This window comes from Altererythrobacter epoxidivorans (genome assembly GCF_001281485.1).
In the GTDB taxonomy this organism is placed as follows: domain Bacteria; phylum Pseudomonadota; class Alphaproteobacteria; order Sphingomonadales; family Sphingomonadaceae; genus Erythrobacter; species Erythrobacter epoxidivorans.
The window spans coordinates 280,289-335,472 of sequence record NZ_CP012669.1 but is presented as its reverse complement, the minus strand read 5'-3'; the positions used below and the strand labels follow the sequence as shown (position 1 = coordinate 335,472).

Annotated in this window: 57 protein-coding genes, 3 tRNA genes and 2 riboswitches (2 of these 62 running past the window's edge); of the genes, 34 read left to right on the top strand and 26 right to left on the bottom strand. The window is 61.3% G+C overall.

Annotated elements, in window-relative coordinates; genetic code table 11:
- The 9 genes from hemN to AMC99_RS01670 form a co-directional block, all read left to right on the top strand.
- Positions 1-276, top strand: the 3' portion of a protein-coding gene (gene hemN, locus AMC99_RS01710) for an oxygen-independent coproporphyrinogen III oxidase (protein WP_061921977.1). The gene continues 1,038 nt to the left of window position 1, outside the view; only the last 276 of its 1,314 coding nucleotides appear in the window; the start codon falls outside the window, past its left edge; it ends in the stop codon at positions 274-276.
- A 98-nt stretch (positions 277-374) separates the two neighbouring features.
- Positions 375-1,397: a LacI family DNA-binding transcriptional regulator gene (locus AMC99_RS01705; RefSeq protein ID WP_061921974.1), complete on the top strand. Its 1,023-nt coding sequence runs from the start codon at positions 375-377 to the stop codon at positions 1,395-1,397.
- An 84-nt stretch (positions 1,398-1,481) separates the two neighbouring features.
- On the top strand, positions 1,482-1,784 hold the full coding sequence (locus AMC99_RS01700; RefSeq protein ID WP_083440045.1) for an I78 family peptidase inhibitor: 303 nt from the start codon (positions 1,482-1,484) through the stop codon (positions 1,782-1,784).
- 8 nt (positions 1,785-1,792) lie between these two features.
- Positions 1,793-2,179: a RidA family protein gene (locus tag AMC99_RS01695; protein WP_061921971.1), complete on the top strand. Its 387-nt coding sequence runs from the start codon at positions 1,793-1,795 to the stop codon at positions 2,177-2,179.
- A complete protein-coding gene (locus tag AMC99_RS01690; RefSeq protein ID WP_061921969.1) occupies positions 2,176-3,150 on the top strand; it encodes a polysaccharide deacetylase family protein in 975 nt (324 codons plus the stop codon). The genes AMC99_RS01695 and AMC99_RS01690 overlap by 4 nt, the downstream gene beginning before the upstream one ends.
- The gene (locus AMC99_RS01685; protein WP_061921966.1) at positions 3,147-4,292 is read left to right on the top strand and encodes an acyl-CoA dehydrogenase family protein; all 1,146 of its coding nucleotides are present in this window, start codon (positions 3,147-3,149) and stop codon (positions 4,290-4,292) included. The genes AMC99_RS01690 and AMC99_RS01685 overlap by 4 nt, the downstream gene beginning before the upstream one ends.
- Positions 4,289-4,684: a VOC family protein gene (locus AMC99_RS01680; RefSeq protein ID WP_232301468.1), complete on the top strand. Its 396-nt coding sequence runs from the start codon at positions 4,289-4,291 to the stop codon at positions 4,682-4,684. The genes AMC99_RS01685 and AMC99_RS01680 overlap by 4 nt, the downstream gene beginning before the upstream one ends.
- Positions 4,681-5,727 carry an enoyl-CoA hydratase/isomerase family protein gene (locus tag AMC99_RS01675; RefSeq protein ID WP_061921963.1) on the top strand — a complete coding sequence of 349 codons (1,047 nt, stop codon included), beginning with the start codon at positions 4,681-4,683 and terminating at the stop codon, positions 5,725-5,727. The genes AMC99_RS01680 and AMC99_RS01675 overlap by 4 nt, the downstream gene beginning before the upstream one ends.
- A complete protein-coding gene (locus tag AMC99_RS01670) occupies positions 5,724-6,518 on the top strand; it encodes an enoyl-CoA hydratase-related protein (RefSeq protein ID WP_061921961.1) in 795 nt (264 codons plus the stop codon). Before AMC99_RS01675 ends, AMC99_RS01670 begins: the two co-directional genes overlap by 4 nt.
- 12 nt (positions 6,519-6,530) lie before the next feature.
- Here the strand turns inward: AMC99_RS01670 and AMC99_RS01665 are convergent, their stop codons facing one another.
- From AMC99_RS01665 to AMC99_RS01610, 12 genes are all read right to left on the bottom strand, one after another.
- Positions 6,531-7,250, bottom strand: a complete 720-nt coding sequence (locus AMC99_RS01665) for an Nmad3 family putative nucleotide modification protein (RefSeq protein ID WP_061921959.1) — start codon at positions 7,248-7,250, stop codon at positions 6,531-6,533.
- A gap of 22 nt (positions 7,251-7,272) precedes the next feature.
- Positions 7,273-8,880, bottom strand: coding sequence for an aminomethyl-transferring glycine dehydrogenase subunit GcvPB (gene gcvPB, locus AMC99_RS01660; RefSeq protein WP_061921956.1), 1,608 nt, complete (start codon positions 8,878-8,880; stop codon positions 7,273-7,275).
- Positions 8,877-10,238: an aminomethyl-transferring glycine dehydrogenase subunit GcvPA gene (gene gcvPA, locus AMC99_RS01655; RefSeq protein ID WP_061921953.1), complete on the bottom strand. Its 1,362-nt coding sequence runs from the start codon at positions 10,236-10,238 to the stop codon at positions 8,877-8,879. The genes gcvPB and gcvPA overlap by 4 nt, the downstream gene beginning before the upstream one ends.
- Positions 10,239-10,250: 12 nt before the next feature.
- Positions 10,251-10,622: a glycine cleavage system protein GcvH gene (gene gcvH / locus AMC99_RS01650; RefSeq protein WP_061921950.1), complete on the bottom strand. Its 372-nt coding sequence runs from the start codon at positions 10,620-10,622 to the stop codon at positions 10,251-10,253.
- Between the two features lie 2 nt (positions 10,623-10,624).
- Positions 10,625-11,755 carry a glycine cleavage system aminomethyltransferase GcvT gene (gene gcvT, locus AMC99_RS01645; protein WP_083440044.1) on the bottom strand — a complete coding sequence of 377 codons (1,131 nt, stop codon included), beginning with the start codon at positions 11,753-11,755 and terminating at the stop codon, positions 10,625-10,627.
- Positions 11,756-11,806: 51 nt separating this feature from the next.
- Positions 11,807-11,908, bottom strand: a riboswitch (glycine riboswitch).
- Positions 11,909-12,008, bottom strand: a riboswitch (glycine riboswitch).
- 71 nt (positions 12,009-12,079) lie between these two features.
- Positions 12,080-13,021, bottom strand: coding sequence for a sulfite exporter TauE/SafE family protein (locus AMC99_RS01640; protein ID WP_083440043.1), 942 nt, complete (start codon positions 13,019-13,021; stop codon positions 12,080-12,082).
- A complete protein-coding gene (gene metH / locus AMC99_RS01635) occupies positions 12,997-15,603 on the bottom strand; it encodes a methionine synthase (protein ID WP_061927540.1) in 2,607 nt (868 codons plus the stop codon). The genes AMC99_RS01640 and metH overlap by 25 nt, the downstream gene beginning before the upstream one ends.
- A gap of 1 nt (position 15,604) precedes the next feature.
- Complete coding sequence (locus AMC99_RS01630) at positions 15,605-16,654, bottom strand: homocysteine S-methyltransferase family protein (protein WP_061921945.1); 1,050 nt, start codon at positions 16,652-16,654, stop codon at positions 15,605-15,607.
- Entirely contained in the window at positions 16,651-17,580 is a 930-nt protein-coding gene (gene metF / locus AMC99_RS01625; protein WP_061921942.1) for a methylenetetrahydrofolate reductase, read from the bottom strand. The genes AMC99_RS01630 and metF overlap by 4 nt, the downstream gene beginning before the upstream one ends.
- The gene (locus tag AMC99_RS01620) at positions 17,577-18,563 is read right to left on the bottom strand and encodes an ArsR/SmtB family transcription factor (protein WP_061927538.1); all 987 of its coding nucleotides are present in this window, start codon (positions 18,561-18,563) and stop codon (positions 17,577-17,579) included. Before AMC99_RS01620 ends, metF begins: the two co-directional genes overlap by 4 nt.
- A gap of 225 nt (positions 18,564-18,788) precedes the next feature.
- A tRNA-Thr gene (locus tag AMC99_RS01615) sits at positions 18,789-18,864 on the bottom strand.
- Between the two features lie 62 nt (positions 18,865-18,926).
- Positions 18,927-19,000: transfer RNA gene (locus AMC99_RS01610), tRNA-Cys, on the bottom strand.
- Positions 19,001-19,133: 133 nt separating this feature from the next.
- Here AMC99_RS01610 and AMC99_RS01605 point away from each other — a divergent pair.
- Positions 19,134-19,910, top strand: coding sequence for an acyl-CoA thioesterase (locus tag AMC99_RS01605; protein ID WP_061921939.1), 777 nt, complete (start codon positions 19,134-19,136; stop codon positions 19,908-19,910).
- 19 nt (positions 19,911-19,929) lie between these two features.
- On the opposite strand, the gene AMC99_RS01600 is transcribed toward AMC99_RS01605, so the two are convergent.
- From AMC99_RS01600 to AMC99_RS01575, 6 genes are all read right to left on the bottom strand, one after another.
- A complete protein-coding gene (locus AMC99_RS01600; protein ID WP_083440042.1) occupies positions 19,930-20,736 on the bottom strand; it encodes a crotonase/enoyl-CoA hydratase family protein in 807 nt (268 codons plus the stop codon).
- Positions 20,737-20,807: 71 nt separating this feature from the next.
- Positions 20,808-21,188, bottom strand: coding sequence for a winged helix-turn-helix domain-containing protein (locus AMC99_RS01595; protein WP_198143558.1), 381 nt, complete (start codon positions 21,186-21,188; stop codon positions 20,808-20,810).
- An 88-nt stretch (positions 21,189-21,276) separates the two neighbouring features.
- Entirely contained in the window at positions 21,277-21,816 is a 540-nt protein-coding gene (locus tag AMC99_RS01590) for a hypothetical protein (RefSeq protein WP_061921928.1), read from the bottom strand.
- Positions 21,817-21,832: 16 nt separating this feature from the next.
- Positions 21,833-22,174, bottom strand: a complete 342-nt coding sequence (locus AMC99_RS01585) for a hypothetical protein (RefSeq protein ID WP_061921925.1) — start codon at positions 22,172-22,174, stop codon at positions 21,833-21,835.
- 25 nt (positions 22,175-22,199) lie between these two features.
- Positions 22,200-22,778, bottom strand: coding sequence for a helix-turn-helix domain-containing protein (locus AMC99_RS01580; protein WP_232301467.1), 579 nt, complete (start codon positions 22,776-22,778; stop codon positions 22,200-22,202).
- A 78-nt stretch (positions 22,779-22,856) separates the two neighbouring features.
- Positions 22,857-24,056, bottom strand: coding sequence for an LL-diaminopimelate aminotransferase (locus tag AMC99_RS01575; RefSeq protein WP_061921922.1), 1,200 nt, complete (start codon positions 24,054-24,056; stop codon positions 22,857-22,859).
- A gap of 144 nt (positions 24,057-24,200) precedes the next feature.
- Here AMC99_RS01575 and AMC99_RS01570 point away from each other — a divergent pair, with 144 nt between their 5' ends.
- The 6 genes from AMC99_RS01570 (at position 24,201) to AMC99_RS01545 (ending at position 30,336) form a co-directional block, all read left to right on the top strand.
- On the top strand, positions 24,201-26,099 hold the full coding sequence (locus AMC99_RS01570; RefSeq protein WP_061921919.1) for a PHA/PHB synthase family protein: 1,899 nt from the start codon (positions 24,201-24,203) through the stop codon (positions 26,097-26,099).
- 109 nt (positions 26,100-26,208) lie between these two features.
- Positions 26,209-27,000, top strand: a complete 792-nt coding sequence (locus tag AMC99_RS01565) for a phasin family protein (RefSeq protein WP_061921916.1) — start codon at positions 26,209-26,211, stop codon at positions 26,998-27,000.
- Positions 27,001-27,269: 269 nt separating this feature from the next.
- Positions 27,270-27,599, top strand: a complete 330-nt coding sequence (gene clpS, locus AMC99_RS01560) for an ATP-dependent Clp protease adapter ClpS (RefSeq protein ID WP_061927534.1) — start codon at positions 27,270-27,272, stop codon at positions 27,597-27,599.
- 120 nt (positions 27,600-27,719) lie between these two features.
- A complete protein-coding gene (locus tag AMC99_RS01555; RefSeq protein ID WP_061927532.1) occupies positions 27,720-28,901 on the top strand; it encodes an LptF/LptG family permease in 1,182 nt (393 codons plus the stop codon).
- Positions 28,902-28,914: 13 nt separating this feature from the next.
- Complete coding sequence (lptG, locus tag AMC99_RS01550; RefSeq protein WP_061921913.1) at positions 28,915-30,018, top strand: LPS export ABC transporter permease LptG; 1,104 nt, start codon at positions 28,915-28,917, stop codon at positions 30,016-30,018.
- A 63-nt stretch (positions 30,019-30,081) separates the two neighbouring features.
- On the top strand, positions 30,082-30,336 hold the full coding sequence (locus tag AMC99_RS01545) for a hypothetical protein (RefSeq protein WP_061921910.1): 255 nt from the start codon (positions 30,082-30,084) through the stop codon (positions 30,334-30,336).
- A gap of 88 nt (positions 30,337-30,424) precedes the next feature.
- Here the strand turns inward: AMC99_RS01545 and AMC99_RS01540 are convergent, their stop codons facing one another.
- Positions 30,425-31,522: a fatty acid desaturase family protein gene (locus tag AMC99_RS01540; protein WP_157058227.1), complete on the bottom strand. Its 1,098-nt coding sequence runs from the start codon at positions 31,520-31,522 to the stop codon at positions 30,425-30,427.
- A gap of 140 nt (positions 31,523-31,662) precedes the next feature.
- Between AMC99_RS01540 and AMC99_RS01535 the strand changes: the two genes are divergently transcribed.
- A complete protein-coding gene (locus AMC99_RS01535; RefSeq protein WP_061921907.1) occupies positions 31,663-32,826 on the top strand; it encodes a hypothetical protein in 1,164 nt (387 codons plus the stop codon).
- A gap of 125 nt (positions 32,827-32,951) precedes the next feature.
- Positions 32,952-33,428, top strand: a complete 477-nt coding sequence (locus AMC99_RS01530; RefSeq protein ID WP_083440040.1) for a response regulator — start codon at positions 32,952-32,954, stop codon at positions 33,426-33,428.
- A 292-nt stretch (positions 33,429-33,720) separates the two neighbouring features.
- Here the strand turns inward: AMC99_RS01530 and AMC99_RS01525 are convergent, their stop codons facing one another.
- Positions 33,721-34,467: a Crp/Fnr family transcriptional regulator gene (locus AMC99_RS01525; protein ID WP_061921904.1), complete on the bottom strand. Its 747-nt coding sequence runs from the start codon at positions 34,465-34,467 to the stop codon at positions 33,721-33,723.
- Between the two features lie 161 nt (positions 34,468-34,628).
- On the opposite strand from AMC99_RS01525, the gene AMC99_RS01520 reads away from it, so the two are divergent.
- Entirely contained in the window at positions 34,629-35,423 is a 795-nt protein-coding gene (locus AMC99_RS01520; RefSeq protein WP_061921901.1) for a response regulator, read from the top strand.
- A 96-nt stretch (positions 35,424-35,519) separates the two neighbouring features.
- Here AMC99_RS01520 and AMC99_RS01515 read toward each other — a convergent pair whose 3' ends face one another.
- Positions 35,520-37,208: a CHASE domain-containing protein gene (locus tag AMC99_RS01515; protein ID WP_198143557.1), complete on the bottom strand. Its 1,689-nt coding sequence runs from the start codon at positions 37,206-37,208 to the stop codon at positions 35,520-35,522.
- Between the two features lie 96 nt (positions 37,209-37,304).
- On the opposite strand from AMC99_RS01515, the gene AMC99_RS01510 reads away from it, so the two are divergent.
- From AMC99_RS01510 to AMC99_RS01500, 3 genes are all read left to right on the top strand, one after another.
- Positions 37,305-37,550 carry a NepR family anti-sigma factor gene (locus tag AMC99_RS01510; RefSeq protein ID WP_157058226.1) on the top strand — a complete coding sequence of 82 codons (246 nt, stop codon included), beginning with the start codon at positions 37,305-37,307 and terminating at the stop codon, positions 37,548-37,550.
- Positions 37,550-38,161 (top strand): sigma-70 family RNA polymerase sigma factor, encoded by a 612-nt coding sequence (locus AMC99_RS01505; RefSeq protein WP_061921898.1) that lies wholly within the window; start codon positions 37,550-37,552, stop codon positions 38,159-38,161. Before AMC99_RS01510 ends, AMC99_RS01505 begins: the two co-directional genes overlap by 1 nt.
- 99 nt (positions 38,162-38,260) lie before the next feature.
- Positions 38,261-39,433: an AI-2E family transporter gene (locus AMC99_RS01500; protein ID WP_061921895.1), complete on the top strand. Its 1,173-nt coding sequence runs from the start codon at positions 38,261-38,263 to the stop codon at positions 39,431-39,433.
- Positions 39,434-39,520: 87 nt separating this feature from the next.
- On the opposite strand, the gene AMC99_RS01495 is transcribed toward AMC99_RS01500, so the two are convergent.
- A complete protein-coding gene (locus AMC99_RS01495) occupies positions 39,521-40,129 on the bottom strand; it encodes a superoxide dismutase (RefSeq protein WP_061921892.1) in 609 nt (202 codons plus the stop codon).
- A gap of 73 nt (positions 40,130-40,202) precedes the next feature.
- Positions 40,203-41,465, bottom strand: a complete 1,263-nt coding sequence (locus tag AMC99_RS01490) for a dicarboxylate/amino acid:cation symporter (RefSeq protein ID WP_061921889.1) — start codon at positions 41,463-41,465, stop codon at positions 40,203-40,205.
- A gap of 92 nt (positions 41,466-41,557) precedes the next feature.
- Here AMC99_RS01490 and glmM point away from each other — a divergent pair, with 92 nt between their 5' ends.
- From glmM to thiD, 3 genes are read left to right on the top strand one after another with little or no spacing between them, the layout of a single operon-like run.
- A complete protein-coding gene (gene glmM, locus AMC99_RS01485) occupies positions 41,558-42,895 on the top strand; it encodes a phosphoglucosamine mutase (RefSeq protein WP_061921886.1) in 1,338 nt (445 codons plus the stop codon).
- A complete protein-coding gene (locus AMC99_RS01480; RefSeq protein WP_061921883.1) occupies positions 42,895-43,119 on the top strand; it encodes a DUF1272 domain-containing protein in 225 nt (74 codons plus the stop codon). Before glmM ends, AMC99_RS01480 begins: the two co-directional genes overlap by 1 nt.
- Positions 43,116-43,925 (top strand): bifunctional hydroxymethylpyrimidine kinase/phosphomethylpyrimidine kinase, encoded by an 810-nt coding sequence (gene thiD / locus AMC99_RS01475; RefSeq protein ID WP_061921880.1) that lies wholly within the window; start codon positions 43,116-43,118, stop codon positions 43,923-43,925. Before AMC99_RS01480 ends, thiD begins: the two co-directional genes overlap by 4 nt.
- 2 nt (positions 43,926-43,927) lie before the next feature.
- Here thiD and AMC99_RS01470 read toward each other — a convergent pair whose 3' ends face one another.
- Positions 43,928-44,812, bottom strand: coding sequence for an LOG family protein (locus AMC99_RS01470; RefSeq protein ID WP_061921877.1), 885 nt, complete (start codon positions 44,810-44,812; stop codon positions 43,928-43,930).
- 104 nt (positions 44,813-44,916) lie between these two features.
- Here AMC99_RS01470 and AMC99_RS01465 point away from each other — a divergent pair, with 104 nt between their 5' ends.
- Positions 44,917-45,987: a phosphotransferase family protein gene (locus AMC99_RS01465; protein ID WP_061921875.1), complete on the top strand. Its 1,071-nt coding sequence runs from the start codon at positions 44,917-44,919 to the stop codon at positions 45,985-45,987.
- 1 nt (position 45,988) lies between these two features.
- Positions 45,989-47,077, top strand: coding sequence for an Rv3169 family protein (locus tag AMC99_RS01460; protein ID WP_061921872.1), 1,089 nt, complete (start codon positions 45,989-45,991; stop codon positions 47,075-47,077).
- 43 nt (positions 47,078-47,120) lie between these two features.
- Here AMC99_RS01460 and AMC99_RS01455 read toward each other — a convergent pair.
- Positions 47,121-47,194, bottom strand: a tRNA-Gln gene (locus AMC99_RS01455).
- A gap of 184 nt (positions 47,195-47,378) precedes the next feature.
- Between AMC99_RS01455 and AMC99_RS01450 the strand changes: the two genes are divergently transcribed.
- Entirely contained in the window at positions 47,379-48,623 is a 1,245-nt protein-coding gene (locus AMC99_RS01450) for a Ppx/GppA phosphatase family protein (RefSeq protein WP_061921869.1), read from the top strand.
- The gene (locus AMC99_RS01445) at positions 48,620-49,285 is read left to right on the top strand and encodes an RlmE family RNA methyltransferase (RefSeq protein WP_061921866.1); all 666 of its coding nucleotides are present in this window, start codon (positions 48,620-48,622) and stop codon (positions 49,283-49,285) included. The genes AMC99_RS01450 and AMC99_RS01445 overlap by 4 nt, the downstream gene beginning before the upstream one ends.
- 34 nt (positions 49,286-49,319) lie before the next feature.
- Here the strand turns inward: AMC99_RS01445 and AMC99_RS01440 are convergent, their stop codons facing one another.
- Positions 49,320-49,982 (bottom strand): c-type cytochrome, encoded by a 663-nt coding sequence (locus AMC99_RS01440; RefSeq protein ID WP_061921864.1) that lies wholly within the window; start codon positions 49,980-49,982, stop codon positions 49,320-49,322.
- Positions 49,983-50,132: 150 nt separating this feature from the next.
- On the opposite strand from AMC99_RS01440, the gene AMC99_RS01435 reads away from it, so the two are divergent.
- The 5 genes from AMC99_RS01435 to AMC99_RS01415 form a co-directional block, all read left to right on the top strand.
- Positions 50,133-51,026, top strand: coding sequence for a prephenate dehydratase (locus tag AMC99_RS01435; RefSeq protein WP_061921861.1), 894 nt, complete (start codon positions 50,133-50,135; stop codon positions 51,024-51,026).
- Positions 51,027-51,090: 64 nt separating this feature from the next.
- On the top strand, positions 51,091-51,759 hold the full coding sequence (locus tag AMC99_RS01430; RefSeq protein WP_061927522.1) for a hypothetical protein: 669 nt from the start codon (positions 51,091-51,093) through the stop codon (positions 51,757-51,759).
- Positions 51,756-53,027: a DUF4350 domain-containing protein gene (locus AMC99_RS01425; RefSeq protein WP_061921858.1), complete on the top strand. Its 1,272-nt coding sequence runs from the start codon at positions 51,756-51,758 to the stop codon at positions 53,025-53,027. The genes AMC99_RS01430 and AMC99_RS01425 overlap by 4 nt, the downstream gene beginning before the upstream one ends.
- Positions 53,024-53,998, top strand: coding sequence for an AAA family ATPase (locus tag AMC99_RS01420; protein ID WP_061921855.1), 975 nt, complete (start codon positions 53,024-53,026; stop codon positions 53,996-53,998). The genes AMC99_RS01425 and AMC99_RS01420 overlap by 4 nt, the downstream gene beginning before the upstream one ends.
- A 4-nt stretch (positions 53,999-54,002) precedes the next feature.
- Positions 54,003-55,184 carry the 5' portion of a DUF58 domain-containing protein gene (locus tag AMC99_RS01415; protein ID WP_061921852.1) on the top strand. 156 nt of this gene lie beyond the right edge of the window, so 1,182 of the gene's 1,338 nt are visible here — the first part of the coding sequence; its start codon is at positions 54,003-54,005; its stop codon lies off the right edge, out of view.

Genomic DNA, 55,184 nt, shown 5'->3' with positions numbered 1-55,184 from the left:
TTGACGGCCAAGCACGGCGTCCTGCGCAGCGCTGACGACCGGTTGCGGGGACAACTGATCGAGAAGCTGCTGTGCCACGGGCACGCCCGGCTTCCCGCCAATATCCGCGCAGAAATCGCGCCGCGATTATGCCCCTTCACCGTTCGCGGCCTCGCTTCGCTCGACGGAGACGATTTGACCATTCCGACGCGCGGCCTGCCCTATGCGCGGACCATCGCTGCCTTGATCGATCCCTACAGGGCGCAGTCGGAACGGCGATTCAGTTCGGCCATCTGAGCAAAGCTGCCGCTCCAGAGATTGCCACTCCGCGGCCTTGTGCATAATATGCACGGCACAGCGCCCGGAAAGGGCGCGGAGAGAGGGGCCTCGCGCAAATGGACCGCGCAATCCGTAAAAGCACCGCCTGGGACGTCGCGGAAAAAGCGGGTGTCAGCCAATCGACCGTGAGCCGTGTGTTCACCGGCTCCACCCGTATCAGCGAGCAAACCCGCGCCCGCGTGATGGCCGCGGCAGAAGCGCTCGATTACCTCCCCGACAAGCGTGCTTCGCGGCTACGCAGCGGCCAGACGGGGGTTCTCGCCGTGGTCCTTATCACCCGCGCCGAGGATAGCGCTCAGGAAGTCAATCCGTTCACCTATGCGCTCCTGGGCGGTGTCTGCCGCGCAGCATCGGCGCGCGGGTATGAAACGCTTGTCTCGTTCCAGTCGTCGCCCGATGAATTCTATGGCCGATATGTCGAACAGCGCGATGCCGATGCAATGATCGTCCTCGGGACGACGCAAAACGCAGAGGCTTGGGACTATTTTCGCCCCATCCTGCAGCGCGACGATCATTCGATCTGCTGGGGCCTTCCCTATGAAGAAGCGCACTCGGTCAGGTCGGACAACCGCGCCGGAGGCCGCATGGCCGCGCAGCATCTTTGGGCGCAAGGGTATCGCAAGCCAGCCTTCATCGGGCCGGTCGAATGCACCCAGCGGCAATTCCAGGAACGCTACGAAGGGTTTTGCGAGGCCTTGGGTGAGCTCGGCGGTGAGGCGCTGATCATGCGCGATGTGAGCACCAACGACCGTTTCGAACAGGGCCGCGATGCCGTTGCCCGCCTGATCGAAACAGGCGCCGAATTCGATTCCATCTTCGCAGCCTGCGACTTCATCGCTCTCGGTGCTTCGGAAGCATTGACGCAGCACGGTATCGACGTTCCCGGTGCAGTCGGGATCGTGGGATACGATGGCCTTGCGGCGACTGCCCATGCGAGCCCTCCGCTCACGACGATCAAGCCCGACCTCGAAGAAGCAGGCAGGCAGCTGATCGCGCGGGTTCTGGAAGAAGAACCCGACGGAGAAGCGTCGCTTGCGCCGGTGGACCTGATCGCCCGGGCGAGCACCGCCCGCTCCTGACACTATCGACCAGAGACAACGCTGCCCTTATCGCCTAATCTCGCATTGCTGCGCGCATTCGCACACCCAAAGAAGGAGATTCCCATGCGAATTCTGGTCGCCCTGTCGATGGCTTCGATGGCAGTTGCATGTACAACCCCTGCCATGGAGACTCCTCAGGACCCGCCGCAAGTGATGGGCGACGGCGTTTGCGACGCCTCAGGCCTGCAAGGGCACATCGGGCACAAGGCGACGGCTGAAAGCGGCGCGATCCTGCTGAATGAGTCAGGTGCTGCAAAGCTGCGCTGGATACCGCCGGATTCGGCAGTCACGATGGACTACCGCAAGGACCGCTTGAACGTGTCCTATGACCGCGAGATGACCATCACGAAGATCAGCTGCGGCTGATCGGTCCCATGCAGGCACGAAAGCATGCCTTCTCGGGTTCACCGTTCGAGGAACAATTCGGCTTTTCGCGCGCGATCCGGGTCGGGGACACCATAAAGGTCGCTGGCACCGGGCCGATAGAGGATGATGGCACGTCGACGGCAGGGGGTGTCGCTGAACAGGCCGAGCGCTGCTTCACCCTGATCCTTCGTGCGATCGAGCAGCTCGGAGGATGTGCCGACGATGTGGTTCGCACGCGAATGTTCCTGACCGATTTCGACGATCAGGGTGCGGTCGGCGAAGTCCACGCGCGCTTCTTCGGCGAGGCAAGACCGGCTGCCACTATGGTCGGCGTTTCGTGGCTTTGCCGGAAGGAATGGAAGATCGAAATCGAAGCGGAAGCAATACTCGCATGAATAGGATTTTTCGTTGGGCAGCGGCGCTCTGGCTGGCCGCCTTGGCCCTCTGCGGGCCCCTAGGCGCGCAGGACCCCGCATCGCCGCAGGACGACAAGCGCGTAGCGCTGACCTTCGACGATATCCCGCGCCAGAAGGGTGCCTTTTTCACGCCCCAGGAGCGCACCGAGAAGATCCTCGCCGCCTTGCGCGACGCCTCGGTCGGGCAGGTCGCGTTCTTCATCAATCCGGGCCGACTGGACACGCCCGATGGCGCCGATGGCGAGGCACATATCAGCGCCTATGTTGCGGCAGGCCATGTCATCGCCAATCACAGTTTCAGCCACCAACACCTCAGCAAGAGCACTGCCGAGGACTACCTCGCCGATATTGACCGCGCAGAAGATTGGCTTCGCGGTCGGGCCGGTTATCGGCCCTGGTTTCGATTTCCCTATCTCGACGAAGGCGCTGGCAACAAAGCGAAGCGCGATGCGGTGCGTGCAGGGCTGAAGGAGCGCGGCCTCGCCAATGGCTACGTCACTGCCGACGGCTCGGACTGGCATCTCGAGTTCCTGACAATCGCCGCGCAGGAACAGGGCAAGCCGATAGACATGAAGCAGCTGCGTCGGCTTTATATTGCGGCGCAGATGAGCGCGCTCGAGTATCACGACCAGCTTGCGCGCGACACGCTGGGGCGCTCACCCGCGCACGTCCTGCTCCTGCACGAAACCGATCTCGCCGCGCTGTTCCTGCCCGACCTGGTCGCCGAGATGCGCAAGCATGGCTGGCGCATCATCAGCCCCGACGAAGCATATCGCGATCTGATCGCGTCTGCAGAGCCCGATGTTCCTTATGCATGGGGTACCTTGACGGGGTCGATGGCGTGGGAGAAGGACGTGCCGCCTCCACTATCCCCCATCTGGATCTCGACTGGTATGATGACTTACCTGTTCGAGACACGCGTAATCAAAGCCAAACTGGACACCGAATGACTTCCCAATTCCAGCTTACCGACGACCAGCTTGCGATCCAGGAAATGGCGCAGCGGTTCACCGCCGACAACATCACCCCTTTCGCAGCCGAGTGGGACGAAAAATCGCATTTCCCGCGCGACGTCATCCAGCAAACAGGCGAACTCGGCTTCGGTGCTATCTACGTGTCCGAGGAATCGGGCGGCATCGCGCTCGGCCGGCTCGAGGCCGCGCTGATCATGGAAGCCATGGCCTACGGCTGCCCGGCAACCAGCGCCTATGTGTCGATCCACAACATGGCAGCATGGATGATCGACCGCTTCGGCAGTGACGATCTCAAGGCGAGATACCTGCCCAGGCTCGTCACGATGGAGCACCTCGCCAGCTATGCCCTGACGGAACCGGGCTCGGGCTCCGATGCTGCAGGCCTCAAGACGACAGCCGTGCTCGACGGCGATCATTACGTGCTCAACGGAACGAAGCAGTTCATCAGCGGCAGCGGCTTCAACGACATCTATGTCGTGATGGTCCGTACCGGCGACCACAAATCGAAGGGCATTACCTGCCTCGTGGTCGAGAAGGACACCCCCGGCCTCAGCTTCGGCAAGCCCGAGAAGAAGCTTGGCTGGAACGCCTCGCCGACGGCGCAACTGATCTTCGAGGATTGCCGCGTGCCGGTCGCCAATCGCGTCGGGGCCGAGGGCGAAGGTTTCGGCTTTGCCATGGCCGGCCTCGATGGTGGACGCCTGAATATCGGCGCCTGTTCGCTTGGGGGTGCGCAGCGCTGCCTTGACGAAGCGGTGAAATATACGAAAGAGCGCCAGCAATTCGGCCAACCGATCGCCGATTTCCAGAACACGCAGTTCATGCTCGCCGACATGGCGACCGAACTGGAGGCGGCGCGTGCATTGCTCTACCTCGCGGCATGCAAGGTTACCGAGAATGCACCCGACAAATCGCGCTTTTCCGCCATGGCGAAACGCCTGGCGACCGACAGCGGCAGCAACGTCGTCAACAACGCGCTCCAGCTGTTCGGCGGTTACGGTTACCTCCGGGAATACCCGATCGAACGCTTCTGGCGTGACTTGCGCGTACACTCGATCCTCGAAGGCACGAACCAGGTCATGCGTATGATCGTTGGCCGCGACCTGCTGCGCCAATGAACATGCTCAAGCTGTCGATGATTACACTGGTCGTACCCGATTACTACGAGGCGATTGCCTTCTACGAAGGAGCACTCGGCTTCGAAGTCGTCGAGGATACGGATATGGGCAAAGGCAAGCGCTGGGTCGTCGTGGCCGCAGCCGACGGTTCGCACATACTCCTCGCCAAGGCAGCGGATGAGGCACAGGAAAAGGTCGTCGGCAATCAGACCGGTGGCCGTGTAGGTTTTTTCCTCGAAACCGACGATTTCGCCGCGTGTTACGAACGCTTCCGCGCACGAGGGGTGGCATTCGAGGAAAATCCCCGCAGCGAGGCATATGGCACGGTGGCCGTCTTCACCGATCCCTTCGGCAACCGTTGGGACCTTATCGAACATAGGAAAGCGGCATGACCGACGAAGTCCTGATCCACAAACACGGCCGCGTCGGCCACATCTCGCTCAACCGGCCCAAGGCGCTTCATGCGCTTACGCTCGACATGTGCCACGCGATGAGTGCAGCCTTGTCCCAATGGGCCGAAGATGACGAGGTCGAAGCGGTAATCCTCGACCATGCCGAAGGTCGCGGTTTCTGTGCAGGCGGCGACATTGCATTCCTGCGCATTTCTGCTCTCAACGATGGCGGCGTATCTGGCCGCAAGTTCTTCCACGATGAATACCAGCTCAATCACCAGATGATGACCTATGCGAAGCCGATCGTGGCTTTCATGGATGGCATCACGATGGGCGGCGGGGTCGGGATCGCCCTTCCCTGCAAATTCCGTGTGGCAACCGAAAATACCCGCTTCGCCATGCCCGAAACCGGCATCGGACTGTTCCCGGACGTAGGCGGTGGATGGCACCTTTCGCGTCTCGGGGGCAGGCTGGGCCAGTTCCTTGCGCTGACGGGCGCTCGCCTTGATGGGGCCGAATGCCTGTGGGCTGGGATCGCGACACACTATCTGCCCAGCGACATGGTCGCCGAAGCGAAGTCGCGCATCATCGAAAAGCCCGGACGTATCAGCGGCGTGCTGGCGGAAATGCCGGGTTCTCCGCCCAAGGCCCGGATCGAGGCCAATGCCGACAAGATTGCGAAGCACTTTGCCTCGGACCGTTACGAGGACATTCTCGCCAGCCTTGAGGCAAGTGATGACGAGTGGGCGGTGAAGGAGCGGGATACGCTCGGCACGAAGAGTCCCCAGACGTGCAAGGTTGCGCTGAGGCAGCTTGCGGAAAGCATGAAATTCGACGATTTCGCGGACAACATGGTGATGGAATATCGCATCGCCTCTCGCGTGCTGACCCGCCCCGACTTTGCCGAGGGCGTTCGTGCCGTGATCACCGACAAGACGAACGATCCCAAGTGGGACCCGGCAACGCCCGAAGACGTGAGCGAGGAACTGCTCGACAGCATCTTTGCCCCGCTTCCCGCAGACGAGGAATGGAAACCCCTATGAGCTACGAAAACATCACCGTCGAAACCAATGCCAGTGGCAATGACGGCGTCACTCTCATCACGCTCAACCGCCCGCAAGCGCTTAACGCGCTCAATTCGGAAGTCCTGGGAGAGTTGATCACGGCTTTTGCCGAATACCAGGCCGATGCGAGCCAGCGCTGTGCAGTGCTGACGGGCTCGGGCGAGAAAGCTTTCGCTGCGGGCGCCGACATCAAGGAAATGAGCGAGAAGGCCGCGGCTGACTTCTATCTCGAGGATTTCTTCAGCCCGTGGACGAGCGAGATCGTCAGGAAAACTCGCAAGCCGTGGATCGCCGCGGTCAATGGCTTTGCGCTGGGCGGCGGGTGCGAGCTTGCCATGATGGCCGACTTCATCATCGCCAGCGAGAATGCAAAATTCGGCCAGCCGGAAATCAACCTCGGCGTCGCCCCGGGAATGGGCGGATCGCAGCGCCTGACCAAAGCCATCGGCAAATCGAAAGCGATGGAAATGTGCCTTACCGGCCGGATGATGGGTGCCGAGGAAGCCGAGCGCAGCAATCTCGTCGCCCGCGTCGTTCCGCACGGCAGCCTGCTCGAAGAAACGCTCAAGACCGCCGCGACGATTGCCAGCAAGCCGCCGATGGCCGCGATCGCAAACAAGGAAATGGTCAACGCAGCCTTCGAAACCAGCCTGGAACAGGGGCTGATCATCGAACGCCGTATTTTCCAGATCCTGACTGCAAGCGAGGACAAGCATGAAGGCATGGCCGCCTTCATCGAAAAGCGCGAAGGAAAGTGGAAAGGGCGTTGATCCGAGCGCCTGCTAACCGATCTCTTCCAGTATCGAGGCAAGCCAGTCGCGCGGTGCCTGGCGCCTGCCGATATCGGCAACGAACTCCTGTCCGCGCGCCACGGCTTTTAGCCGCTTGCCGTGCAGCCAGCGTTCGGGCTTGTCATGATAGGAAAGCCCACCGCGCCTGAGCCATTCGGGCCGGTGCCACAAGGTCGGCGGTCCGCCAGCTACCGTCAGACGCAATGCGTTGCTCGCCCGAGCTGCCACCTTGCCCGGACCGCGGTAGATGACATCGTTCCTGTGATGCATTGCGAGGGCATGCGGATGTGAGATCGCAAGCAATTCCTCCGGCGCGCCATGGGCCAGTGGTACGATTTCCTCGACTTTCAGATAGCCGAAAATGCGGTGGTGTGGCTCACCGCTCTCCTCCTCCCGGAACAGCCCGAAGAACAGGAATACGTCGCCGATGCCAACGCCCTGACGCTCAAGGTGGGTTTGAGCTGCGCCGCATTGCCCGAACAGGCATTCACCGGCATCCGTGAACATGGGATCGTGATGGCAAAGGTCATCAGGTCCGAACTTGCCGCGGCTGGCGGCTGCGGCATGCGCACCCAGGCCCAGGGCGCCATAGGTCGTCGCGCTGGCCGCGCCCGCCGGGATCGGCAGGCTTAGCGGACGACCGTTGACGATCGGCGATGCGCCGCCACCGGCAGCGCTGTCGAACCCCTTGCGGCTGAAGACGATGCGCATGGCCTGCCCGCAGCGGGCGGGATCAGCTCCCGCCCTGCTCGCTCAATGTAGGCGTTCCGGCCGGAGGCGCCGGTTCGTGCCAGGCCAACACCGGCTTTCGCGCAGCCTGTGTTTCGTCGAGCCTGCGGCGCGGCGCGTAATAGGGCGCCTGCTTCATGCTCTCATCGCCGGCCAGCGCACGCTCTGCGACACCGCGCAGCGCAGCGATGAACTGGTCGAGCGAGGCCTTGCTTTCGGTTTCGGTCGGTTCGACCAGCATCGCGCCATGCACCACCAACGGGAAATACATGGTCATCGGATGATAGCCTTCGTCGATCAGCGCCTTGGCAAGATCGAGCGTCGAAAGCCCTTCGGCAAAACCCTGATCTCCGAAGAGCGCCTCGTGCATGCAGGGACCACTTGCTGCGAACGGCGCGTCGAGCAGGTCTTCGAGGCTGCGCAGGATGTAATTGGCGTTGAGCACGGCGTCCTCTGCCACCTGCTTCAATCCATCGGCGCCGTGGCTGAGGATATAGGACAGGGCGCGGGTAAACATGCCCATCTGGCCGTGAAAGGCGGTCATGCGGCCAAATGCCTGCGTGTGACCGAATTCTGCTGCGTTCTCTTCTTCCGCCAGATGGACGACGCCATCGGCGGTCCGCGCGGTGAAGGGAAGCGGGCCGAACGGGCTCAATGCTTCCGACAGGACCACCGGGCCCGAGCCGGGGCCGCCGCCGCCATGCGGGGTGGAGAATGTCTTGTGAAGGTTGATGTGCATCGCATCGACGCCAAGATCGCCCGGGCGCACTTTGCCGACGATGGCGTTGAAGTTGGCACCATCGCAGTAAACGAAGCCGCCCGCTTCATGCACCGCATCGGAAATCGCTTTCATGTCACGCTCGAACAATCCGCAGGTATTGGGATTGGTGATCATGACTGCAGCGACATCGGGACCGAGCCGCGCCTTGAGCGCTTCCAGGTCAACGCGGCCATCCTCGTTCGCGGGAATATTTTCCACGCGGTAGTTGGCAAAGGCGGCAGTCGCCGGATTGGTGCCATGGGCACTTTCCGGCACCAGCACGACCTCGCGCGCATCTCCGCGCGCTTCGAGAGCGGCACGGATGCACAGGATCCCGCAGAGCTCGCCGTGCGCCCCTGCCTTGGGGCTCATCGCAACCCCGTGCATTCCGGTCAGCTTCAGCAGCCATTCGGCCAGCTCGTTGATCACTTCCAGTGCGCCGCGCACCGTGCCTTGTGGTTGCAAGGGGTGGACATCGGCAAAGCCGGGCATCCGCGCGACCTTTTCGTTGAGGCGCGGGTTGTGCTTCATCGTGCAGCTGCCGAGCGGGAACAGACCAAGGTCGATGGCATAGTTCTGGCGGCTGAGGCGCGTATAGTGACGCACCGTTTCCGGCTCGGTCAGGCCGGGAAGTCCGATAGTTTCGTTGCGCGCGAAACTTCCGAGGCGGCTTCGTCCCTCGGAGATTTCAGGCAGGTCGACACCAGTAGTTTCGGCATGGCCGATCTCGAAGATCAGCGGTTCTTCGAGCATCAACGCCCGGTTGCCGGTTACCGTTGCCGGACCGTTGTGCATGCCGTCTTCGCTAGCATTCATTTCCGGCTTCCAGCCGCTCTTGTTCGGTGCGTTCATGACAGCGCCTCCTCGAGTGCGACGGCAAGGGTTTCGATATCTTCCTCGCTCGTCGTTTCGGTCACGGCGACAAGCAAGCTGTCGGAAAATTCTTCGACCTGGGGGTAGAGGCGGCCGAGCGAGACACCCGCGAGCACGCCCTGGTCCGCGAGATCCCTGACGACCTGCCGAGCATCAGCTTCAATGCGAATAGTGAATTCATTGAAGAACAATTCGTTGAGCACGGTAACCCCCGGAACCCTGGCCAGGCGATCGGCAGCAATGCAGGCGAGCCGGTGGTTTTCGGCAGCGAGGCGGCGCAAGCCCTTTTCGCCGAGCAAGGTCATGTGCACGCTGAAAGCCAGCGCGCAGAGGCCCGAATTGGTGCAGATGTTCGACGTCGCCTTCTCGCGCCGGATGTGCTGCTCGCGCGTGGAAAGCGTCAGCACGAAGCCGCGCTTGCCCTCTGCATCGACAGTTTCGCCGCACAGACGACCAGGCATTTGCCGCACGTGCTTGGGATCGCGCACTGCGAACAGGCCGAGGAAAGGTCCGCCGAACTGCAGGCCGACGCCGATCGCCTGCCCTTCGCCAACGACGATGTCGGCGCCGAGTTCACCCGGACTCTTGATCGCGCCAAGCGCCACAGGCTCGGTATTGACTGCGACCAGCAGAGCACCCTTGGCATGGGCAGCTTCGGCGATTTCGGTCAGGTCGGGAATGCGGCCGAGGATGTCGGGATACTGCACCACGACGCAGGCAGTGTCCTCATCGATGCGGGCGATCAGACCGACATTGTCGGGACTCGGCTGGATCGAAGGCGAACTGTCGGCGATCGTATCGCCGGTGAACTTCGCCATCGTTTTGACGACTTCGGTGTAGTGGGGGTGAAGGGCGCCCGACAACACCGCCTTATTGCGGCGGGTCACGCGGGTGGCCATGGCAACCGCCTCCCAGCACGCAGTAGAACCGTCATACATCGATGCGTTCGCCACGGCGCAGCCGTAAAGCTTCGCCACCTGTGTCTGGAATTCGAACAGCATCTGCAGCGTGCCCTGCGCGATTTCCGGCTGGTAGGGCGTATAGGCTGTCAGGAACTCGCCGCGCTGGATGATGTGGTCGACACTCGCCGGGACATGGTGGCGATAGGCCCCTGCCCCAAGGAAGAACGGTGCGTCGGCAGCGGCAAGGTTCTTCTTGCTGAGCAGGCGCATGTGCCGCTCGACCGCCATTTCACTAGCATGCATCGGCAGGCCGTGGATCGGGCCGTCGAGACGAGCTTCCTCGGGTACATCGACGAACAGGTCATCGATCGTAGAAGCACCGACCTTGGCCAGCATTTCGCTGCGGTCGGTATCGGTCAGGGGCAGGTAGCGCATGGGTTGTCGCCTTTAGAGGGAGTCGCAGAAGCTCTTGTAACCGGCTTCGTCCATCAGCCCTTCGAGCTGGCCGGCATCGCCCACGGTCATCTTGAAGAACCAGCCTTCGCCTTCGGGCGCGGTGTTCACGAGTGCGGGATCGTCTTCCAGTGCCGAATTTGCCTCGCTCACCTCGCCGTCGATCGGGGCATAGACATCGCTCGCCGCCTTGACGCTTTCGACCACTGCTGCATCGCCGCCCTTGGTCAGCGCGGTGCCGGGTGCAGGCAGTTCGACGAAGACGATATCGCCCAGCTGTTCCTGCGCGTAATCGGTGATGCCGACTGTCGCAGTGTCGCCGTCGACGTCGATCCATTCATGCTCATCGGTAAAGTAACGCGGCATTCTCAACTCCCTCGGAAATAGCGATGGGGGACAAAAGGCATGGGTGAAACGGTGGCAGCAAGTCGCTTGCCACGAACTTCGATTTCGAGCGCGGTGCCATGTTCTGCATGGACGGCCGCGACATAGGCCATCGCGATGGGTGCGCCGAGCGTCGGTGAAAAACCGCCGCTGGTGACCGTGCCGACCTTGCTGTCGCCAACGAAAACCTCGGCGCCTTCACGTGCAGGCATACGTCCATCGAGTTTCAGGCCGACCCACTTGCGCGCGGTGCCGTCTGCGATCTCGCGGTTGATCCGTGTCGCACCGGGATAGCCGCCTTCGGTCCGGCGGCGCTTGTTGATGCCGAACACCAGACCTGCTTCGATGGGCGAGGTTTCAGGCGAAAGGTCGTGGCCGTAAAGCGGCAGGCCCGCCTCGAGGCGCAGGCTGTCGCGCGCGCCGAGGCCGATTGGTTTCACTTCGGGTTCGCCGCACAGCAGGTCGGCGATTTCCGCCGCCGCATGGCCGGGGAGCGAAATCTCGAAACCGTCTTCGCCGGTGTAGCCAGCGCGGGCGATAGTCACGTCGTGGCCCGCGATGGTGAAGCGGCCGAACTTCATGAAGGTCAGAGCCGAAAGCGGGTACTCACCTGTCGCATGGCGCGCCAGCGCGTCTGCCGCCTTGGGCCCCTGCAGCGCCAGCAGCGCCTGCTCGTCGAGGTGGTTGAGGGTGATCTCGTCGGGCAGGTGTTCGCGCAGATGGCCGATATCGTCCCACTTGGTCGCGCCGTTGACCACGAGATACAGGCTATCCGGCCAACGCGAGACCATCAGGTCGTCGAGAACGCCGCCATCTTCGTCGAGCAGCAGCGAATAGCGTTGCTGGCCAAGCTTCAGGGTCGACAGGTCGATCGGCAAGACGGCTTCCACCGCGGCGTCGAGATCGGGACCCGAGAGCAGCAGCTGGCCCATGTGACTGACATCGAACAGGCCGGCACTGTTGCGGGTCCATTCGTGTTCGGCCACGATGCCTTCGTACTGGATCGGCATTTCATACCCGGCAAACGGCACCATGCGAGCGCCATGCGCGCGATGCCACGCGTCGAGTGGCAGCTTGTCCAGCGGCAGTTCTTCAGGAGTTTCGTTGTCGCTCAAATCGCATTCCCCGCTCAAGGCGCACGACGTCTCACGCTGAAACGTACGTTACGCGCCCCCTCTGTCGGGAAACCTGAGAGCTTAGCCGGATAGGTGATCCAGCCTTCCCCTTCGGTGGCAAGCCCCAGCCGGACCTGCGCTTTCCAGAGTGTCGATCGTATCGCGGTCCCTTTGCCTGAGAGTTTCCGGGGCGGTTGCTCCTTCGGCGCCTCCCGGGCTTGCAACCCGGTCGATCTCTCCCGCTGATACGTCCGCAGAATCGCTTCCGCGGCGACGGCTTCGCTCTGCTCTATTGCTGCGCGGCGGTCAATCGCCGTCGAGAGGCTAAATCCAATTGAGCCACAGGAGATAGAGCGCCGACAGCACGATCCATGTTCCGTCCAGCGTCTTGAGCCGCCGAGCGCCAAGCCACAGGGCAATCGGTCGGGCAAGGAAACCACCCAGCACAGCGCCAGGTCCGGCCAGCAGAACCACCTCCCACTGGATCGTGCCTGCATCGATATGCCAGATCGAGCCGGCGATGACGCTTACCGAGGATATGAGGCATGCCGCTCCGGTACATAGCAGCACCGGATAGTGGCGGATGAACAGGTAGAGCGCGACAAGCTCTCCCACCCCTACCGAAAACAGCGCAGTCAGGATTCCTCCTGGCACTGCGAGGCATAGCAGCACAGCCATATCGACACGCTCGAGGCGCTCCTTTTCCGGCTTCGCAAAATTGACCGTCCATGTGGATGCGACGAGCGCGATGCCGAGCAGGATGGAGAACGCCTTATATCCAAGCAGCACGGCGTTCTGATCGAAGGACGTAACTCGCTGCGTCAGCAGCATCGCGGGCAAGGACAGCGCGAGAACACCGAGCGCCACCACGAAGAAATCCCGGACCTGCACATTGGCATGCAATGCATCCGCCTGCGGTTGGTGAAACAGGCGATCCGTCCAGCGCAACGCCCCCATCGTCATTCCGAAGCTCTGGATACCCATCGAAACGCCGACGACCTGCAGCGGCGACAAATTCATTACGTTCCATTCGCGCAATGCATTGAAAACGGGAACGAAAACAACGCCTCCGCCTGTTCCCGAGGTATTCGCAATGATCGCTCCGACGACCCCGATACCGGGCAGGAACCACAATTCCGCAAGCAGGGACAAATCGTGCGGAACAAGCAGCCAGAGCGCGACATAGGCGAGCAACAACACGCTGCCGCCTAACGCAACCATCCGTCCGCGCGGCAGCGCACTCAGTCGAGATTGGGCCTCAGCCATCGCTCGGCCGTAGCAATATCGACGCCGCGGCGCGCGGCATAATCTTCCAACTGGTCGCGCCCTATGCGGGCGACCCCGAAATATTGCGCTTCGGGATGACCGAAATAAAACCCGCTGACGGCAGCGGTCGGCAACATGGCGAAATTCTCGGTCAACGACAGGCCTGCGTTCGAAGGCGCATCGAGCAGGTCGAACAGGATCGGCTTCAGGCTGTGGTCGGGACACGCCGGATAGCCCGGCGCCGGGCGGATACCGCGATACTGCTCCTTGATCAGCGCCTCGTTGCCCAGCTGTTCGCCCGGTGCATAGCCCCACAGGTCCGTGCGCACATGCTGGTGAAGGCGCTCGGCAAATGCCTCTGCAAATCGGTCTGCAAGCGACTTCAACAGGATGTCGGAATAATCGTCCTTTTCATCCTTGAAGCGGGCTGAATGCGGCTCGATCCCATGAATGCCGACGGCAAAGCCGCCGATCCAGTCACCTGCAGGATCGATGAAATCGGCAAGGCACATGTTCGCCCGGTCACGGCTTTTCTTTACCTGCTGGCGGAGGAACGGCAGCACCACATGCTCTTCCTGTTCTGCAAGGTGCAGCGTCACATCGTCCCCGTCGCGTGCGCACGGCCAGAAACCGCACACGCCCTTCGCCACCAGCCATTTTTCGGCGATGATCCTGTCGAGCATAGCATCGGCATCGGACTTGAGCGTTCGGGCGGTGTCGCCGACGATCTCGTCATCAAGGATCGCGGGATAATTGCCATGCAATTCCCACGCGCGGAAAAACGGCGTCCAGTCGATATATTCGCGCAGGTCCGCGAGGTCCCAGTCTTCGAATACATGGATACCGGGCTTCACGGGCGGCGCCGCCTTGTCGCTGAGATAGGCATCGTAATAATTCGCCCGCGCTTCCTCCAAAGTCAGGAGCACGCTCGGCGCCTTGCCCTCGCGCGCCTCGCGCACCTTGGCATATTCGCACGCAGTTTCTTCGACGAAGCCGGTCTTCTGCGTGTCGGAAAGCAGCTTCGATGCGACACCGACAGCGCGGCTGGCATCAAGGACATGTATCACCGGACCATCATACGCCGGATCGATCTTCAGCGCAGTGTGAACCTTGCTCGTGGTCGCGCCGCCGATCAGCAACGGTACGTGGAAGCCGGAGCGGGTCATTTCCTCTGCCACTGTCACCATCTCGTCGAGTGACGGCGTGATCAGGCCGGATAGCCCGATAATGTCGGCATCGTTGTCCTGCGCGCTCTTCAGGATGTCCTGCCAGGGCACCATCACGCCCAGATCGATGACCTCGTAGCCATTGCACTGCAGAACCACGCCGACGATGTTCTTGCCGATATCGTGAACATCGCCCTTTACGGTGGCCATGACGATCCGGCCCTTGGCCTTGGCGCCTTCTTCCTTCTCCGCCTCGATGAAGGGGATGAGGTGCGCCACTGCCTTCTTCATCACTCGGGCGGATTTCACCACCTGCGGCAGGAACATCTTGCCCGAACCGAACAGGTCGCCGACGACGTTCATGCCGTCCATCAGCGGCCCTTCGATGACTTCGATAGGACGGTCGAATTGCTGGCGCGCTTCTTCTGTGTCATCGACGACATAAGCGTCGATCCCCTTTACCAAGGCGTGTTCCAGCCGGCGCGCTACCGGCCAACCGCGCCATTCCTCTGCCGCTTTTTCGTCGGCGGCGCTCTTGCCCTTGAAGCTTTCCGCAAGTTCGATCAGCCGCTCGGTCGCATCCGGGCGGCGCATCAGGATCACGTCCTCGCACGCATCGCGCAGGGCAGGATCGATATCGTCATAGATATCGAGCTGGCCGGCATTGACGATCGCCATGTCGAGCCCTGCCGGGATAGCGTGATAGAGGAACACAGAGTGCATTGCCCGGCGAACAGTCTCGTTGCCGCGGAAACTGAAACTGAGGTTCGACAAGCCGCCGCTAGTCTTTGCATGCGGGCAGCGTGACTTGATCTCCGCCACCGCTTCGATGAAGTCGAGCCCGTAGCGGTCATGTTCCTCGATACCGGTAGCCACGGCGAAAATATTGGGATCGAAGATGATATCTTCGGGTGGGAAGCCGATGCCGGTGAGGAGATCATAGGCGCGCGCGCAAATCTCAACCTTGCGGTCTTTGGTATCGGCCTGACCCGTCTCGTCGAATGCCATGACCACGACTGCGGCGCCGTAGTCCATGCAGAGCCTCGCTTGGTGAAGAAATGCCTCTTCGCCTTCTTTCATGCTGATCGAGTTGACGATGGGCTTGCCCGAAACGCATTTCAGCCCCGCTTCGATCACCTCCCACTTCGAACTGTCGATCATCACCGGCACGCGGGCGATATCGGGTTCTGCCGCAATCAGCTTGAGGAAGGTTTCCATCGCAGACTTTGCGTCGAGCAGGCCTTCGTCCATGTTGACGTCGATCACCTGCGCGCCGTTTTCGACCTGCTGCCGAGCCACTTCGACCGCTGCGGCATAGTCGTCCGCCATGATCAGCTTCTTGAACCGCGCCGACCCGGTAACGTTGGTGCGTTCGCCGATATTGACGAAGCGGGCAGTGGAATTCGTATCGGTCATTTCAGGCGGCAATCGTGAATGGTTCAAGTCCGGCAAGCCGCATTTCGGGCTCTATTTGGGGGACCGGGCGCGGTTCGGTCACATTCTTCACCGCCGCCGCGATCGCGGCGATATGGGCCGGTGTCGATCCGCAGCAACCGCCAAGGATGTTGGCCCGGCCATTCTCCGCCCAGCGCTTGAGGAAGCTCGCCGTCGTTTCCGGCAGTTCGTCGTATTCTCCCATTTCATTGGGCAGGCCGGCATTGGGATAGGCCATCAAAAGCGTGTCCGCGACCTTGGCGAGCAGCTGCACATGCGGCCGCAACTGTTCGGCGCCGAAACTGCAATTGAGCCCGATCGTAACCGGTTTTGCATGGCGCATGGTGTTCCAGAATGCCTCGACCGTGTGCCCCGACAGGTTGCGCCCCGATAGATCGGTCAGCGTCAGCGAGATCATCAGCGGAATGTCGCGACCCAGATCGCGCTCCAGCTCCTTCACCGCCATGACCGCCGCCTTGCAGTTGAGCGTGTCAAACACGGTCTCGACCAGGATGAACTCCGCCCCACCTTCCAGCAATGCGGCAGCCTGTTCGCGATAGACCTCCTTCACCTCATCGAAAGTTACTTCGCGGAAGCCCGGATCCTCGACCTTGGGCGAAAGCGACAACGTCTTGTTGGTTGGTCCCATCGCGCCGCAGACGAAGCGCGGAATGCCGTCCTTCGCCGTCGCATCGTCGCACGCCTGGCGGATAATGCGGGCTGCGGCGACATTGATGTCATGGACGAGGCTTTCCGCACCGTAATCTGCCTGGCTGATGCGGTTGGCATTGAAGGTATTGGTCGCGAGCACCGTCGCACCTGCATCGATATAACTGTCGCAGATCGCACGGATGACTTGCGGCTGAGTCAGATTGACGAGGTCGTTATTCCCCTTCTGGTCGCGGGAAAGGCCGGTGTCGCCGGCGTAATCTTCTGCCGATAGCTTCGCCCGCTGGATTTCGGTGCCATAGGGACCGTCCTTAACCAGCACATGCTTCGAAGCCGCTTCGATCAGTCTTTCACGCGCGCTCATGCAGCGTCTCCCTTCGGGCGAAGGCCGAGCATGTGGCAGATCGCATAGCTGAGTTCGGCCCGGTTGAGGGTGTAGAAATGGAACTGGCGGACACCGCCTGCATAAAGCTTGCGACAGAGTTCTGCCGCGATAGTGGCACTGACCAACTGGCGGGCCTGCGGCCGGTCGTCGAGCCCTTCGAACAGACCCTCCATCCAGTGCGGGATCGCAGTGCCGCATAGGCCTGACATCCGCTGTACTGCAGCAAAGCTCAGCACCGGCATGACGCCAGGCACGATTTCGCCATCGATTCCGGCAGCGGCAGCGCGGTCGCGGAAGCGAAAGAAGCATTCCGGCTCGAAGAAGAACTGCGTGATCGCACGCGTCGCACCGGCGTCGAATTTCGCCTTGAGATTGTCGATGTCCGCCTGAGCGTCAGGGCTATCGGGGTGGACCTCCGGATAGGCGGCGACCGAAATCTCGAAATCGGCGATCTTCTTCAGGCCTGCAATCAGTTCGGCAGCATTGGCATAACCGCCCGGATAGGGGCTGTAGGTCGATTGTCCATCGGGCGGATCGCCGCGCAGGGCGACGATGTGACGGATTCCCTCTTCCCAGTAATGGCGCGCGACTTCATCGACCTGCTCGCGGGTCGCTTCGACACAGGTGAGGTGCGCGGCGGCAGGAATGCCCGCCTCGTTCTGGATGCGAACGACCTGCTGGTGCGTACGTTCACGTGTCGAACCACCCGCGCCATAGGTTACGCTGGCAAAACGCGGCCCCAGCGGTTTCAGCGTCTGGACGCTCTCCCACAGCGTGTCGGCCATCTTGTCCGACTTGGGCGGGAAGAATTCGAAGCTGACCGCGATGTCCCCCGGAAGGTCGGAAAACAGCGGCGTTTCAAGTGCGCGCTGCGCCTCGCGCATCTGGTTGAGTGTCGGGCTCATGCGCGAGCCTCCTTCCTTGTTTCGGCAATATCGGTTTCGCGGCGCTGGCCGATCCAGATCATGACGACGAGCTCGCCTCCTGCCAGTTCGATGGGCTGGCGCGCGGAAAACCCGGCATCGCGCAGCATTTGCCGCAACTGGCGATCCGAAAATCCGAGACGTGCGTGTGCATGGCGCTCGCGCAGTTCCTCTCGTCCGTGAGCGGCGAAATCGACGATGGCGATCCGTCCCCCCGGGCGGGTAACGCGGGCGGCCTCGGCAAGCGCTTCTGCCGGGTCCTGCGCGAAATGCAGGACCTGGTGCAGCAACACGGTATCGAACCGGTGCGCATCGAACGGCAATTCTGAAAAATCGCCCTGCACCAGTTCGACGCTTTCGGTCGGCAGGTGCTGGAGCTTTGCGCGCGCAATGCGCAGCATCTCGAGGCTCTTATCGAGCGCGACGATCCGTTCGGCCTTGGGCGCAAAGAGCTCTGCCATCCGTCCTGTGCCGGTACCGATATCCAGAACATCGCCGAGGGGTGCATCGTTCAACGCTTCCGTCAGTGCCTCTTCGACGAGCCGGTCGGGGCTGTGCAGGCGGCGAAGTTCGTCCCAGTCTTCCGCATGCCTTGCGAAATAGCCTTGCGCGGTCTGTTCGCGCGAAGACCGGATCGCAATCAGCTTGCGGCGGTCTTCTTCGCATTTCGCCGCGAAATCGGCATCCTCGCGCTCCGCGATAGCAAGCAATCGCTTGACCGCATCGACCAGAGGCGAGCCGCCATCACTGCCACCGGGTGCGCGCAGGAAAACCCAGCTGCCTTCGCGCCGCCGCTCTGCCAGACCGGCATCGCACAGGATTCCGATATGGCGGGAAACGCGCGGCTGCGATTGCTCCAGAACCTGCGCCAGTTCGCCCACGGCGAGTTCCATCGCCCCGAGCAAGCGCAGGATGCGCAGGCGGGTCGGATCGGCCAAGGCCCGGAAGATCGCGTCGACGTCCATCGCGACGGACATATAAAGGATCTTTTATATCTGTAAATCCGCAGAAGGCGACGGACAGGCGCCAGCCCGGATAGATTTCCTTTGGCCCGGGCCGGGCGAGCCTATGCCCTCACATATTTCTGGTCGACAGCCAGAAGTCCGGGACAGTCATAGTGCCGCAAGCCTATGCCGAAACCCGCAACGGGTGTCGAAAGGCGCGTTATCGATGGGGAAGAGAGAAGGCGGTGGTGCCGCTTAGGTGACTCGAACACCTGGCCCCATCATTACGAATGATGTGCTCTACCAACTGAGCTAAAGCGGCACTCTCGCCGGATCGTTAAACGCGCAACCGTGGTGTCGCAACGCGCTTCGCGAACCGAAAAATGGAGGCCCGAGCCGGAATCGAACCGGCGTACAAGGATTTGCAGTCCTCTGCGTCACCACTCCGCCATCGGGCCACCGGCAGCCGAAGCAACCGGGAAGCGGCCCTCTAACGAGTCATCTGCGCATTGGCAATCGCCTTGATGGCCCGCCGGCAACTTACGTAACGTCAATCTGGACGCACGCACCGTAAGTGGGCAGGAAGTCGCCATGAGTGCTTCAGACCTGATCAGCCCCATCACCGGTACGTCCGGCCCCGTACACCTTCCTGCAGCTGAGGACTGGATGCAGGGACGCACCCTTTATGGCGGTGCATCGACGCTGCTCGCCTACACTGCTGCCAAGCGCGAATATCCCGATCTGCCGCCACTCAGGAGCGCGCAAGTCGCCTTCGTCGCGCCGGTTGGCGACACTGTCGAGCCGCGGATCGAGATGATCCGCGAGGGTCGCAACGTCACGCAGCTTCGCAGCGAATTGCTGGTCGATGGCAAGCCGGCCCTCAGCGCGTTTTTCGTATTCGGGACCGAACGTGAACCGAATGCGGTCCACCCTGCACCGAAGGCCGACCCGTGGCCCGGCGCGCCTGAAGATGCCGAAAAAGTGCCCGAGCCCAAGGGCAAGCATTTCATCTCGAATTACGAGTTGCGGCGGGCGCAGGACACAAGCGGCCCGGGCGAACCGGTCGTCAGGCGCTGGTTCCGCCCGAAAACCGACCACGGGCTTGACCCGATTTCCTTGCTGATCCTGATCGGGGACACGCTACCACCAGGCGCCATGCGCGCCATGCAACGGCAGGGGCCGCTCAGCTCCATCAACTGGATGTTCAACATCCTAGAGCCCGAGCCCACGACGCGGGACGGCTGGTGGCTGGCCGAAACGGCAAGCGACCATGCCGGACACGGCTATTCTTCGGAAAGGCTGCGGCTGTGGAATGCCGACGGGGAACTTGTAATGGTCGGGATGCAGGCCGCCGCGATCTTCGGTTAGTCGCGGACTTATATCCAGGTCAGACGTCCTCGAAATTGGGGCGGCGCTTTTCCATTCCCGACATCACCGCCTCGACCTGGTTTTTCGAACGCATGATGGCGTGCTGTTCGACGCTCTCATCCATCAGGATTGCATCGGTGTCCTTTTCCATCATGCCTGCCTGAAGGCGTTTTGCAGCGCGGATGGCATGCGGATTGCGATTGGCGATTTCGCTGGCGATCGCGGTCGCCTTGGCATGCGGGTTCGCATCGACGTGGGTCGCGAGCCCGTATTCTTTCGCTTCTTCACCGGTGAATTCGCGGTTGGTGTATACGAGCTCTCGCATGACATCATCGCGCACCAGCCCGCGCCACAGTGCATAACCGCCCATGTCGGGAACAAGGCCCCACTTCATTTCCATGATGGCCATGCGGGTTTCGGGATGGACGACGCGGATGTCTGCTCCGCTGGCGATCTGCAGGCCGCCACCGAAGCAAACGCCGTGCACTGCCGCGATCACCGGAACCGGTAGCTTGCGCCAGACCATCGCAGCCTGCTGCGCGCGATTTGCATTGCCATGCGTACGCTGGGTCAGGTCGGGTTCGTCCGGTGAAGGCTTGCGGGCAAAGTTCGAAAGGTCGAGACCCGCGCAGAACGCCCTGCCCTCGCCCGAAAGGACGACCACGCGAACACCCTTAATGCCATGGAGTTCGTGGCCTGCTTCGATAATGCGCTCGAACATTTCATGGTCCAGCGCATTCATCTTGTCTGCACGGGTGAGCTTGACCTGGGCGACACCGTCCTCGCCCAGGTGGATGGAAACGCGATCGTTCGCCGGCATGGTCATTATGGTAGTCCCCAAAACTTGCTTTCGCGGCAAACTGCCGCATGCGCCCATTGCTGTAAAGCGCCTGCAGTTCAGTCGTGGCGATCGAAGCGAAAGGCGCTGGGACCCGGAATGGCATCGACCAGGTAGCCGCCATCGGGATGCGTGAGGAGGATGTCGGACAGGCCGTAAACGGCAAGCTTGCTGCGCACCCTTGCAACATGAACCGCCACGCTGTTCGTGTTCGGTTCGTAGTCAATGCGCCACACCTCCGACAGCAACTGGCGCCGCGAGACAGGCTCGCCGGGCGATTCCAGCAGTCGCCAAAGCAGCTGGAATTCCCGTGGGTGCAGGCCGAGCCAGCGATCCTCCACCCTCCCGTCCCGATGCATGAGGTCGAGCGTAACATCGCCTACCTCGCGAAACCGGGGCACGACTTCCTCTCCCTCGAGCCATAATTTCGGAGCTCGCATTGCGACCATCTTGGACCTCAAGTGATTTATTTTTACGATTTGATTGCCGATTTTGCCCGCTACCCTTTCCCGATCAGGTAGCCGGACGTCAGGACGGTTCGAACCCGATCCTGCGGTTCCTGATGACCGACGGGCTCAACGCTTCCAGAACTGTGGGCGCCGGTTCACGCCAATCCCGATAAGGGCCGAACCTGCCCAGACGCTTGCGATGCTGGACGAACCCGCCAGCCATGACAGCCAGCATTCCCCATGACGGGGCGATAGTGACGATTGCGTAAGTGATCGGGGACATCGCTTCGGTCAGTTCGCGGGCGATGTGCCCAAATACCGAAATCAGCTGGAATCCCGCGAACCAGAGCGGCCATGTGCGGTTGGCGTAGATTGCGAAAAACGCCGCGAGCAGGGCCATGGTTGTGTCGAGCCCTGCATGAAAAGCGTCCACGCCCCGCAACTGGTACAGCTCGCTGAACATCAGATGGTACAGCTTGTCCATTCCGATCAGCAGGACCAGCCAGATCAGTGCTGCAGCCCGTTCCGGACCGCCCCCGCGCCATAACATGACGACGGATAGAAGCAGTCCGAAAACGAGCTGGAAGTCAGCCTTGTTTGCAAGAACGAAGTTCAGCATGGTCGGTCGATGCCAGTCAGGCGGCCTCGCTCTGCATCGGTGCGGGTTCCACGATTGCCGAAGGTTCGATGATCGTCGGGATATCTTCCTCTCCCACCGCCTTCACGCGAGCCACGCGGCTGAGTTCTTCATGCACGCGAAGGAGGTTGGTCGACATGGCCATCGCCTGCTGTTCCGCCTGATTCAGTCGCATGAGGGCTCGCTGTCCGGCATCCACTTCGATTGCCGGGTTCTGACGAGCGGCCAGCATCGCCTGCTTCAGGCGGGAAAAGGCGATCATCGATTCATCGGCGAGAGCTTCTGCTTCGCGCATCAGCTTCTTGAGATTGCGGGCGTCGGCAAGGATACGTTCGGACATGGATTTTCTCCCCTGTCCGCACCACTCACTGTGCGGACTGGACATAGTCATCGGGGACGGCGGCCTTCCCATCCAAAGCCTCGCTAAGGGTCACTGCGGTCGTCACCATCAGGACGACCGCTGCCAGGATGCCGAATGCGATCCCGACGATGACAGCGAGACGGGCAAGAACGGCATGTTCACCGTCGAGCGCCCCGGGGACGACTTTCGGCTCGCCAGGATGCTCGATCAGCCCTTGGCCAGGCGTTTGCAGGAGAGCGCGATATACCGCCTCCTCCGTGTCGACCCGGGTCATGCCTGCCCCAACAACCGGATCATCCGGCAGCTGATTTTTTATATATACAGCTTCGCTCAAGTCCCCTTCGGGAACGTAATCCGGTGAATTGGCTCGGTAATTCTCGACCAGCTCGTTCAGGCTGCCGGCTTCGAATATGTCCTTCAGTGCGCGAATGTGCTGGTTGATGCGCGTTTCGGACACGCCAAGTTCCTGCGCGATTACCTTGATCGGTACGCGGCGGTCGATCCGCTCGATTACAGAGCGCTGACGATCAGTCAGTGGCCGAGGGGGATCGGCCGATGTTTGATTATCTTGCGCAGCGTCCATAACGATCAAAATCGATCGCAAGGAAATGCGATCCGACCAAATTTGTCGAAGCCGTGGCTTCTGTCGTTCATTTGCCCCCTAGGCCGCCGAGCTGTTCACGCCGAGCGAAGTCAAATAGCGTTTCACATTGCGGGCGGCCTGGCGCAGGCGTTGTTCGTTTTCGACCATGGCGATCCGGACGAAACCCTCGCCCTCCTCGCCATATCCGACGCCAGGCGCGACAGCGACCTTGGCATGAGTAAGTAATTGTTTTGAAAATTCAAGGCTGCCCATGTCGGCAAGAGCCGGCGGCAGGGGCGCCCATGCGAACATCGATGCGCGGGGAGCGGGAATCTCCCAGCCGGCCCTGCCGAATGCTTCGACCATGACGTCGCGGCGCTTGTGATAAAGCTGGCGATTGCTCTCGACGATGTCCTGTGGCCCGTTCAGTGCCGCGCAGGCTGCGGCCTGGATCGGCGTGAATGCGCCGTAGTCGAGATAGCTTTTTACCCGGGACATGGCTGCAATCAGGCTCTTGTTGCCGACCGCAAAGCCCATGCGCCAGCCAGCCATCGAATAGGTCTTCGACATGCTCGTGAATTCGATGGCGACGTCCTTTGCGCCCTTCACCTGCATGATCGATGGCGTGGGATTGCCGTCATAATACAGTTCGGAATAGGCGAGGTCGGACAGGATCCAGACCTTGTTCTCCTTCGCCCAGGCGACCAGGCGTTCGTAAAATGCGAGATCAACGACTTCCGCAGTCGGGTTCGAAGGATAGTTGACGACGAGCACGCTGGGACGCGGCACGGTGAAATGCATCGCCTTTTCCAAGCTTCTGAAATAGTTCTCGTCCGGCGTGGTCGGCACGCTGCGAATGGTCGCGCCTGCGATGATGAACCCGAACGTGTGGATCGGATAGGACGGGTTGGGAGCGAGCACGACGTCGCCCGGTGCAGTGATTGCCGTGGCAAGACTGGCCAGACCCTCTTTCGAGCCCATGGTCACGACAACTTCGGTTTCGGGGTCGATGTCCACGCCGAAACGGCGGCCATAATAATTGGCCTGTGCGCGGCGCAGCCCCGGAATGCCTTTCGATTGCGAATATCCGTGCGCGTCCGGTTTTTGCGCAACTTCGCACAATTTATCGATGACGTGCTGCGGCGGCGGCTGGTCGGGATTGCCCATACCGAGGTCGATGATGTCCTCACCCGCGAGACGTGCCGCGTGACGCATGCCGTTGACTTCGGCGATAACGTAAGGCGGCAAGCGCTTCATGCGGTAGAAATCGGTATCCATAGGGTCCTTCGGCCAATCATGCTGGCGGCGTGATTGCCGCGCTGCATACGAATCTACGCATATATCGGGTGCAGATGAAATGCACATTCGTTATGTCATCGGCAGCAACATCTTTCATTGCGCAGCGGCAGTACGGAGCACGACATGGCGAACGACCCCGGCGACTTCTGGAAACAGCAGGCAGAACCCTTCCGTGCGTTCTTCGACATGCAAGGCGAGGCGATGCGCGAGATGTTCGGCCAGTTGCCACAGGCAATGGCAGCCTCGCAGTCTCAGCCCGGCGCCTCCCCCTATACGCCCGAAGACGTTGCCGAATGGTCGCGCACAGCCAGCGAAATGCATGCGATGTGGCTGGAGTTTGTCCAGCAACAGGCGAAGAAATCTGCCGCCACCGGAAACCCGCTCGACCCTGCACAATTCATGCTGCTGACCCAGAGCCTGGCAAAACAGGTTCCGACTGCATCCTTCGAAGCCGCCCAGAAAATGGCAGGCGACACCATGGCGCTGTGGCAAGGGGTGTTCAGCCGGTTTGCAGCCGGCAGCGAGGACCAGGATCACAAGCCCGAACTGCCGCGCAAGGACCGCCGTTTTTCCGATCCGGCGTGGCAGGACCACCCGGCATTTGCACTGCTGCATCAAACCTATCTGATGCTGTCAGAGTATTTCGTTTCGGCCGCAAAGAACCTGAAGGGCATCGGCACCGAAGAAAAGAAGCAGCTCGAATTCGCGACCACCGCGCTGGTCGAAGCGATGAGCCCGGACAATTTCATCCTGACCAACCCAGTCGTGCTGAAGCGCACCATCGAGACCAAGGGGCAGAACCTGGTTAAGGGTATGCGCCATCTCATCAAGGATCTGGAGCGTGGGCAACTGACCCACACCGATGCCGATGCGTTCACTCTCGGCGAAAATCTGGCCGCGACCCCGGGAAAGGTCGTATTCGAGACAAACCTGTACCAGCTGATCCAGTACAGCCCCTCGACGGAGGAGGTTTACGAGGTTCCGCTCGTTATCTTCCCACCGTGGATCAACCGCTTCTATATTCTCGACCTCACGCCCAAGAAGAGCTTCATCAAATGGGCGGTCGACCAGGGGATAACCGTCTTCGTCGTCAGCTGGAAATCGGCCGATGCCAGCATGAAGGACATCGTCTGGGACGATTACATTCGCAGCCAGATCGAGGCGATCGACAAGGTGCGCGAGCGGCTGAAGGTCCCGGCGGTCCACACCATCGGATATTGCGTGGCCGGTACGACGCTGGCGGCAACACTGGCCATCCTCGCCCGGCGGGGCGAAGCCGACAAGGTGAAGAGCGCGACGTTCTTCACCGCCCAGGTCGATTTCGAGAAGAGCGGCGAGCTCAAGCACTTCATCGACGATGGTCAGCTGCAGATGATCGGCTCGCTATCGAACGACGGATATCTCGACGGTCGCTATCTCGCGATGACGTTCAACTCGCTGCGCGGGAAGGACCTGATCTGGAACTACGTCGTCAACAATTACCTGCTGGGTGAAGACTATCCGGCCTTCGACCTGCTGCACTGGAACGGCGACGTCACCAATCTGCCCGCGAAGTGGCACAATGATTACCTGCGCGACCTCTATCGCGACAACAAGCTGGTGGTCCCCGACGCGCTGGAGGCTGACGGCACGCCGATCGACCTGACGCAGGTCCACACGCCTTCATACATTCAGGCCGGCAAGGAAGATCACATCGCGCCGGCGGAAAGCGTGTGGCGCATCACCCGCCACTTCAAGGGGCCTGTAAACTTCCTCCTCGCAGGCTCGGGCCATATCGCCGGCGTGGTCAATCCGCCCGACGCCAACAAATACCAGTACTGGACCGGCGACAGTTCGGCCGCATCGTTGCAAGAATTCCGCGACGGGGCGACCGAGCATCCGGGAAGCTGGTGGCCGAACTGGATCGAATGGCTGGAAGCTCAGGACAGCGCCAAAGTCCCCGCAACCGGCAAGCGGAAACCCGGTGGGAAGGGCGATAAAGTGATCGAAGATGCTCCCGGTCGCTACGTGAAAGCCCGTTAACGCACTAAATTCACTCGCCTTTCTCCGTTATTGTGCACTGCACAAAAAATCCTTGACTTCGCAGTTGCAATGCCTATTTTTGTGCACTGCAACATGAAGCGAGGTTTCTATGGCTGAAAATGCCAACCAGTCGAAGATCGATGCCGCTGCCGAGAAGGCTTATGCCGAAGCAGCTGCAAAGACCAAGGTGAGCGAGAAAGCAGTCGCGAAAGCCGTCGAAGCGGATGCTCCGAAGGCTGAAGTGAAGGTCGAAGCCGTCAAGAAGGCGGTGAAGGCTCCTGCGAAGAAAGCTGCACCCAAGAAGAAGGCCGTAGCCAAGAAGGCTGCGCCCAAGAAGAAGACTGTCGCTGCCAAGCCTGCCCCCAAGAAGGCTGTTGTAGCGAAATCGAAGGCTGCGCCGAAGAAGGCTGCCGCCAAACCAGCTCAGACCACCAAGGTTTCCCAGATTAAGGACAAGATCATGGCCACTGCAAAGACCACCGATTTCACCAAAACCGCCAAGGAAATGGCTGCCGACGTTCAGACCCGCATGAAGACTGCCTATGCCAAGACCGGCGAATTCGCTGGCGAAGTAGGCGAATTCAGCAAGGCTAATGTCGAAGCAGTCGTCGAATCCGGCAAGATTTTCTTCGCTGGCGCCCAGGAACTGGCCCGCACCGACATCGAAAACGGCAAGTCCGCTTTCGAAACCGTCACCGCAGACGTGAAGAAGATGGCAACCGTCAAGTCGCCGACCGAATTCATGCAGCTGCAAGGCGAGCTGGCCCGTCGTAACTTCGACGCAGCCGTTTCGTTCGGTTCGCAGCGCACCGAAGCTCTCGTGAAACTTTACAACGATGCATTCGCGCCGATTTCGAACCGCGTCAGCGTCGCTGCTGAAAAGATCAAGAAGGCTGCCTAAGCCTTACTGATTTAAGTTCTGCTGGGCCGGCATCTCCTCTCTCCCTCGCCGGCTCGCGAACAAGGACCGGGCGGACCCTAGTGGTTCGTCCGGTTTTCCTTTTCTGGCGTGTTGAAATCGTAATCGCACCACCGGCTTAAGGTATTTTAGCGAAACGCGGGCAAACGCATTCTTGCGATTCTCCCAAGCGATACGATATTGGCCCACCTATGATCCGATCGACCACCTATCCTTCCCGCACGATTGCGCAGCCCATCCCATTTGTCGCGATGGCTGATGATGCAGGCGACGACGCGGGCAGTGACGATCAGGTCGGCATCGCCACCAAGACCAAGGCACGCCCTAAAAAGCCGAGCCAGTACAAGGTGCTGATGCTCAACGACGATTACACGCCGATGGAATTCGTCGTCATGGTGCTCAAACGGTTCTTCTCGATGGACCTCGAACAGGCGACCCGCGTCATGCTCCAGGTCCACCAGAAAGGCGTGGGTGTATGCGGAATCTTCCCATACGAGGTTGCCGAAACGAAGGTGAACCAGGTGATGGATTTTGCGCGGCAGAACCAGCACCCGCTGCAGTGCACCCTCGAAAAGGCCTGACCCGGGACAAAAATCGCGCTAGGGGCGTTCGAACAAAGCAATCCGATCGCGTCCCGAGGCAGTTTGTCAAATCCCCTTCCCAGCATTGACCGCTATATCCTGCGGCTGACGCTCATCCCCATGCTCGGGGTTTTCGCGCTGGCGGCATCGTTGCTGCTGCTCGAAAAAATGCTGCGCCTGTTCCAGTTCGTTGGCGAGGAAGGCGGCCCGATCGGCGTCGTTTTCCGGATGCTCGCTGCACTTATCCCCGAATATGCCAGCCTTGCAATTCCGCTGGGGCTGCTGCTCGGCGTCCTGCTCGCCTTCCGCAAGCTGGCGACCTCCAGCGAACTCGACGTGATGCGTGCGGTCGGCATGAGCTACAACCGGCTGCTGCGCACGCCCTACCTGATCACTGCAGTGCTCGTCGCGGTCAACGTCGCGCTGGTGTTCTACATCCAGCCAAAGAGCCGTTTCTACTACGAGCAGATGGAATACGAACTGCGGTCAGGGGCGCTGGGTGCCTCGATCAAGGTCGGAGAGTTCACGACTCTGAAGGACCGCATGGCCCTCAGGATCGAGCAGAGCGAGGACGAAGGCCGGCAGCTGAAAGGGATCTTCGCCCGCGTATCCAACGACAAGGGCCAGGTGCTGTCGATCTCTGCACGCGAAGGCGCTTTCCTCGCCACCAGCGACAGCCCCGACACGATCATCCTGCGCCTGAGCGATGGTACGATCATCCAGGATACGGGGGCAGAAGGAACAAGTCCGCGCGTGTTGAGCTTCACCCGGCACGATCTTCCGATCGACCTGCCCCGGATAGAGGAATTCCGGAACCGGGGGGACGACGAGCGGGAATACATTCTGCCGGAACTGCTCCGCATTGGCTGGAACCAGAATGCGCCGGACGATGTGCGCGACGCGAGCCAGGCGAGTTTCAATTTCAGGCTGGTCGAAGTCGTGATGATGCTGCTGATGCCATTGCTCGCCGTGGCCCTGGCCATCCCTCCGAAGCGATCCACGAGCGCGCTTGGCGTCTTCGTGTCGATCATCATGGTCGTTTCCTATCACAAGGTGAACCAGTACGGCGAAGACATTGCCGCGCTTGGCCGGGTCGATCCGATCCTTGCCCTGTGGGGCCCGTTTGCCCTGTTCGCCGCTTTGATCCTGTGGATGTATTATCGCGTCGCCTATGTTCCCGGAGGACAGGCAATCGGCGCGCTCGAGGCGTGGTTCGCGAAGCTGACAAAGCGCCTGCGCAAGCTGTTCAAGCGCCGCCGTCCGCGCCAGGTCGCGGCGATGGAAACTGCACCGGCAGAATAGGACCAGGGGCCCGATGCAATTCGATTTCTTCCCTTCGAAGAGCCTGACCTTCTACCTCGGCCGGCTGTTCATTGCGCGCATCCTCGCCGTGCTGGTGATGCTGGTCCTGGTGCTGATGATGCTCGACCTCCTGGCCAAGAGCGGCGACATCCTCGCCGTTGCCGGTAACGGGCAGGGAGAACTGCTGACCTATGCGGGATTGCGCATACCGCAGCTTATCCAGCGCTTCGTGCCCTATGCCGTACTTCTTGCCACCATCATCACGCTGGTCGCCCTTAATCAGAACAGCGAAGTCATCGCGATGAAGGCCGCGGGTTTATCGGCGCACCAGGTCCTGGCGCCGCTGCTGCTCACCGCAGGGATCGTGTCGGTCGCAAGCTTCGCCTTCAACGAACGGATCGTGACCCGCGCAACAGCCACGCTGAAAGCATGGGAAGCGGCGGAATTCGGTCCGGTGCCTGAGGCGGGTGCCTCGACGATCAGGGCCAACGTCTATCTGACTGACGGGACAAACGTCCTGACCGCCACAAATGTGACCGGCATCGGCGAAAACACCGTCATGAGCGATGTCACCTGGTACGAACGCCGCCCCGGCGGGATGATCAGCCAACGCAGCCGGGCAGAGAAAGCGACCTACGCCAACCCCGGATGGAAACTCGAGAACGTCGAGCAGTTCGACGTCGGCAGGGCCGACACGAAGACCCTCGAAAGCCTGACGGTCGGAGAGGGGCTGACGCTCGACCAGATCGAGCTGGAAACGGTCGATCCCGATGCAGAAGACTTCTTCACCCTATCGCGATCAATCGACGCCTATGAGGCAGCCGGTCGCCGCACATCCGAATTGCGGGCGAAATGGTGGCACAAGATTTCCGGGCCCCTGTCGGCTTTCCTCATGCCGCTCCTTGGCGCGGTTGCCGCATTCGGCCTCGCACGATCGGGGCAGCTCTTCCTGCGTGCAATCATCGGGATGGCGCTCGGTTTTGCCTATTTCGTGGTCGACAATGCAGCGCTCGCGATGGGTAGCTTCGGCGGATATCCGCCCTTCCTTGCAGCGTGGGGACCCTTCCTGCTGTTCCTGCTGATCGGCGAGACCGTGCTCGTGCGGACGGAAGAGTAGCCGGGAACAAAGGCGCGTACGGCCCGTTTCTTTGCCACATTCTTGCCACAAAGGAGCAAAGAAATGAAAAAGCTAGCAATCCCCGTCCTCGCCCTTGGTCTTGCTCTCGGTGCCTGTGCCGAAACCGACTCGCCGGAAGGCGATGGCACCGAAACCGTCGTGGAACCCACCGCAACCGAAACCACCGTCGTAACGGAAGAAGTACCGGTCGAAGTTCCGGCGACGACCGAAGAAGGTTCGAGCGTCCGGATCGACGGTTCGGACGTCGATGCGACCATCAGTGAAGATGGCGTGAAGGCCGACATCAAGGTCGACTAACACCCGAAAGCAACGCGCTTACTGAAAAGGCCGCGGGTCCTTCATGGACTTCGCGGCCTTTTTGTATCCGGAGGTTCGCTATCGTTAGTCAGTCGGCGGCGCGCCGCTTCATCGTGCTCTGCGCGATGCGCGCGACCAGCACCGCCATGCCCGGGTGGTTCGCCCCGTCATAGGTCGACAGCTCGCCCAGTTCCGACCGCAGGCGGCGATGCGCCTCGGGCAGGTCATGATAGGGCATCGACGGCATCAGGTGATGCAGCGCGTGATAGCGCAGTCCGACAGGTGCCCAGATCTCGGCTGCAAGGCCGGGTGGCGGCACGTTCACGCTATCGAGGAACTGCGCGGTTACCGTCATCGGCTCGCCCTCGTTCTCCCACAGATGGGCCACCAATGTGCGAAGCTGGTTGAGGACTGCCGTGAACGAGACGATCGCCATGCCGATCAGGAGCGGTCGCCAGCCGACGAACTGCGTGCTCGCAAGTAGGGTCCACGCCCAGATGAACCCGCCGAATTCCTGCCACATCACGCGGCGCCTGAAATCGCCCTCGGCAGGTTTCCGGCGAAATTCCGGATTGATCATGAGCGCCGATGCGCGCTCCCAAACCAGCTTGCGAACCGGGGGAATGATGACGCCCAGCGGCACCAGCACCGCGTAACGAAGCAGGAAACCGACCGGAGCGAGCAATGCGATAAGCACGAAAAGCGGCAGGCTCCACGGCTTCATCAGTGCAAGCGGGAGATATTCGGGATCTTCGACTGTGCCGTACTGCGTGCGCTTGTGATGCAGCGTGTGCACACCTTCGTACATGAAGCTTGGCGTCAGCAGCGGAATTCCGACCAGCAGGTTCCAGGCCGTCCGAAAACCGGGCAGCGCATCGCGGTGGATATGCGTAAGCTCGTGAATGAACATCAGCGCGCGGTAGAGCGCGAGCGAAGACACCAGGCCGAGTACAACGGCCATCGGCACGCTTTCGACCAGAATCGCCCCTGCCATGGCGCCATAACCCACCAGCACCGACAACAGCATGTCGGGCCAGTAATAGGCACCCCTGGCCGTCCCCAGCCCCTTGGTCAGGTCGCGGGCGGCACGCAGCATCGCCTTGTCATCGCTGGCAAGGAACTGTGCGCGGGTAGCGGGTGCGGGGCGCGTGGGCGCGCCTTGATCGAATGCAGTGTCCATGGTCATAATCGGGTCTCGGTTCCCTCTACCGCAAGAACGCGGCTGAGGACAAACAAGTGATCTCTACCAGAGTAATCGACTGGCTTGCTTGACTTGAAGCAAAATGCACACACAGGATTATCTCAAAGCTGAACAGGATAGTCCGAGTGAGCGATAGAGAGATAGTGATCGAGCAGGTTTCCGGCAAGAAGGGACGCGCCCGTTTCGTGGACATCGGACGTGCGTTTGCCGCCCGCGTGCCTCATGCCGTTCCGCAAATCCGCTCCGAACAGCTCGAACTGGTCAATCCCGACAAGAACCCGTTCTTCGGCCATGCCCGGGTGGCATTCTTCGTCGCAACGCGCGGCGGCAAGCCTGTCGGCCGTATCTCGGCGCATATCGACGAGATGGCTCTTGCCATGCCTGCCGACCAGGGATTTGGCCCCGGCACGGGCATGTTCGGCTATTTCGACGGCACCGACGAACAGGTCGCCCATGCCTTGCTCGCCAGAGCCGAGGAATGGCTGAAAGCCGAAGGAATGACCCGTATCCTGGGCCCGATCTCGCTCTCGATCTGGGAAGAGCCAGGTCTTTTGGTGAGCGGCCAGGATCACTCGCCGATGATCATGATGGGTCACCACCCCGCCGAATATCAGGGATGGATCGAGAGCTACGGCTTCGAACGCGCCAAGACCCTGCGCACCTATGATCTCGACATCAGCCACGATTTCCCTCCGCTGATCCAGCGGATCGTCAAATCGGGCAAGCGGAACGAGCGGATCAATGTCCGCCCCGTCGACAAGAGCCGCTGGGACGAGGAAGTCGCCATCGTGCTTCACATCCTCAACGATGCATGGTCGAAAAACTGGGGCTTCGTACCGTTCACGCCGGAAGAAGTGGCTTATGCCGGCAAGAAGCTTCGCCCGATCATCCATGAAGACCTGAACATGATTGCCGAGGTCGATGGAAGGCCTGTGGCATTCATGCTGACCTTCCCAGACATCAACGATGTGCTCAAGGACATCGACGGGAAGCTGTTTCCCTTCGGCTGGGTGAAGCTGCTGCGCTGGCTGAAGAAGCCGAAGCAGGCCAATATGCGCGTTCCGTTGATGGGCGTCCTCAAAGAGTTGCACAATTCTCGTGTCGCCAGCCAGCTCGCCTTCATGATGATCAGCGACATCCGTGAAGTCGCCGCCGACAAGTTCAACGGCGTGCGGGGCGAACTCGGTTGGGTGCTGGACGACAATCAGGGAATGATCGCAATTGCCGATGCAATCGAGAGCACGATCAACCGCGAGTATGCGATCTATGAGAAGCCTTTGAGCGCCTGATCTCCGGCCGATGTGGCGGCGCGGCAACAATGCAATGCAATCATGCAGCAGGCGGGAACATCCGCTCGCTTGATGCGCTCTCTTCCAGAAGGTGGCAACGGGTCGCCGGGTCGAGGATTGGCATCATGGTGAAACAAGCGAAAGGCGGTCGGGCAAAGCTCGGTGCGCTGTCGCGTCCGACCCTGCCAAAGAAATCGGCGTCTATCGGTCATGTCCTGGTCGTCGAAGACGACGCGATCCTCGCGATGACGCTCGAGCAGACCCTCGAAGATGCAGGCGCCGCGGCTGTGACCGTTTGCGCTGCCGCCGACGAAGCGCTCGCATTCCTGCGCGAAAACAAGCCCAAGGTAGTCGTTCTGGATGTGCATCTTGCCGACAGCGACGAGGGCTATGAAATCGCGCAGCTGCTCTCAGCGATCGGCCCCAACCCGCCCAAGATCATCTTTTCGACCGGCAATCCGCAGGACATACCGGAAGACATTGCCAGCATGGGGCCAGTGCTTGAAAAGCCATACGATCCGGCGCGCCTGATCGAACTGGCCAAAGAACCGCCCAAGCGCGGTCTTCTCGGCCTCTTTCGCCGTCCCCGTACCAAAGCCTGATCCTTAGCCCGAAACAAGCATTCGCTTGGTGGCAGCCCTTGCCTCGCTATCGCGCATGTCCCCGAAAGTCTGAGTCCTGCGGCACGGTCGAGGTCGCATTTCAGCGCTGCGAACATCTGACGAAAAAAAGGCCTCCACTCATTTCCTGAGTGGAGGCCTTTCGGGATCGTATCACCAGCCGCTTGGACGGGAGGGGGGTCTCGGCGGTGACAAGGACTAAATGCCCGTCCAGACGCGAAGTTCCCGCCCCTCAAATTTTTTTTCGATTTTTTTCCGATGGCCTGATCCGGCCTTACAAGAACGGTCGTTTTTCGTCCGGTTCATGCGTAAATTTCGCAAAATCGCAGGCCGCTTCCATGTCAGGTACACAAATTTCGCCGGGGGTCCACTCGACCAGTCCCTCGCTGAGCAAAGCGCGCATTGTTCGATTGGTGTGAACCAGTGACAGGCCCAGCATGTCTGCAACTTGTGTCTGCGTGATCGGAATGGTCAGCGTGTTTCCCTTGCCCGCGATTCCGCTCTTTTGCGCGCGATCAACCAGCCAGACGGCGAGATAGACGAGTCGTTCTTTCGCAGTACGCTGCCCCAGCGACACGAGGTGTTCTTCGAGCTGGGTTTCTTCCTTCGCGGCCAGCCACGTGATGTCATAAGCAAGGCGCGGGTGCGAACCGATGAATTCGGGAAAGGTCGAGCGATCGAAAATGCACAGCCGGCTGTCGACGAGGACTTCGACGGCATGGTTCGATGGACCGTCGAATGCGCCCTGCAATCCGATCAGGTCGCCCGGGAACATGAAATTGACGATCTGGCGCCGCCCGTCATCCAGCGAACGGTAGCGGATCAGTACGCCTTCGAGCACGGTGTAGAGGTGCGGACCGGCCTGCCCCTGTTCGAACACCATGCCCCCGCGGGCTATCGCCATCTCACCGCGCTTGAAATCCTGCATGTATTCGAGCTGGCACTCGTCGAGCTCACGCAGCCCGGGACGCCCCTGAAGCGGGCACTTCTTGCAGGGGATGGATTGCGCATGGCGATTCATCTCAACACCCTATCCCTGAACGTGTTTTCGGATCACGCTTCGATCGCCCGTTTGCGCCAAGTCGCCAGCGGTTGTCAAACAGGGCGATAAAGCGCGGCGACAAGGGAACCGATCCCTGAACCGTTCGTTCAACGCGCGTATCCTCACCGGGAAGGGAAATTATGTCTTTAAGCGAAAAAGTTGCCTCCAACCTGCCGTATCTGCGCCGCTATGCTCGCGCACTCACCGGTTCGCAGGCCACAGGCGATGCTTTTGTACGTGCAACTCTCGAAGCGGCTCTGGCCGACAGCGAAGTCAAGGCTTCGCTCGATGGTGGCCGCGTGCCGCTCTATCATGTCTTCAACAAAGTCTGGTCGAGCGCCTACATGGAAGTCGAAAACGCCGGTGATTTCGCAGGCGGTCACGAAGGCGCTGCAAATGCGCGCCTCGGTTCCATCACCCCGCTCAACCGGCAGGCCCTGCTGCTGACGACGCTCGAAGATTTCAGCGTCGCACAGGCGGCCGAAATCATGGATCTTCCAGAGGAAGACGTTCAGGCCCTCGTCCGCGAAGCGATTGAGGAAATCGATCGTGAGTCCGCAACGAGCGTGCTCATCATCGAAGACGAACCGCTCATTTCGATGCAGCTCGAAGACCTGGTCCAGTCGCTGGGCCATCAGGTTTGCGGAACGGCAGCCACCCATACCCAGGCGATGGAAGTGGTGAAGGACAAGACCCCGGGCCTCGTCCTTGCCGACATCCAGCTGGCTGACGGATCGTCCGGCCTCGATGCCGTCGACGACATTCTGGCCATCGGCAGCGTGCCCGTGATCTTCATCACCGCTTATCCCGAACGACTCCTGACGGGCGACCGTCCGGAACCGACCTACCTCGTTACCAAGCCGTTCCAGGAACAGACGGTGCGTACTGCGATCAGCCAGGCGCTGTTCTTCAATTCGAGCCAACCGCTGGGCTGATTGTCAGCTGATAGCTGAAAACAATTGAGCCGGGCCTCGCGGTCCGGCTTTTTTGTATCTGGAATCGGGTGAGCCTGCCGACTGACTGACTAGCGATCAGCTGCTGGTCAGCTTGCCGCCGTATGGATTTGCACGGATGCGGAATTCGCCGCGGGACCGGACCGGAACGCGCAGGACGCAGACAACGCCGTCGCTTTCGAATTTAAGGTCGACCGGATGCTTCAATTCGTGGGCAACGATCTTTTCGATGAGTTCGGTCCCGAAACCGGGTTCGCGCAAGGCAGACACTTCGGGTCCGTGGCTCTCCCGCCATTCGACCTGGACGAGATTTTCGCTCAACAGGTTCCAGTTCACGCTGACGCGACCTTCCTGTGTGCTCAGCGCGCCGTACTTTGCTGCATTGGTCGAAAGTTCGTGGATCGCCATGCCGAGCGATAGCGCATCGTTGGGAGCGAGGTTCACTTCGGGACCAGTCAGCTCGACCTGCCGTTCAGGATCGGCGACATAGGGTGCCAATTCCTCCTCGATGATCGCCCTGACAGGGGTGGTCCCCCATTCTGACTGCGTGAGCAGCGAATGTGTCGCTGAAAGGGCGCGCACGCGCTCTTCCAGACCGTCTGCAAATGTATCCAGGTCATCCGTGCGCCTGCGAGTGAGCGACATGATCGACAGGACATTGGCGAGCGTGTTCTTGACGCGGTGGTTCAGTTCGCGCGCAAGCGAGTTGCGGATCGAGTTCTGCTCCTCGAGCAATTTCATGGCGCGCTCGTCCTCCTTCGCCTGCTGGGTCAGCAGGCGCGCGAGCAGCATCAGGAGGCTCGCCAGAGCAAGGCCGAAGATCAGGGTGATCATCGACATGGTCGACAGCATATTGGCGCGATTGGATTCGATCTCGAGCAGCAGTGGCCGGTTGGCGATGCGGACCTCGCGCCGCAGGATCCGCCCGGTTGAGAAATCCGGGTCATGCGATGCGAGCAGGTTTTCCGGATCGGCCTCCCCATCATAGAGGCGCACGCCGCGACCCCCGAGAGAACCGATTTCGAGGGCGCTTTCGAGGAATTGCTGGGCGTTGAAGGGGCTGTAGATGAAGCCCTTGAGATCGCGGCCCGGCGACGATGTATCGAACACAGGCATGTAGATCAGAAAGCCGGGCGCATCATCGGCGCCCTCTTGCAACAGGACGATCTTGCCCGATGCGGTCGGTCGCACCATCTGCATCGCCTCGTCCATTGCTTCGCGGCGCGTTGGTTCGGAATACATGTCGAAGCCCAGTGCGCGGCGATTGCGCGCGGTATCGGGCTCCAGATAGGTGACGGGGAAATGCATTTCCCCTGAATTGGCCGGGCTGACCTTGATGCCGATCGGAATTTCTTCGGCCATCTTGGCCTCGAAGTCTGGAATCCCGCTCGGCTGCACGGCTGCAGCCCAACCGATGCCATCGGCTCCGCGATATTCGGAATCGAGACGCAGTTCGCTCACGAACCGCCTGAACAGGTCCAGATCGACGTCGTCGACAGTGGCGAAGAGCGCTGCACCTGCGCGCAGGTAGGACGAACTCGTCGCCCCGCGCCGGTCGAGCGCCGAGGACACCGATTGCGCCGCTTCGCGCATCAGTGAATCGTCACGCTGCGCTTCTCCGCGTTCGATCGCAAAGACGCTGAGCGAAGTGATCGCCGTAATTGCCAGGAAAATACCGACGGGAACCGCGCGCGGATATGCGACAAGCCAACGCGTCGTGCGCCCCTCGCGACGTGCTTGCTTGGTCAGAACCTCATCCTCTCGCAACGGGAAACTAAACCCCTACAGGCATGGGAACCAAAGGCGGGGCTTATCGTTCCCCATGAGCCGCCATATTTTCAGGCAGTGCAGAGGGTCGCATTTTTGGAAGATTTATATGCCGAGGGCGTTCAATTACGTATGACTCCCCCCAATAAGAATTCAGAGGATCGTCAGGACGGACGGACCGGGAAACAGGCGAAGCCCCAGGACAAGGATCCTGAATGGGCGGACGGCTTGCGCAAGCTGTACGATTCAGTCGTCGACGAGCCCATCCCCGACGCTTTCAAAGATCTGCTACAACAGTTCGACGAATCGGACTCAGGCAAGAGCCAGGGCAACGGGGCCTAATGGGCGAGAGTAAGCGTACGGCCGCGGAAAAGGCCGATTTCAAGAAGGAATTGACCGAGGTGGTGCCGCACCTTCGCGCCTTCGCGCGCGGTCTTTGCGGTCGCCCCGACATGGCCGACGATCTGGTGCAGGAAACCATGTTGAAAGCATGGGCGGCACAGGAACGGTTTGAGCCCGGCACTTCGATGCGTGCCTGGACCTTCGTGATCCTTCGCAATGCCTATCTTACGGACATGCGGCGCAACCGTTTCCGCGGCGACTATGATGAAGTCGTGGCAGAGCGGATCCTGACCGCTCCCGCCGGACAGGAAGAGCCGATCCACCTGTCGGACATGCACCGCGCATTGCTGACCCTGCCGCCGGAACGCCGCGAGGCGCTGTTGCTGGTCGGGGCTGGAGGCTTCTCCTACGAGGAAGCTGCCAATATCTGCGGCTGCGCCGTGGGTACGATCAAGAGCCGCGTCGGGCGCGCCCGTGCCGCGCTGACTTCGATGCTGCAGGACGGCGACATCCCCCAGCGATCGGTCGAAGATGAAAGCGCCCACCGTGCCATCCTCGAAGAGCTCGATGATGTCGCTGCAGGCCATGGCATCGCGGCTGCCAAGAACTGAACCCAAAAGTCGACCATTGCGCCACACCAGCGCAGCAAATTTTCGTGCCGGGATCAGGCCTCTTGCCCTGGGCCCGGCACCTAGCCAAATTGCCTTGCGATGAGCGCTGAATCACCCGATCCGACACAGGCACCCGCTTCGGGTCGGCGCGCAGCTTTTGCCGAGCAGGAGCTGCGCCTGATCTCGGCGCTCGTGCTGATCCTCGGCCTCGGACTGTTCCTCGCGCTTCCTTTCGTGCTTTCGATCGGCTCGGTCGTATTCCTGCCGCTCGTCACGGCGATCATCCTGACGATCATGCTGAGTCCCTTGGCAGACAGGTTCGCGCAGTTCGGCCTGCCTAACGTTCTGGCCTCTCTCGGTGCCCTTCTGGTCTTCCTGGCCATCGTCATGCTAGCCCTTGCACTGGTGCTCCAGCCGGCTGTCGCGCTGTTTGACGAATTGCCGGCAATGGCAGACCGTGTCGGCGAACGGTTCGGCGAATTGCGCGACCAGTTCGCCTGGCTCGCCGTCCTCAACCGCGAGCTCGGCAATCTGATGGGGCAGTCTGGAACGACACAGGTCGTGCTCGCAAGCCCGAGCGTGCTGGAGCAGCTCGCCTTCGCCACGCCGAGCGTGTTGATCGAAACGCTGCTGACGATCCTGATGGCGTTTTTCATGATCGAGGCACGTGTTCGTTTGCGCCGCCACCTTTTATTCGATCGCGAGAATTTCGGCTCTTCGGTCAAGGCTGCCCGCGTCATGCGCGAAGTGCAGGACCGGGTCGCCGCCTATATCCTCACGGTGGCATGGATCAACGCAGGGGTCGGCGTCATCGTCGCGACCGGTGCCTGGCTGCTGGGTGTGGACGCACCGGTCATGTGGGGCGGCCTGGCCGCCATCCTCAACTTCGTCCCCTATATCGGTCCGCTGGCCATGACGGTGGTCCTCGCCCTGTTCGGCATTGGCACCACTGAAACGCTGATCCTGGGGCTGGTCCCTGCAGCCGCCTATCTCGGCCTGCATACGATCGAATCCAACATCTTCACCCCGTCGATCCTCGGTGCCCGTTTCACCATGAACCCGGTGATGATCCTGATTGCGCTCAGCTATTTCTCATGGGTCTGGGGCGTTTTCGGCGCGCTGCTATCTGTTCCGATCCTGCTGACTTTGACAGCGTTCTTCGACCATGTCGGACGCCCCAATTTGATCGGTTTTGTTTTCGGTGAACCGCTGTTCAAGACCAACTTGCTCGGTATCGGTCATGACGAGGGCGAAGGGCAGCAGGCGGGATGATCGCACTTGCCGCTAGCATGTAATGAAAAGCCCGCCTGCCACACGGCAGACGGGCCTTCGTATCCTGAACCGGATCGAGTTATCTGATCAGGGATATTCCCAAGTCGTTCCACGCGCCAGATTTTCGGACGCGAACTTCCAGTTGAGCTTGCCGTCCACGACAGCATCCAGATAGGCCGGACGCTTGTTCTGGTGGTCGAGGTAGTAGGCGTGTTCCCACACGTCGATGGTCAGCAGCGGATTGAAATCGCTATCGGCCAGCGTGTCGCCGTCGTGCGTTTCCTCGATCGACAGCTTGCCGCCCTTCTCGGCCAACCAGACCCAGCCGCTGGCGAAGTGGCCTGCGCCGCGGTCCTTTAGCTGCTTTTTCAGCTCGTCGAGCGAACCGAAAGCATCGTCGATCATCGACTTGAGCTCATCGCTCGGGCTGCCGCCATCGGGTGCCATCGAATGCCAGTAGAAGCCGTGATTCCAGCTCTGGGCCGAGTTGTTGAACAGGCCCTGGTTTGAACCACGGGCAGCCGCAATGACGTCCTGCAGCGACTTGTCGGCATGTTCCGTGCCTTCGATCGCAGCGTTGGTCTTGTCGATATAGGCCTGGTGGTGCTTGCCGTGGTGGTACGACAGAGTTTCAGCCGAAACGGCCGGATCCAGGGCATCGTCGGCATAGGGGAGAGGCATCAGTTCGAAAGCCATGAGAGCTCCATATTTCTAGTTTTGGCAGAATTCCGTACGATCAACGCACGAAGGGATGAAAAGTTGCATCGCGTCAGCCCTCGGCACCGGTATTGACGCGGTCGACCACGGAAGCAACTGCGACGTTCATCGTCACATTGCCGACCGTGCGCATGATGTCCGGCAGCATTTCGACTGCCACCAACAGGGCGAGCGGCTCGATTGGTATGCCCATGGCCATCGCGATAGGCCCGACCGACACCACGAAACTGATCGAGCCGGGCAGACTGACTGAACCGATGGAAATGATGATGGCAACCGCGATCCCGGCTGCAAGGATCGCCGGATTGAGTTCCACCCCGGCGAGATGCGCGACATAGATCGCCACCGCCAGGTTCATCGCCGGGCTGGTGGCGCGGAACACGGCGACAGCCAGCGGCAGCACGAATTCAGCCGTGCTGTTGCGCAGGCCAAGGCGGCCCGAACTGTCGAGCATGGCGGGAAGACTGGCGAGTGAGCTCTGCGTCGAAAGGGCGACCGCCTGCGACGACATGACGGACCGCGCGAAGGTAAGCAATCCGATCCCGCCCAACAGCCATGCCACGAGATAGGCGACCAGCAAGACGACCCCGCCCATGGCAGAAACGACCAGGATGTAATGGCCAAGGGCGGTGAATGCCCCCGTCCCGCTTGTCGCAGCAACGCCAAGGGCAAGTGCGAACACGCCGATAGGGGCGAGGAACAGCACCCATCCGATCACCACAAGCATCGCGTTTGCGGTCGCGTGGAAGAAACCGAGCAGGTTCATCCGCTGGGTATCGGGCAAGCGCGTCAGGGCGACGGCAAAGGCTGCAAAGAAGATCGTGAGCGGCAAGGTCGAGGTCTCTGCCGCGGCAGCGATAATATTGGGCGCGACGAGAGACGTCACGAAATCGGCAAGACCCGGCAGGACCTGCTCGCCATCGGGAGCGGTGCCGAGCAATCCATTCGCCGAAGCAGGGATGGGAAACGCCGCCAGCAGCATCGGCATGAGAACAGCGGTGATCAGGCCCGAAAGGATCAGCACACCGAACACAAGGAGCACGAAACGTCTCGCGGCAGCGCCTGCCCGGGCAGCCGCCGTCATCTGCACGATGCCGAGGACCAGAAGGCTGGCGACCAGCGGAATGATCGTCATCTGCAAGGCACGCAGCCACAGCGTTCCCACTGGGGCTGATATGCCGACTATGGTTTCGATGGCCGCCGTATTCGACAGCACGAGTCCCAGGACGAGGCCGGCGACAAGCGCGGCAAAGGTCCATGCGATCGGCAACCTGATGGTGACGAGTTCGAAACGATCTGCTGCCGGCTGCGTCAAAACTGAACCCTTCCCCTTCCCTTTGCCCGATAACCACGCCAGAAGCCGCTGACAATCGGCACGTTATTTAAACGGGAGCGCAAGCCGCAATCATGTCACGCAAGTTTTTCGGTACCGACGGGATCAGAGGGCGCACCAACAAGGGTGTCATGACCGCTGCCACCGCCATGCGGGTCGGGCAGGCTGCCGGGGCACATTTCCTGCGCGGTTCGCACCGGCATCGCGTCGTCATCGGCAAGGACACGCGCCTTTCGGGCTATATGATGGAAAGCGCGCTGGTCGCCGGGTTCACAAGCGTGGGCATGGATGTCATCATGACCGGCCCCCTTCCTACCCCTGCAATCGCACTGCTGACCCGCGAGATGCGCGCCGATCTTGGCGTGATGATTTCGGCCAGCCACAATCCTTACGAAGACAACGGCATCAAGCTGTTCGGCCCCGACGGCTTCAAGCTCTCGGACGAGGATGAGCTGGCAATCGAGGCATTGCTCGAAACCGAACCCCAGCTTGTCGATGCGCCCCGTATTGGCCGTGCAAGGCGGATCGAGGATGCACGGGGCCGCTACATCCACGCGGTAAAGCAGTCCGTCGGCAGCGACATCCGCTTCGACAACCTAAAAGTCGTCGTCGATTGCGCCCACGGCGCGGCATACCAGGTCGCACCTTCCGCAATCTGGGAATTGGGCGCCGAAGTGATCACGCTCGGCGTCAATCCGAACGGTACCAACATCAACGACAATGTCGGGTCGACCGCAATCGGAGCGCTCCAGGCCAAAGTGGTCGAAGAAGGCGCGGACATCGGCATCGCGCTCGATGGCGATGCCGATCGGCTGATCGTCGTCGATGAGAAGGGCCAGGCTGTCGATGGCGACCAGCTGATGGCCCTGATTGCGACGCGAATGGCGGAAAAAGGGGCGCTGACAGGCGGCGGGGTCGTCGCAACGGTGATGTCGAACCTTGGCCTCGAACGCTATCTCGCGTCGCAGAACCTTACGCTCGAGCGCACCAAGGTGGGTGACCGCCATGTCCTCGAGCGCATGAAGGAGGGTGGTTTCAATGTCGGCGGTGAACAGTCGGGTCACATGATCCTGCTCGACCACGCGACCACCGGCGACGGCACCGTTGCCGCCCTTCGCGTACTGGCCAGCCTGGTGCGTTCGGGCAAACCGGCAAGCGAGCTGATGCACCTGTTCGATCCTGTACCGCAGCTGTTGAAGAACGTTCGCTACGAAGGCGGCCAACCGCTCGAAAACGAGACAGTCAAATCGGTCATCGCAGAAGCGGAGAAGGAACTGGAAGGTCGCGGCAGGCTGGTCATCCGCCCTTCGGGAACCGAGCCGGTCATTCGCGTGATGGCGGAAGGCGACGACGAGGCGCAAGTCGAGGCCGTCGTCGACCGGATATGCGCCGCTGTAAAGGATGCCGTGTGATGCTGGAAATGCGCCCCGATTGCGAACGCTGCGGCACCGACTTACCGGCAGAGGCGCCCGGCGCCTTCATCTGCAGTTTCGAGTGCACCTATTGCGCCGAGTGTGCGGATGCCCTCGATGATGCCTGCCCCAATTGTGGTGGCGAACTGATGGACCGTCCGACGCGGGCGAAGAAATTGCACGAGAAATTCCCGCCTTCGACCGAGCGGAAGTTCAAGGGGTGAAGCAACCGCCGCGTATTCTTTCGATCGCCGGTTCGGACAGTTCGGGCGGCGCCGGTATCCAGGCCGATATCAAAACGATCACCATGCTGGGTGGCTATGCGATGACGGCAATTACTGCCGTGACCGCACAGAATACGGTCGGCGTGCAGGCGATCACGCCCTTGTCGGGTCCCTTCGTCGGACAGCAGATCGCATCATGCGTCGAAGACATCGGCGTCGATGCGATCAAGATCGGAATGCTTCATGACGAAGCCATCGTAGGCGAGGTATTTGCCGCGCTCGAACAGATCGATCCGGCCATACCCGTGGTGCTCGACCCGGTGATGATCTCAACATCCGGCGCAGCGCTGATCGCGCCCGACACCGTCGCAATGCTGCGTGACCTGCTGTTTCCTCGCGCAACGCTGATCACGCCGAACCTGCCCGAGCTTGAACACCTTTACGGGAAGACGCTCGGAACACTCGCGCTGATGCAGGAAGCTGCATACGAACTCGCCCAGACCCACGACACCTGGGTCCTCGCCAAGGGCGGGCACACCGACGATCAACGCATTATCGACTCGCTACTGGGCCCTGGCGATGCGCGGGCCGTGTCGTTCAACCATGCGCGGATCGACACACCCCATACCCACGGCACCGGATGCACGCTGTCATCCGCCATTGCGACATTGCTCGCGCATGGCCAGCCGATCGAGCATGCCGTCAGGCTGGCCCGGCAGTTCGTCTATACGGCGATCGAGCTTGCCCCCGGCTTTGGCGAAGGCAATGGCCCGCTAGGTCACCAGGCGGTGCGCCGCCTGGACTGAATTCAGCATTTAAGTTCGTAGAAATCGGCGACGTGGCACCATGCCTCGTCAGCCGTTTCGCACCAGTGGAACAGCTCGAGGTCCTTCTTCGAGATCGTGCCTTCTTCGGCAAAAGCTTCGAAGTCGATGACGCGATTCCAGAAATCCTTGCCGAACAGCAGGATCGGAATGCGCTTCATCTTGCCGGTCTGGATCAGCGTCAGCAGCTCGAAGAATTCGTCGAACGTGCCGAAGCCGCCCGGGAAGACCGCGACCGCCCGTGCGCGCAGCAGGAAATGCATCTTCCTCAGCGCGAAGTAGTGGAACTGGAAGCTGAGATAGGGCGTCACGTAGGTGTTCGGCGCCTGCTCGTGCGGGAGCACGATATTGAGGCCGATCGATTCTGCCCCGGCGTCGCTCGCGCCGCGGTTACCCGCTTCCATGATCGACGGTCCGCCGCCCGTGGTGACGACGAACTGGCGTTCTCCGTTTTCGATGATCGACTTCTCGCTCACCATGCGGGCGAGCTTGTATGCCTCGTCGTAATACTTGGCCTTCGCAGCAAGGTTCTGCGCGACCTTCTGCTCGTATTCCCCTTCGTTCTTCGAAGCTTCGACACGTGCTTCTGCCTCTTCGGGCGAAGGGATGCGAGCCGAGCCATACATGACGAAGGTCGAGCCGATGCGCGCTTCGTCGAGAAGCATTTCGGGCTTCAGCAGTTCAAGCTGGAAGCGAACCGGGCGCAATTCGTCGCGCAGGATAAAATCGGTGTCGCGGAACGCCAGCTTGTAGGCCGGGTGCTGCGTCTGAGGGGTTTCGTGCGGACCGGCGTCGGAGAACGCGGCTTCCTGCTTGGCACGGTAGAATTTGCGGTCGGTAAGTTCGTGATCTGGATGTTTTTCGTTCATTGCTCCGGCACTAGGCGCGAGCGGTAAACACGGCAAGTCACCTTCTGCATTGCGGCAAACCCAACCCTTCCATAAGCTTGCCAGTGGAGAGAGGGAGGCAGTGTTTGGCAGAATTCCCGACAAGACCCGAAGAGGTCACGCCGACATGGATAACCGAAGCGCTCGATTACAGCGGGGATGCCGCTATCGAGCAGGTATCGTGGCAACCCATCGGGACCGGACAGGTCGGCGACAGCGCACGTTTCGCACTGGAATGGAGCGACCCCGGCACATTGCCCGCGACCTTGGCCGGCAAGTTTCCGGCGGCAGACGAAACGAGCAGGAACACTGCCGCACTCTTCGGGCTCTACAGGAAGGAAGTCGAATTCTACCGCGATTTCGCGCCGCGCCTCGATGTTCGCGTGCCAAGGACCCATGCAGCATGCGTCGATGACGAGGGGCGCGATTTCATCCTGCTGTTCGAAGATCTCGGACCGGCACGGGGCGGCAACCAGCTGGAAAGCTGCACGCTGGAAGAGGCACGTCACGCCGTCCGTCAAGCTGCTGCGCTACATGGACCCAGCTGGAATAATGTCGCCATGCTGGAGGCCGGATGGATCCAGCCTCCACCCGACCTCGGATCGCAAATCGCGGCACTCTACCCGCAGGCCCACGCCATTTGGCAGGAACGCTATGGCGACCTGCTCGAACCGGAACTGATGCAGGTCTGCAATGAACTGGCCGAGAATTGCGATCTCTGGTTCCATCGCGGTGACCCACCGCAATGCATCATCCATGGCGACTTCCGGCTGGACAACATGCTGTTCGATATCAGGGATGGCGCCGAACCCATCGCGATCCTCGACTGGCAGACCGTGGCGACCGGGAACGCGATGACCGATATCGGATATTTCCTGGGTTGCGGTATCGGCGACGATCTTCGCCGCGCTCACGAAACCGAATTGCTAGATCTCTATCGCGCCGAAATGGACGCGCGCGGCGTCACATTCGACGATGCTGAGTTCTGGCAAGATTACAGGATCGGCGCGCTGCACGGCGCATCGACCGCCGTCTTCAGCGCCGCGTTCGTCGAGCGCACGGAACGCGGAGACCGGAACTTCCTGTCGATGGCGCGCGGAGCATGCGCGCTCGCGCTGGAGCATGGCTCGATAGCGGCACTCAAGGAGCGATATTGAAATGGTACTTTCCAGAGGCGACGAATACCCCCTGCACCAGACCAGCGAGCCGGTCGCCTACTCTGGCACAGACCGCAATTTCTACGACCGGTATTTCTTCAACGGATATGCCCCAGACGGCAGCGAGTTCTTTGCGGCAGCGTTCGGCGTGTATCCGCACCTCGACGTCGCCGACGCACACTTCAGCATCATCAGGGATGGCGTCCAGCACAACCTCCATGCCAGCTGCGAAATGGGCATGGAGCGCATGGCGCTGCGTTGTGGTCCCATTTCAATCGAAGTGATCGAACCGCTCAACCGGTTACGGCTGATCGTCGATGAGACCGACGGCATATCTGCCGAAATCACCTTTACCGGACGGGCATTCCCGATCGAGGAACCGCGCTTCATCCACCGCATCGGCACGCGGGCGTTCATGGACTACACGCGGATGACCCAGAACGGCCATTACGAAGGCTGGATCAGCGTCGATGGCGTCAGGCGGGAAATCGCATCGGGCACTGCCGGAACACGGGACCGGAGCTGGGGCGTAAGGCCGATCGGCGAACGCGACCCGCAGGCAATTCCCGGCGCGCCCATGCCCGCCTTCTTCTGGCAGTGGACCCCGATCAATTTTCCCTCGTCCTCCCTGTTCTTCCATCTGAACGCCGATACCGGGGGACACCCCTGGAATACCCGGGCTGCATTTGCGCGCGACGGTTCGAACGACGACCGGATCGCCGAGGGCCACGGCGTGATGAGTTCTGCGCTCCAGCAGGGCACCCGCTGGCCCGAGGATGGGACGATCGAACTCGATGTAGAGGGTGCGCCCGACAGCGTGACCCTCGAACCGCTCGGCCGTTTCCAGATGAAGGGCCTGGGCTATACGCACCCCAAGTGGGGACACGGACTGCATCATGGCGCGCTGGAGATCGAACGCGAGGATTACGTGCTCGCCGATCTCGATCCGCTCGATCCCTCGAACCTGCATGTCCAGCTGATCTGCAAGGTTGTGGCCAGCGACGGGCAGGAAGGGATCGGCGTATTCGAACAGCTGATCCTGGGGCCGTATGGGCCGCTCGGGCTTACAGCCATGTTCGACGGCGGCTAGGCACGCCTGCACCGGCCGGCACAATTTACAGATATGGAGGTTTTGGATGCCCCGTGAGGATTCGAACCTCAATTGACGGAGTCAGAGTCCGTAGTCTTACCATTAGACGACGGGGCAACGGGCCCTCGCGACCGCTTCCGGTCCGCTTGGGCGAGGCGTGCATCTAGTTTCGTGCAGCCATAAGGTCAAGGCCGCGATGACAGCTGCAGGAACGCAAACTTGCGAGTAGCCCCACTTGCGACTAACATCGGTACCAAGTCCTCGCGTCACGATGGCGCGAGAGGAAAAGAAAGTACTGATTATGGCGGATTATTCTCCGCCGGACGCCAAACGTAGGGCTGGCGGAAAAAGGAACGGCAAGTCCGGCAAGGTAGCCGATTTTCGCTACAAACGTTCCTCGCAGCCCGGCAAGAATCGCCAAGGCACCCAGGACAAGGGGGCCGGCCGCGAATCTGCACGCACAGACCACCCGCACCGCAAATCCAGACGCGATTCGAAGCCGGACGGGCAAAACCCGCAGCGCATCGACCCGATCGTGCAGCGCACCGGCCCGCATCCGCGCCAGGCCTATGCCGCGCTCGATCTTGGCACGAACAACTGCCGCCTGCTGATCGCGCGGCCATCGGGCGATGGCTTCACGGTTATCGACGCCTTCAGCCGCGTGGTAAAACTTGGCGAAGGGCTCGCCAATTCGGGCAGGCTTTCGGATGCCGCGATGGATCGCACACTCAGCGCGCTTTCGATCTGCGCGGAGAAACTGCGCCGCCGCAACGTTTTCCTGGCAAGGTCCGTCGCGACCGAAGCGTGTCGCCGAGCCGCCAACGGTCCGGCATTCATCGAGCGCGTGCGGCAGGAAACCGGTATCGCGCTGGACATCATCAGCGCAGAGGAAGAAGCCCGTCTCGCGGTGCTTGGTTGCCATATCCTGCTCGAACAGGGTGAAGGTCCGGCGATAATCTTCGACATCGGTGGCGGCTCCACCGAGCTCGTGCTGCTCGAACAAGGTGGCAGGGTCCCGCGCATCCTCGACTGGCTCAGCGTGCCGTGGGGCGTCGTTTCGCTTACCGACACCGTGGGCCGCAGCGAAGGCGATGAGGCTGCCCGCGTCGAGCGGTTTGCAAGAATGCGCGAGATCGTCAGCGAGAGCTTCGCGCCTTTTGCCGAACGTATTGCAGAGGCATCCAAGCAAGCTGATATCCGCCTGCTGGGCACGAGCGGCACGGTGACCACCCTTGCCAGCCTGCATCTTGAATTGCCGCATTACGACCGCAAGGCTGTCGACGGGCTGATCGTCCCCGCTCATGCTATGCGCGGCATTTGTCAGCGCCTGTCCGGCATGTCACAGGCAGAGCGTGGGGAGCTGCCCTGTATCGGACACGACCGGTCAGAACTGGTCGTCGCCGGTTGCGCCATCCTCGAATCGATCCTCGACATCTGGCCGGCTGAACGGCTGGGCGTTGCCGATCGCGGCATTCGCGAGGGCATCCTGCGGAGCCTGATGGCTTCCGAACTTCAGCGCCCGATCCCGGCGGAGCAACAATCATGAGCCGGTCCGGCCGCAATCCCGACAAGCGCGTCAAGACTGCCAAGCGCAGGACAGCCTCGTCGACCCGCTGGCTGGAGCGGCAGCTAAACGACCCCTACGTCAAGCAGGCCAAGGCCGAAGGTTATCGCAGCCGTGCGGCCTACAAGCTGATCGAGCTCGACGACAAATTCAGCCTGATCAAGGGATCGAAGCGCGTGGTCGATCTGGGAATCGCGCCAGGCGGCTGGAGCCAGGTGGTGCGAAAACTCGCGCCCAAGGCGTCTGTCGTCGGTATTGACCTGCTCCCGACCGACCCGATCGAAGGTGTCACCATCCTGCAGATGGATTTCATGGACGATGCGGCGCCGGAAGCGCTGCAAGCGGGCCTGGATGGCGCGCCCGATCTCGTCATATCGGACATGGCGGCCAACACCGTCGGCCACAAGCAGACCGATCACCTGCGCACGATGGGCCTCGTCGAGGCGGCAGCATGGTTCGCGATCGAGAACCTTGAGAAAGGCGGGGCATTCGTCGCCAAGGTACTAGCCGGCGGTACCGACCAGGACCTGCTGACGCTGCTCAAGAAGAATTTTGCCAGCGTCAAACACGCTAAACCACCCGCAAGCCGTAAGGGTTCGTCCGAGTGGTATGTGATAGCCCAGAAATTCAAAGGGCGGGACTAAGCCCGCCCTTTCAACTGTAAATTTCAGCGGCTGATCAGCCTGCCGGCGGAGCGTCCGCTGCCGTTCCAGCTTCGACCGCTTCTTCCGTCACCAGTTCGGCTTCGGCGCTTGCTTCGGCATCGACAGGTTCACCCTCTGCAGCCTCATCCGCAACCGGTGCGGTATATTCAGGCACGGCGAGGTTCGAACCGTTTTCGTTGAGATAGAGAGCAACCGAAGCACGATCTTCGATCTTGCTGAGGCCGGCGAAGCTCATCTTCGTGCCGCTGGCAAATGCCTTCGGGCTCTTGAGCCATTCGTTCATGGTTTCCCAATCCCACACGCCGCCATGTTCGGACAGGGCCGAGCTGTAAGCGAAGCCTGCGGCATGCTTGCCAACCGGCTTGCCCATGATGCCGTAGAGATTCGGACCGATACCGTCAGCGCCGCCCTGGTTGATGGTGTGACATGCGGTGCACTTGGCGAAAATCTTTTCGCCCGCAGCAGCCGAAACGCCTTCCATGTTCAGCGCCTGTGCCATCGTGACTTCGGCAGCGCCGCCGCCAGCTTCGTCGCCACCTTCGATGACAAAGCCGGGAGCTTCCAGTTCCTCGTGCCCGTCGGCATGGAAGTACATACCGCTCAGGATCGAGAGGCCCAGCGCGATGATGCCGGAGAACAGGATCCAGCCGGCTGCAGTGTTGAAACGATCGTCCATGGTCAGATTTGATCCGCGATTGACTGTTACGCAATTGGGCGCCGCTCTAGTCGCGCCTGACGCAAGGTGCAAGGGCGATGCGCGCATCTTCTGTTGCAAGCGGGGCAACAAGGCTTGCGGGCGCCCCTCAGCGGGGATAGCAGCATCGCCATGCACAGCTTTCCCGCGCCAGCCCAGGCCATGGTCGACTCCATGCGCGAATCCGCCTCTGCAGATCCCTCACGCGCAATCGCGTTCCAGGGGTCGCCAGGCGCCAATTCGCATCGTGCCGCGCTGGAAGCCTGCCCCGATTGCCTGCCGCTGCCCTGCTTCAGCTTTGCCGACGCGCTGGAAGCGGTGAAAACCGGACGGGCGGGATCGGCCATCATCCCGATCGAGAATTCGCAGCACGGTCGTGTCGCCGATATTCACTTCCTTTTGCCCGAAAGCGGCCTGTCGATCGTCGGCGAATTCTTCATGCCGATCGACCATGCCCTGATGGGCGTCGGCAAGGGACCGTTCGAAGCGGCCTACAGTCACCCGCAGGCGCTGGGCCAGTCGCGCCACTTCCTGCGCGAACGCGGTATCGTGCCGATGAGTTATGCCGATACGGCAGGCGCTGCCGCATTCGTCGCCGAAAAGGGCGATCCCACGATTGCCGCGATTTCCCCACCGATTGCCGCCGAACTCTATGGCCTCGAAATCATCGAGGAACATGTCCAGGATTCGCCGGACAACATGACGCGCTTCGTCATCCTTGCGAAAGAAGCCAACGACCCGGCCCTGTTCGAAGGCGAAGATGCGATCACGACTTTCATCTTCGAGGTGAAGAACATCCCTGCCGCGCTGTACAAGGCGATGGGCGGATTCGCGACCAATGCAGTGAACATGACCAAGCTGGAAAGCTACCAGCAGGGCGCAAGCTTCGCCGCGACCATGTTCTATGCCGACATCATCGGCGCGCCGGGCGATCCGGCAGTCGATCGTGCGCTGGAGGAACTGGCGTTCCACTGCAAGGAGCTTCGCATCTTGGGAACTTACAGGCAGGCGCGTCCACGCGGCTGACAAGTCGTTGATCGCTTGGCGTAAGTGGTTGCGCCACGAACGCTCACGTGTCACCAACCATGCGATGGCGACGGGTTCGACGGTAGGGGCGCAAACAGCAGGCGCAGCGGATAGCGCCGGTGCGTGGCGCGAACTGCAATCCCACGACGAAATCCAATTCGCCCCACTCGAAATTCCCGAGGTCCCACCGCCCGAACCGACTTGGTTCGACAGGCTGATTGCCCAACTCGCCGATTTTTTCGCGCCTGTTGGCCGCTTCATCGCCGAAAGCTGGCCGGTCTTGCGTTGGGTCCTGCTCGCCGCTTTCATCGCGGCGGTCGCGTGGTTCCTCTATCGCACGTTCGGTCCGCAAGGGGTTCGGTCGAGTTCGGTCGAAGAAGACGAACTGGAAGCTTGGCGTCCGGACGAGAAAGCCAGCATCGCCCTGCTCGAGGAGGCGGACAGGCTGGCGGCAGAGGGACGCTACGACGAGGCGACGCACTTACTCCTCAAGCGCAGCGTCGGCCATATTGCCGACGCGCATCCCGGCTGGGTCGAACCATCAAGTACCGCCCGCGAACTGGCGACACTGGATCTGTTGTCCGATGCCGCCCGCGGTGCATTCGGCACTATTGCGGAACGGGTCGAGCGCAGCCTGTTCGCGCTGCGCACCCTCGACAGCAACGACTGGCAGGTCGCCCGCGAAGCTTACGCGAGCTTCGCGCTCGTCAGGCTGGAAAGGCGCACGTCATGAGCAGGTCCGGCAACTCGCCCTTCTCGCTGAGGACGGTCCTTGCGCTGGTCGTATTTGGCGCCATCGCCTTTCTTGCGCTGCTCTATTTCATCGGCGCGGGCGATACCGAGCGACAGGGCAATGACGGGCGATCCCACGCTGCATCGAACGGCCTCAACGGCTATTCCGCTTTTGCCAAACTGCTCGAGCTCAAGGGGTTCGACGTCAACCTTTCGCGGTCCCCCAGCGGTCTCGACACATACGACCTCCTGATCCTCACACCGCCGACCTTCACCGACGCCGAAGAGATCGGGGACATCCTGGAAAAGCGGGAAAACCTCGGGCCGACCATCGTCATCCTTCCGAAATGGTACGCGACCCGCTTCCCCGAGAACCTGCCCAAGAAGGTAGCGGACAAGCTGGAGCGCAAGCCGGAAGAAGGCTGGGTCGTCTTGCAAGGGACGGCTGCGCCCGACTGGACCGCAGACCTACCCGAACCATACGCTTTCGACACAACAGAACATGACGAGGGTGGATCGAAACGGCTCAGCTGGTCCGGCATGGGGCTGAGCGGCAAGCTTCCGGAACCTCAGTCGCAGGTCGCCTCGCAGACGAGCGAGCACGAGACCCTCGCCACCGACAGCGGGGGCGGCGTACTGGCGCTGTCGGTGCTGGGAGAGGAAGACAGCGACTATTACAACAATGCCCACTGGACGATCTTCATCGTCGAGCCGGATCTGGTGAACAATTACGGCATGGCCCGACCGGAAAATGCCGAGTTCGCCATGGCAATCGTCGAATATGTCGCCAATGGTGATGCCTATTCGGTCACGTTCGACCTGACGCAGAGCGGTTTCGGCGGAGAAACCAACCTCCTGACCCTCGCCTTCACGCCGCCTTTCCTCGCTGCCACGCTGTGCCTGCTGCTGGCGCTGATCGTGGTGGGATGGCGCGCCTTCATGCGATTCGGACCAGCCATCGCGCAAGAACCCGCGATCGCCTTCGGGAAACAGCGCCTCATCGCAAACGGCGCCGGGCTGATCCTGCGCGCCCGGCGGTATCGCCTGCTCGCCGAACCCTATGTTTCGCTGGTCGCGCGCCGGCTTCAGGCCCGGCTTGGCCTGACGCGTGCAGACGCGGGCGCAATCGACCTCGCCATGCAGCGCAGGCTTCCCGACGAAGAACCCTTTTCACGTCGCGCCGCCGCATTGCGCCGCGCGCGTCGTCCATCAGAAATCCTCGCCGCAGCTGCGGCCCTCAAAGATATCGAGAGGAAATTGAAGCAATGAGCACACCTGAGGTCATGAGCCTGGCCGACCTGCGCGCGCTCGCCGGAAAGATCCGTGCCGAAGTGACCAAGGCCATTATCGGGCAGGACGAGATGGTCGACCTGTTGCTGGTTGCCATGGTCAGCGAAGGGCACGTCCTGCTCGAAGGCCCTCCGGGAACCGCAAAGACCTTCCTTGCGCAAAGTTTTGCGACCGCGCTCGGACTCGATTTCGGGCGTATCCAGTTTACGCCAGACCTGCTGCCGGGCGATATTCTCGGCTCGAACCTTTTCAACTTCCAGACCAGCCAGTTCACGCTGACGCGCGGCCCGATCTTCTGCGAGCTCCTGCTGGCCGACGAGATCAACCGCACGCCGCCAAAGACACAAGCCGCCCTGCTCGAAGCGATGCAGGAACGCCGGGTTACGCTCGACGGTGAAACTCATGCGCTGTCCGATCGCTTCTTGGTCCTGGCGACCCAGAATCCGATCGAGAACCAGGGGGTCTATCCGCTGCCCGAAGCACAGCTGGACCGTTTCCTGTTCAAGCTGCTGGTGCCCTATCCCGGCGAGCGCGAGGAAGCCGCCATTGTTGCCCGATACGGCCAGAGGCAGGGCCCACCCCGCCCGGCAGATCTTGGTGTCGAGGCAGTGACTGACAGCGCGACGCTTTCGCAAATCTCGGCAGCCGTGTCGCAGGTCACTGTGGCCGAAGAAATCGTCGATTACGTCGTCCGGCTCGTGCGTGCCACCCGCGACCATGCGGAACTTTCGGTCGGTGCCAGTCCGCGTGCGGCCGTGCTGATCGCCAATGCCGCAAGGGCCCGCGCCGCGCTCGACGGACGCGACTATGTGATTCCGGACGATGTGAAAGCGCTGGCGGTTCCGACCCTGCGCCACCGCCTGACCCTCAGCCCCGCAGCCGAAATCGAAGGCCGCGATCTCGAAAGCCTCGTCTCCGAACTGGTCGAAAGTACCGAGGCACCACGCTGATCCGATGAAGCTGCCGGCTATCCCACAGCTGCCAATCGTGCCGACCGAGCGCTCCGCATGGATTGCGGCAGCCGCTGCGCCGGTCGCGCTGCTGGTGGCTGCAACGGCACCCGGATCGTGGATCATCGCGCCTGCCGCACTGTTGGCGTTCCTGCTGGTCGCCCTCCTCGACGGCTTGATTGCCGGGCGACTGGCCTCGTGGCAATTGCTTGCTCCGGCGGATGCCGAGGTGGGAGAGCCGACGCCGATTACGCTGGTTGCAGACCTTGGTGGCCGGATGGCGGGCAGTGTCGATGGTGCGGTTGAGTTCGATCCGCGCCTGGGCGACGGGGGGCGTGCGTCGATCGCCCTCACTCCGCACGACGGCGTCTATCGCGGCATCCACCTAGCCCGCCCGACGCGCCGGGGTACCGCGACAATCAGCCGCGTATGGCTAAGGTGGAACGGTCCGCTGGGCCTTGCCGCAAGGCAGGTGACATACGAGGTCGATCGCTCGGTTCGGATCTGGCCCGATCTCAGCCCGGTCAGGTCGAAAGATCTCCAGACATATCTGCGCGACGCCCAGTTCGGCCTCATCGCGCGCCGCATCCGCGGGGAAGGTACGCAATTCGAAGCCTTGAGCGAATACGAGCCGGGCATGGATCGCCGGCGCATCGACTGGAAGGCGAGCGCCCGCCACACACGCCTCTATGCTCGCGAGAACGAAAGCGAGCGTAACAACCAGATCGTTTTCGCCTTCGACTGTGGGCAGGCCATGTGCGAGCCGGTCGATGGCCTTCCGCGTATCGACAGGGCGGTTTCTGCCGCCCTCACCTGCGCCTATGTCGCGCTCAAGGGCGGTGACCGCGTGTCGCTGTTCGGCTTTGCCCAGCGTCCCGAAGTCAGCACACCATTTATCGGTGACAGCCGCGCGTTCCACCGCCTGCAAAGCGCCGCTGCCGGCCTCGACTACCACTCGACGGAATCGAATTTCACCCTGGCCCTGGCAACCCTGACCGCCAAACTGCAGCGCCGCTCGCTGATCGTCCTGTTCTCAGATTTCACCGATCCGACCGCCGCCGAAATCATGGTGGAGAGCGTAGGGCGACTGGTCGACAAACACCTCGTCCTGTTCGTCACGATCGCCGACAGCGAGATTGAGGAGGCAACCTCGCAAGCGCCGAGCGATCTTGCGGTCATGGCCCGC

Excerpts from the sequence above, each read along its gene's own strand:
- AMC99_RS01620 (WP_061927538.1), bottom strand. The coding sequence starts at position 18,563 with ATGGACGTCGACGCGATCTTCCGGGCCTTGGCCGATCCGACCCGCCTG.
- AMC99_RS01460 (WP_061921872.1), top strand. The coding sequence starts at position 45,989 with ATGGTACTTTCCAGAGGCGACGAATACCCCCTGCACCAGACCAGCGAG.
- gcvPA (WP_061921953.1), bottom strand. The coding sequence starts at position 10,238 with ATGCGCTACCTGCCCCTGACCGATACCGACCGCAGCGAAATGCTGGCC.
- AMC99_RS01555 (WP_061927532.1), top strand. The coding sequence starts at position 27,720 with ATGCTCGGGGTTTTCGCGCTGGCGGCATCGTTGCTGCTGCTCGAAAAA.
- AMC99_RS01430 (WP_061927522.1), top strand. The coding sequence starts at position 51,091 with ATGGCGACGGGTTCGACGGTAGGGGCGCAAACAGCAGGCGCAGCGGAT.
- AMC99_RS01605 (WP_061921939.1), top strand. The coding sequence starts at position 19,134 with ATGAGTGCTTCAGACCTGATCAGCCCCATCACCGGTACGTCCGGCCCC.
- AMC99_RS01670 (WP_061921961.1), top strand. The coding sequence starts at position 5,724 with ATGAGCTACGAAAACATCACCGTCGAAACCAATGCCAGTGGCAATGAC.
- AMC99_RS01500 (WP_061921895.1), top strand. The coding sequence starts at position 38,261 with ATGAGCGCTGAATCACCCGATCCGACACAGGCACCCGCTTCGGGTCGG.
- gcvPB (WP_061921956.1), bottom strand. The coding sequence starts at position 8,880 with ATGAACGCACCGAACAAGAGCGGCTGGAAGCCGGAAATGAATGCTAGC.
- AMC99_RS01580 (WP_232301467.1), bottom strand. The coding sequence starts at position 22,778 with ATGGACGCTGCGCAAGATAATCAAACATCGGCCGATCCCCCTCGGCCA.
- AMC99_RS01575 (WP_061921922.1), bottom strand. The coding sequence starts at position 24,056 with ATGGATACCGATTTCTACCGCATGAAGCGCTTGCCGCCTTACGTTATC.
- clpS (WP_061927534.1), top strand. The coding sequence starts at position 27,270 with ATGGCTGATGATGCAGGCGACGACGCGGGCAGTGACGATCAGGTCGGC.
- AMC99_RS01640 (WP_083440043.1), bottom strand. The coding sequence starts at position 13,021 with ATGGCTGAGGCCCAATCTCGACTGAGTGCGCTGCCGCGCGGACGGATG.
- AMC99_RS01505 (WP_061921898.1), top strand. The coding sequence starts at position 37,550 with ATGGGCGAGAGTAAGCGTACGGCCGCGGAAAAGGCCGATTTCAAGAAG.
- AMC99_RS01700 (WP_083440045.1), top strand. The coding sequence starts at position 1,482 with ATGCGAATTCTGGTCGCCCTGTCGATGGCTTCGATGGCAGTTGCATGT.
- AMC99_RS01565 (WP_061921916.1), top strand. The coding sequence starts at position 26,209 with ATGGCTGAAAATGCCAACCAGTCGAAGATCGATGCCGCTGCCGAGAAG.
- AMC99_RS01665 (WP_061921959.1), bottom strand. The coding sequence starts at position 7,250 with ATGCGCATCGTCTTCAGCCGCAAGGGGTTCGACAGCGCTGCCGGTGGC.
- AMC99_RS01675 (WP_061921963.1), top strand. The coding sequence starts at position 4,681 with ATGACCGACGAAGTCCTGATCCACAAACACGGCCGCGTCGGCCACATC.
- metH (WP_061927540.1), bottom strand. The coding sequence starts at position 15,603 with ATGACCGATACGAATTCCACTGCCCGCTTCGTCAATATCGGCGAACGC.
- AMC99_RS01585 (WP_061921925.1), bottom strand. The coding sequence starts at position 22,174 with ATGTCCGAACGTATCCTTGCCGACGCCCGCAATCTCAAGAAGCTGATG.
- AMC99_RS01545 (WP_061921910.1), top strand. The coding sequence starts at position 30,082 with ATGAAAAAGCTAGCAATCCCCGTCCTCGCCCTTGGTCTTGCTCTCGGT.
- AMC99_RS01600 (WP_083440042.1), bottom strand. The coding sequence starts at position 20,736 with ATGACCATGCCGGCGAACGATCGCGTTTCCATCCACCTGGGCGAGGAC.
- AMC99_RS01470 (WP_061921877.1), bottom strand. The coding sequence starts at position 44,812 with ATGAACGAAAAACATCCAGATCACGAACTTACCGACCGCAAATTCTAC.
- AMC99_RS01450 (WP_061921869.1), top strand. The coding sequence starts at position 47,379 with ATGGCGGATTATTCTCCGCCGGACGCCAAACGTAGGGCTGGCGGAAAA.
- AMC99_RS01425 (WP_061921858.1), top strand. The coding sequence starts at position 51,756 with ATGAGCAGGTCCGGCAACTCGCCCTTCTCGCTGAGGACGGTCCTTGCG.
- AMC99_RS01690 (WP_061921969.1), top strand. The coding sequence starts at position 2,176 with ATGAATAGGATTTTTCGTTGGGCAGCGGCGCTCTGGCTGGCCGCCTTG.
- AMC99_RS01590 (WP_061921928.1), bottom strand. The coding sequence starts at position 21,816 with ATGCTGAACTTCGTTCTTGCAAACAAGGCTGACTTCCAGCTCGTTTTC.
- gcvH (WP_061921950.1), bottom strand. The coding sequence starts at position 10,622 with ATGCCGCGTTACTTTACCGATGAGCATGAATGGATCGACGTCGACGGC.
- glmM (WP_061921886.1), top strand. The coding sequence starts at position 41,558 with ATGTCACGCAAGTTTTTCGGTACCGACGGGATCAGAGGGCGCACCAAC.
- AMC99_RS01540 (WP_157058227.1), bottom strand. The coding sequence starts at position 31,522 with ATGACCATGGACACTGCATTCGATCAAGGCGCGCCCACGCGCCCCGCA.
- AMC99_RS01630 (WP_061921945.1), bottom strand. The coding sequence starts at position 16,654 with ATGAGCGCGCGTGAAAGACTGATCGAAGCGGCTTCGAAGCATGTGCTG.
- lptG (WP_061921913.1), top strand. The coding sequence starts at position 28,915 with ATGCAATTCGATTTCTTCCCTTCGAAGAGCCTGACCTTCTACCTCGGC.
- AMC99_RS01525 (WP_061921904.1), bottom strand. The coding sequence starts at position 34,467 with ATGAATCGCCATGCGCAATCCATCCCCTGCAAGAAGTGCCCGCTTCAG.
- AMC99_RS01595 (WP_198143558.1), bottom strand. The coding sequence starts at position 21,188 with ATGCGAGCTCCGAAATTATGGCTCGAGGGAGAGGAAGTCGTGCCCCGG.
- AMC99_RS01530 (WP_083440040.1), top strand. The coding sequence starts at position 32,952 with ATGGTGAAACAAGCGAAAGGCGGTCGGGCAAAGCTCGGTGCGCTGTCG.
- AMC99_RS01435 (WP_061921861.1), top strand. The coding sequence starts at position 50,133 with ATGCACAGCTTTCCCGCGCCAGCCCAGGCCATGGTCGACTCCATGCGC.
- AMC99_RS01685 (WP_061921966.1), top strand. The coding sequence starts at position 3,147 with ATGACTTCCCAATTCCAGCTTACCGACGACCAGCTTGCGATCCAGGAA.
- AMC99_RS01695 (WP_061921971.1), top strand. The coding sequence starts at position 1,793 with ATGCAGGCACGAAAGCATGCCTTCTCGGGTTCACCGTTCGAGGAACAA.
- AMC99_RS01480 (WP_061921883.1), top strand. The coding sequence starts at position 42,895 with ATGCTGGAAATGCGCCCCGATTGCGAACGCTGCGGCACCGACTTACCG.
- AMC99_RS01680 (WP_232301468.1), top strand. The coding sequence starts at position 4,289 with ATGAACATGCTCAAGCTGTCGATGATTACACTGGTCGTACCCGATTAC.
- AMC99_RS01440 (WP_061921864.1), bottom strand. The coding sequence starts at position 49,982 with ATGGACGATCGTTTCAACACTGCAGCCGGCTGGATCCTGTTCTCCGGC.
- AMC99_RS01705 (WP_061921974.1), top strand. The coding sequence starts at position 375 with ATGGACCGCGCAATCCGTAAAAGCACCGCCTGGGACGTCGCGGAAAAA.
- AMC99_RS01570 (WP_061921919.1), top strand. The coding sequence starts at position 24,201 with ATGGCGAACGACCCCGGCGACTTCTGGAAACAGCAGGCAGAACCCTTC.
- metF (WP_061921942.1), bottom strand. The coding sequence starts at position 17,580 with ATGAGCCCGACACTCAACCAGATGCGCGAGGCGCAGCGCGCACTTGAA.
- AMC99_RS01445 (WP_061921866.1), top strand. The coding sequence starts at position 48,620 with ATGAGCCGGTCCGGCCGCAATCCCGACAAGCGCGTCAAGACTGCCAAG.
- AMC99_RS01495 (WP_061921892.1), bottom strand. The coding sequence starts at position 40,129 with ATGGCTTTCGAACTGATGCCTCTCCCCTATGCCGACGATGCCCTGGAT.
- AMC99_RS01420 (WP_061921855.1), top strand. The coding sequence starts at position 53,024 with ATGAGCACACCTGAGGTCATGAGCCTGGCCGACCTGCGCGCGCTCGCC.
- AMC99_RS01520 (WP_061921901.1), top strand. The coding sequence starts at position 34,629 with ATGTCTTTAAGCGAAAAAGTTGCCTCCAACCTGCCGTATCTGCGCCGC.